We start from the raw sequence: 57,671 nt of genomic DNA on the forward strand, positions 1-57,671 counted from the left end.
GCAGGTGATGCAGACACTAAATATAATATTTATAGAAAAAGAAACTACAACGGTGAGTGGGAGAAAATTGCCACAGAAATTGAAGAAACCACGTATACAGACGACGGAGTATGGATTAACAACTACTACTATTACGAAATCGAAGCAGTAAATCAATTTGGCGTTAGTGAAGAAGTTACGCCTATAGGCTTTCAACTACCTATAGTGTAACCATTAAAAATCAGTGAGTTTATGCGGTACGTATGATGACTATGACTACATGCATAACAAAACACAAGGATGTCTCGTTCATCCTTGTGTTTTATTATACGTCTCTATGGCTGATACGATACACTACCTTTAAAATACTTTCTAGAAAGTTCGTTGCTTCTGTCTGACCTCCTTTAATTGTTATATTTTTACTGACTGTTTCATTCATTTATTTTGACATCAAATATTTCTTTCTCCAAAGCAAAAGTAGAAACATCATCAATCGCTAATTTACGTAAGGTAGCTCTATATCCTGCTATAATTTCATGAACTAACAGTCGTTCCACTTCTATTCTTTGTATGGATGTCTGCACTTTTTTTGCCCCTATATCGCCTCTATGTTCCAAATGAAGCAGCATCTCATATTGATGCATGAATATGAGCAATTGGGGTCTTGCAAGCCCTTTGTTCGCATCGTTCAAAATATTTAAAAAATCATCTCTTTTGACGATAAAAGGAGACGACAATAGTAATTCACTGTTCATTTTTTGCTGCATACTTTCCATTGTAATAATAGGCATTTCACTAAAAGAATGCTCTGGTACGATCAACGCTCTCATCATTTCTTGTTTGATGACTAAACCATACAACGGAGCATACACTTCATTCAAACGACGAATATAAATATCTCTATTTTTTTCATATTTAAAGCGCTGTACCGCTACAAAGACCGAAATACCTGTGAAAATAAGCGATAATAACCCCAATGCTTTTATCGTTAAATCGATCGTATCCACCCATAATAGCGTCATGGTACACACCTCGCGAACAGCTTAATGAAGATCATTTCATCTTTAAAAGCTAAAAAGTATACTACACTTTTAATTCAATATATTCCCCTCCATCCATTCCTATGAAAACAAAAAACCGCCCCTACAGGCGGAATAAACATCAAGTATGTAACACCTATCCATGGTGTTATGTTTTCATTTTACAGCAACAAAGAACAAACGCTGCGTCTTCTCATGATAAGGTTCAAATTCAAAATCACCATAAATATGAACTTTACGAAAACCAGCAGTTAGCAACTGTTCCTTTATCCATTGTGGATCATAACTTCGCTGCGCATGATGTTCCTCAAATCTACGAAATAGATGTTCCGATGGTTGATGTTGCTCTTTAATAAACAGAGTGAGGAAATGGTCTATTTGCTGTGATTCATCATCCCAATCACACGTCCATATATAAGCTACATCATCTTCGTCCACATAATATGGCTGATGATCAAAATATGATTTCAACTGCTGCGGATGATGTAAATCAAAAATAAATGTACCTCCATCACGTAAGGCCGTTGCACTGTGCTGTATCATTTGCTGCACGTCATGGTCATGCAACACGTAATTCATGCTGTCACAAAACGAGATCACACTATCTACCTGTTCTTCTACTTGCCAATGCACCATATCTTGCTGCACCCACTGCAATGTTCCGGTTAAAGATTGTTGGCGTGCCTTTTCATTGGCAATGGTTAGCATCGATGATGATATATCGATTCCTGTGACCTTTAAACCGTTCTCCGCTAAAGGAATGCTGATGTTGCCCGTTCCACAACCTAATTCCACTACCGTTTGAGGAAGACTATGCTGTGACCAAACTTGCATGGCAAAATGAACCCACTTTTCATATGGCATATCTTTCATCAAATGATCATACACGTTGGCAAGCTGCTCATATGCTTTCACCTAATCACTACTTTCATATTGCAACATATAGGTTTAGACTTACGTCGTTTCGTTGTCTTGTTCTTTGTTTTTCAAGTACGTCCAGTCGCCTTCTTGATAAATCAGATCCTCTTTCAGCAATCTGCCAATCGCACGTTTAAAAGAAGATTTGCTCACTTGGAAACGTTGTTTGATGATTTCTGCTGGTGTTGCATCTGAATAAGGCATGCCGCCGTTAGGTCTCTTCTTTAAAAAGGCTAACAGTTCATCTGCGAATTGTTCGCGTTCTACTTGTTTTAATGGTCGCATCGACACGTTGACTCTGCCATCTTCCCGCACGTGGGTCACTCTGACTTTCACTCGTTCCCCTACTCTGACTGTTCTACTATGCTCGGTCTCGTGCAAAAATCCTAACGCACCAAATCCAAGTACTCCACCTTCGATAAGAACGAAGCTGCCTATGCGTAAAACCTTATACACTTGCGCATCCAATTCACGGTTTTTCCAACTCTGAGGAGCATGGAAACACATGGCTTCTAACTCATATTCTCCTGCTAATTGCGCTAACATTCTCCCTTGTTTATCTCGGGATAGTTGTACGAGAACGTCATCACCAATCTGAGGTCTATGCTCCTCTAATTCTGGCAAAAACTTTTTAGGAAGTAATAAATGACGACTTAATCCCATATCCAAAAAAAGTCCAAATCTCGGATGACTATCTACCACTTTCAAACTTGCCACTTCCCCATACGAAAGAAGAGGTGTTTTCATGCTTGCAGATAAACGATCCTCTGTATCATGGAGAAGAAATACTTTGATGTGATCTCCAATATCGATTGGTTCTGTTATTTCCGTTTCGTGCAGCAATACGTTGCTTTCTCCATTACTAAGAAAGTAACCGAACACTTCTTTTTTCACTACTTCTAAAGTAGCAAACGTTCCTGCTTCATACATCATGTATTTTCCACTACTTTCGCATCCGACCATAGACGTTCAATACGATAATATTCACGATCTTCACGATGAAAGACATGAACGACAACATCGCCTAAATCAATCAGCACCCATCTACCAGAATCTAAACCCTCTATTCCTTTTACGTCGACACCGCTTTTTACAGCACTTTCTTTGATCGAAGTCGCTATCGCTTGAACTTGTCTCTCAGAATTACCATGTGTGATAACAAAATAATCAGCTACTAAGGAAATCCCTGCTAAGTCCAATGAAACAATGTCTACCCCTTTTTTGTCTTCAATACTTTTTACAACCGTCTTTAATAACTGTTCTGCATTTTTATCCATGTTTTATTCCAACACGCTCCCTTAATTGTTTTTATATTTAGCTTCATTTAATTCATCTATAATGGCATTGCGAGAGAAAATCGTTTGCGGATAAACCTTTTTCCCTTTTTCCAATAAAAATTCAATCGTAGAATCCAAGCCAGCTAGCAACGCTTCATCTAAACTTTTCTTCGCTAACTCTCTTATTTGTTCTACGCCCGGATAAGATCGATTGGGCTCTATATAATCTGCTACACATATCACTTTATCTAACACCGTCATCCCTACTCTGCCAGATGTATGATATTTGATCGCATCCAATATGGCTTGATCTGTAATGCCACAAGTCTCTTCTGCAATGTATGCACCCACTGGCGCATGCCACAGTTGAAATCCGTATTGCAATATTTCTGTTGGTGCATCCGTATGTTTGATCATGTCACGTTGCTCTTCAATAGGCATGTATTTTGCAACATCGTGTAAGATGGCTGCTATGTCTGCTTTTACAGCATCCGCACCATATTGACTAGCCAAAATGACAGCACTATCACGAACACCTTCCGTATGCTGCCATCGTTTGCTTGGCATCTGCTTTTGTACAAATGAAATAATCTGATCACGATTCATATATGTGATTCCCCTTCACATATTCATTTACTCCAGCATGAACATAATATTGAATGGATTGTCCTCGCTTCAGCCTCTCTCTAATGGCCGTTGATGATATATCGATACTGGGCATGGAAACCATCGTTACTTTCTTTGCTATTTCTGGTGGAAGTGCATCCCAATCTATGACCGTGCTACTTCTCTTCACACCAACAAAAGTGACCATGTTAATTAACTTCTCTATTTCAAACCACTGAGGTAGATACATAATCATGTCTGCACCAATGATAAAATAAAATTCGTAGGCAGGATACTGTGCTTGCAGTTGTTCCATTGTCTTTATTGTATATGACGTTTCCCTTGTCTTCAATTCTACATCACAAACACGAAAAGCAGGATGATCAACCGTACAACATTTTACCATCTGTAAGCGCTGATTTGCTGTTGCAACGACCTGATGGTTTTTATGGGGCGGATGATACGTAGGTAAAAACCATACTTCATCCAACTCCATTTGCTCCCAAGCACTTTGAGCTGCAATGAGATGACCTAAATGAGGTGGATCGAATGTTCCACCCATGATCCCGACTCTCATTTTCTTGGAAGTTCGATTGTTCTATTTTCTTTCTCTTCTGCTTGTTTATAGATCACAATCGTTTTTCCTATCAACTGAACTAACTGTGCATCGGAACGTTTTGCAATTTCTTCTGCTACTTCGTTACGGTCGTCCATGTTATTGTTCAAAATGGAAATTTTCATTAATTCCCTTGTTTCTATCGCTTCTTTAATATGTGTAATCAGATGATCGTTCACTCCACCTTTACCTACTTGAAAAATAGGATCTAAGTGATGAGCAAGTGATCTCAAATATCGTTTTTGTTTTCCTGTTAACATACTTTTACCTCTATTCTTTACTTCTATTTTGTAGTGATTCATATACTACTTTTCGCATTTCCTCTACCGGTGCCTGCTTTTTGGTCCAATATTCAAAAGCATAGGCTCCTTGATAAATAAACATACCTAGACCACTGTGCGTAACGCAGCCTTTGGCTTTGGCTTCCCTCAGCCATTTTGTTTCCAGTGGATTATATATAAGATCACTAACAATAACAGGTTTTACTATTTCGTGCAAATTTATTGGTGTTTCATCAATATGAGGATACATCCCCACAGAAGTATTGTTAATGATAATATCCGCTTCGTTGATGATGTCATGCGAAACGGAATCAAGCGAAATGGCACGTGTCGGGACATCATGTATCCCATCAGCGAGCTGTTCCGCTTTTGCTAGCGTACGGTTAGCAATGACAATTTCTTTCGGTTGCTGAAGAGAAAGCGCATATACTACACCTCTCGCTGCTCCACCAGCACCTACCATGACAATGACCTTATCCTTAATGTCCGTTCCTGTCTCTTCCATCAATGACCGTACATAACCGATGCCGTCCGTATTATAGCCGATTAGCTTGCCGTTGTCATTTACAATCGTGTTTACTGCGCCGATCGCACGTGCATCTTCATGAATGTCGTCACAGTAGGACATGACATCTACTTTGTGTGGAATCGTGACGTTTACCCCACCGAATCCTAATGCACGTATACCTTCAATAGCTGCGCCTAATTGATCTGATTTAACTAAAGATGAGGTATAGACGCCGTTAAAACCACTAATGTTAAAAGCATGGTTCATCATGATCGGTGACATAGAGTGCTTAATGGGGTCCCCAATCACAGCAAACATGATACTGCTTGTATTCAACACATCCATCCCCTCCTTTCTTTAACGACACATTCAGATTAATGAATTTCGTAAAATAACATGAACACCTTTTGGGGCATGAATGTTAACCGTAGCACCAGTGGAACCATTCGCTTTGATCCATCCTAATCCACTAATCACCACGTCTTGTTTCATTCCAGCTTTAATCCTAAATTCATGCTTCACTAATGCAGGAAGTGATGCCAAATCATCTTTGGATGGAGGCGTTAACATTTTACCTTTATGGTTGTCATACAATTCATCGGCATTTTCCAGCTTGGTACGATGAATATTAATGGCATTAGACACGTAAAACGTGAACGATTGTCTCTCACCTTCTTTAAAATCAAATCTCGCCAAACTACCTAAAAATAACGTCTGTTCACTATTTAATTGATAAATAGGTGGTTTCAACATTTTTTGTGGCAATATTTTTTGTACGTATTTATTCTGTATCATTTCTGTTAAGCGATCGCCGTATACAATACCCGGCGTATCCACAATGACACTTCCATCATCCATAGGGATTTCCACTTTATTTAATGTCGTTCCAGGATATTGAGAAGTTGTTAATTGCTCATCTAAATCACTGAAATTACGAATTAACCCGTTAATAAATGTAGATTTTCCTACATTTGTTGCACCGATCACGTACACATCTCTTCCATTTCTTATGGATTCTAATGTATGTACAACATTCTCCAAACCACTATCTCGTTTAGCACTGATAAGTTCAATTTTCTCAGGCTTTAAACCGTATTCTTTCGCTAATTGCTGTATCCAATTTATAATTTTATTCGGATTAGTAGATTGCGGTAGCAAATCAAATTTATTCACAACAAAAATAAGGGGTTGATCTTGTATAAACCTACTTAGCCCCCTGATCATACTACCTTCAATATCAAATATATCTACAATATTAACGATGACACAGTCTGTTTCGCCTACATGATGCAAAATACGTAAAAATTCGTTCTCATCTAGCGTATAAGAAGTTGAAGCATCATTATAATGTTTAATACGGAAACAGCGTTGACAAATAAGACGTTCTCTCGTTAACGCTTCTTCTGGAATGTATCCAAGTTCATGCTTCTGTTCATTCTGTAATTTTATTCCACAACCAGAACAATGTTCTGTGTCGCTCATCATTTCACTCATTGCGTTCCCCCCCAGCGATGTCCTTTCTTTTTCAATCTTGATTTAATAATTCTTTCTACCTTACGATTTACACGCGTCATGACACCTTCTACATTAGAAACGGGGTTAACAAGAATCGTAAACATTCCTTGCCTATTCCCACCCAGTACGTCTGTAAGTAATTGATCCCCAACCATCATGGTCTGCTCAGGTTTAGCATCCAAGACGCTCAGCGCTTCAATGAATGCGCTTGCGATCGGTTTACGGGCTTGGTATATAAATGGAACCTGAAGTGGTTCAGCGAAAGCAGATACTCTTTTCTTTTTATTATTTGACACCACCATCACTTTAAAATGGTGGGCTTTCGCTTGTTCAAACCACTTTTCTAATTCAGGTGTTGCATACGCTTCATTAGAGCCAACTAACGTATTATCTAAATCAACGATAATGGCGTTATATCCCTTTTTTTTAAATTCCACCAAATCAATATCATATATTGAATTTACGATCAAAGATGGAACAAATTTGGTTAACAAATAACTTCACCTCATACTTGACCTGTTAAACTTTCTTGTCAAACTATATCACATTGTTGCTTACTCATGCAAAAGATAACAACAGATCCATCATTTCTGTTTTTTTATTTCGGATTTCATGATTTTAATTTTAAGTTTTACTTCTTTTAGGTCCTCACTCGAAAATACAACATTTCCATATTTAGCTTGTTCAAAAACATCTCTTATATAAGTGATTTGCTCATGAATTTGTTCATAGTTTGTTTGTATCCGGCTAAAGTGCTCCCTTATCGTCTCCCCTTCTCTGTACATCGTGCCCTTTTTGTCACTCCAACGTACAAATTGCCAACAAGACGTTATAATTTGCTCGTTTATGGTACGAGAAGTAAAACGATAGTGACTCCATTGAAAACCACGGCTTTTCAATGTGTAAAAGAGTGCAGTAAGCACAATCATGCAACTGATGATGAACATACCAAGCTTGATGTATGACACAACAGTACTTTCTTCTTCCTCTTCCTTCTCTTCTTGCTTCTCTTCTACTTTCTCTTCTTCCTCTTTTTCAACGTTTTGTTCTTCTTCCTCTTCTTGCTCTACTTCTTCCTCCACCACTATTTCTGGCAAGGAAAAGTTGGCAGTTGGTTCAAACGGTATCCAGCCGTAACCTTCAAAATACGCTTCTACCCAAGAGTGAGCATTTCGATTTCGGACAACGTACGTGCCTCCTTCTCCCAACTCTTCCGACTCGACACCAAATCTAAAATTATTATCTGTTTGCAATTGACCGGCAGTATACCCTTTCACCCAGCGAGTTGGGACACCGATCACTCTTCCCATTACCGCTAGCGAAGTGGAGTAATAATCACAATATCCTTCCCTAATATCAAATAAGAAGTTGTATACGAAATCATCGCTACTCCCTTTACTTACATCCGGTGTGTTGGTATAAGGATACGTCGTTTTTAAATAATTTTCCAGACTTTTCATTTTTCCATATAGAGAAGGTTCATCCGCTGTAATCTCTAATGTTAAGTCAATTACTTCTTGAGGAACCACAGTTCCAAGGTCTAAATAGTCCGACCATATTTCGGAAAATCTGCCAGTGGAAGATATTAATCCAACTTCATACAATGCTGCTTCATCAATGACAGGCACTTGTGAAGTGATTTCATAGGAAGAGGGGTAATCTTGTTTCTCATTCCATTTAAAATACTGGCCGTAATAAGCATAATCTAGTGATGTACCAGATAATGATGGTTCATTATTTAACGTCTGGACTCCATCCATGTCGAAAGCTCCAAACAATACGGGATAGGACTTATCTTCCTCCATCGTTATGACCTGTTTTAATTCCTCTGTTATTCTATTGTCCGTATTATACATGTCAAATTCCCAATCTTGCAAAGAGCCCCCAATGTATACTTCAGTTCTGTCATCTATTCTATGTTCCAACCAACCAGAGCCTGTATATAATGATTTTGTTTCTCCACGCCAGTAACTTTTAAACGGAGCTTCAACGGTCATCACAATACTATTATCATATTCAAAAGCACCACCTAACATGGAGTCGTCTCGTCCATATCCAGAAGATTGCACTACAGAAGATGGCTCATCAAACCTCACTTGTTTTCCAGACGTGACAACATCCACCCCTTTACTTTCCATCCAAGCGGTATAAGGGTCGGTTAAAATAGGAGAAACGAACGGAGCAAACCACGCGATAATGAAAAAAATAGAGAATAACACACTAATTTGTACTAAAATTGCCTTTGGTGCAATTTTTATTTTACTCCAGGTGTATGGTTGGTATCGTTGTAAATACTCCACATGATGCGATATCATTAACATTAAACTAGCAAATAATATCCATACGACTTGATCCCATAAAAAGATGGTCGTAAAGGAATCGAAAATACCGAACAAAACAACACTGAACATAGTAAACAACAACACTCTAAGCTTCGTAGAAATCACATGAATGAACATCCATATGATCAACAAAAAACTCACACATATGATACTATACATAAACCATAATAAATTGCCTTCATCGTTAAACTGAAAAAAAATAGGCTCTAATTCGTCTGTGCTTAAAAACGAAGTTTTTTTCGAAACAAAAAAAACGACGATGAGCGTAGACAACAATTGAATGATTCTTTTGAGTTTAACAAAAGTAGGTAAACATAACTCTAACAGTAGAAATACTCCGATCACGAAGTACAACATCCATGTGGACTGTTCTAACCAATAAAATCCATCCGCAAAATCAATATTTGAAATCAATATCATATATTGCATTATTATGATAATCCAAAATATTGCTTTCATAGGATTCATCCATGGGCTCTGTGTGTGTGTTGGCTTCCAGTTCATCATATTGAAGCACCTCCAAGTACTTGTGGGAGTTGCTCCACGTTTTCAATAGCATAACTATACGTCCCCATTTGTTCTAACGTAGTTCTCCATTCTGCATCTTGCTTCTGTTCATGATGCTCCATCACAATGTGACATCCAAACAGTCTCTGCATCTTTAACTGTGTAAATAACTTCACCATGTCTTCTCCCTTTTGTGGAGAAACAATAATAACGAGGCTATCTTTCGTCATGTCTTTCCAGTACGTTTCAAGTGAAGTGCGGACACTGCATTGTTCTTGAGTGTGAACTTCAATAAGGTGATGAAGCAATCTAGTATAATGCTGCTCGCCACGTGCAGCAGCAAAATAATGATAATTGGATGTCATCAGTCCTTGGTTTAATCCTTGCTTATGACCGTAGTTTAAAATAGAAGCAGCAGTGGAAACCGCTGTTTCGAATTGTTGATCATTTACATAATTTTGTTGCAATACGTCTAAGATGACATACATTTTGGGCATAGATTCACGTTCAAACTCTTTTGATTTCCAATTTCCTGTCTTCGCCGTCATATTCCAATGTATTTTAGATAATTTATCTCCATACACGTAATCTCTCACACCGTCAATTTGCGTTGTTTCTTTGGAGTGACGAATAGAAGCAGTGTGTTGATATATCCCTTTACTCCACAAACTGGCTAATGTCCACTTGCGAACATGCACGGTTTTGGGCAATACTTTTATTTGTTTATGTAATGAAAGGGAACCTTCGTGTTGAAAAAAACCAAAAATATCTTCGGTGAAACATTTCATATCATCAAACACATACACTCCTCTTGGAAGCGGAGCTGTTTTATACTCCAATTCCATGTTCCTATTCCAGCCAAGTACCCCTGTCGTATCATAGGTATAAAACTGACTTGGGTTAGATAGATTTCTTATCCCGTCTTTGGTCATCAAATAAGGAATAGGCCAAAATCCTGGAATGTGAATGTGTACTTTTACATGTAGCTTTGTATCATGAGCAAGCGTATCATTTTCATTTACATTGACGAATGTTCTGGTTCCTTTTGCTGCCCTTACACCACTCCACTTCCCTAATGAAATATATAGAATAAGTAGAGTAACGATAAGAAACAACATATTTGCTAATTTACCACCTTGAAACAATAAGAAAAACAAGCTGCTCATAAAGATGAAACCCATCATCCATACTTTTTTATTTGCTGTTCTTCTCCTCATCTTTGCCCCTGTCACGTTTGGTCTCATGCCTATTTCACCAATCGCATCGGAACTTTCGTACTGTTCAATATACCATCTATCATTTCCATCTCTGACCGCTCACTCGTCATCGCTTCCACTTTTAATTTGATACGATGACCTAATAAATAAGGGGCTATTTGTTTAATATCATCAGGTATGACATAGTTTCGTTGTCTAACAAGCGCATGTGCTTTAGCAGCCTTAAATAAAGCGACAGTCGCCCTCGGGCTGGCACCTAAAGCGATCTGTGCATGCCTTCTTGTCATGCGTACAATGTCCACCCCATAACGTACGATTTCTGCATCTAAGTGGACTTCCTGTACTTTTCTTTGTAATTGTACTAATGTATTTACATCTGTAACCGCTTGTAATTTTTGCAGTGGGTGAATGTTGTTCTGTTCCAATATCATCCGCATTTCTGTCTCTTTATCAGGATAACCGACGCTAATTCTAAACATAAACCGATCCAATTGCGCTTCTGGTAGTGTGTACGTTCCTTCAAAGTCTATGGAATTCTGTGTTGCCATCACTAAAAACGGGTGTGGAAGAGCATACGTTTTTCCGTCCATTGTAATTTGTCTCTCTTCCATTGCTTCTAACAATGCCGACTGTGTTTTGGTCGTAGCACGGTTAATTTCATCTACTAAAAGTAAATTCGTCATCACAGGTCCAGGTCGAAACGTAAAATCTTCTTCTCTTGGATGATAGATTGACACCCCCGTAATGTCGGTAGGAAGCAAGTCAGGATTACACTGAATACGATGAAAATCTCCCTCGATAGACTTCGCGAGCGACTTCATTAATACGGTCTTGCCCGTTCCTGGTACATCTTCTAGCAATATGTGGCCTTGTGCCAGCAAAGCTGTTACGATAATTTCTATCTCTTCTCTCTTGCCATATATACACTTCTCCATGTTATCTACTATATGATGAATTACTTTCAAGTCTTCCATTCTATCAGCTCCCTATGTAAGTACAATATAATAGTTCAACGTATCTAAAGTTTCACCCTTACATGATGCTGTAAATATCCTTGGATGCACTATATTTGTGTATCAATACACTTGGTTGTCGGTGTAACTATATCTGTTACATTAAACGCGAAAAAAGTAAGAAAGTTTCCTTTTTTCCACTTCACTACATAAGTTGGGCTGGCTGCTGAGGCGTAAACTTGTATTCCATCATTTCTCCTCTTATATCATATAAGCTCTGATGCATGCACCAGAGCTTATACAACTTTTTTTGTATTCAGTTCAATTAAAATGATTACTTCTTGCCCGCTACTTCAGCCTTCTTGCCAATGTCCTAATGAACATTATTTATCTCTCCATTTTTCAACCGTAATTTCAAGTACGGTAGAGTCACCGTCCCATGTGTAGCTTCGATTAGCAATATCATTACCATCACTATCGACTTCCACCGTTTCCCATGATCCACGAGTGATTTTAAATTCAAAAGAATCCGATGGCTCTGTTAAAATAATGACATACGTATCATCAGCAATTTCCGTTAACTTATATGCATTGGATCCTGCATCCCATCCATTTAAGGAACTCGCGAAGTAAACGTCATCGTTACCTGTATCGGCAGGAACTTTTACTTCTATCGTCAATTGATCAACATCTGGCTCTCCTTCTAAGATCTCGCCGTTCATCACAGTATAGACGCCAACATCAAATTTATAATTTTGTCCATAGTTATTATCCCAGTTGCCATTCCCGTCATTAAACACTGCTTCTAATTGAGTATAATCACCTAAAGAGACAGTATACTTACTAAACCCAGCATAGCTAGATTCATCCATAGGTACACCAGGCACATCGGTCCACGTTCCACCTACAGGGCTATAGTGAATGTTAGGATTCTCAAATCCTCGCTGATAAAATACAGTTACCTCATTATTTTTGACATCATCTGTAGTCACTACTAACGGAATACTTGCATTGGACTCATTTCCCGCTTCATCTTTAGCCTTTACCGTATACGAATACGTTGTTGCTGGTGATACATCGAGATCAGTATAACTAGTTCCAGTAGTGGAATCTATTTTTAGCTCATTACGATAAATATCATAACCTGTTACCCCAACATTATCTGTGGAAGCTGTCCAACTCAATTCAACACTGTTACTTGTTGTACTTACTGTTTGCAAGTCAGTAGGAACGGTTGGTGCAACATCATCTACATCATCATCTTTCGTCGTTACCACTAACGGAGTACTTGCATTGGACTCATTACCCGCTTTATCTTTAGCTGTTACCGTATACGTATACGTCGTTGCTGGTGATACATCGGTATCTGTATAACTAGTTCCAGAAATAGAAGCTATTTTTTCCTCATCACGATAAATATCATAACCTGTTACCCCAACATTGTCTGTGGAAGCTGTCCAACTCAATTCAACACTGTTATTTGTTACACTCACTGTTTGCACGTCAGCAGGAACAGTTGGTGCAACATCATCATCTCCACCAGATCCAGGGTCACTAGTACTCCATGTCTCCCCATCGTACCAGCTTTCCTGTGTTCTTAAAAATCCTTCTTCACCTGATCCAGGAGTTTGATTTCCTTTATTATCTTTGAACAAAATTCTCGCCTGTTCTACAAAAGGAACTGCATCGCTCTCAATGGTGTAATAGTACCAATCATTCCCTTCACTAATCATCTTAGGAGCCCCATCCCAAGTTGGTTCATCGATAGATGGACTGGTCTTATAAAAATATATTTGTGGATGTCCCCAATTTTCAGGCTTTTTATAGTGAATCGTTAGCGGTTGACGCTCTTCTTTATCGTATTCATACGTCTGTGTGGACAAACCATATTCGTTTTCTGCAAATAATTTTAACGTTACAGAATCACCATACTGCATAGAAGATCCAATCGTTATCTTTTCGCCATCTACATATGCAATTCCGTTTGTAGATGGATCAGAGCCGTTCAATGTGTAATACCCATTATCTACGTTCTTTGCTTTTAATGTAATATCTAAAGTATCCGTGTAAAATGCTCCCCCAGCAGGACTTGCAGAAACACTTGCTACAGGGGTGCTGTCACCAGCTTGTTCAATCAACACAACACCTTGCTCATGCGCATCAAACGTAACCTTGCCTCCACTAACTGTTGTCTCTTCTCCTGTATAAAAATCTTGTACTGGTGTTCCATCTGAAAATACAGAAGAAACATCGATTGTTACTGTTCCATTAGCACCAAGTGCTGCAACGATTTTATCTTCTACTCCATCTTTATTATACGTTCTACTAAATGCGTAAGGAGAATCTTGTAATTTCTTATGTTCTCCAGCACCTACCGCAATATGCTGGTTACGGAACTGACCTAGTATCTGCCAATGAGATAATACGTTTTGGTTAATACCGTCCCAATTCATATGTGTACGTGAAGGCTGATCCCAAGGCCAATCGTTAGCACGAGGTCTTGCTGTCTCATCCCCATAAAAAATTTGCACGCCTCCAGGTAGTAACAGTAGTGTTGTACCCGCATTAACTAAGTTACCTCGACTATATAAATCTTTATCGTGAGAAGAAATGTAACTCAACATGTTGAAACTATCATCTGAATTAATCTTGCTAGCATATTCACTATAAATACCCTCTACATTGTTTAGGTTTCCAGCTTGACCTTGAAAGGTGAAGTTGATGATAGAATCAAATCCATTGTAGAAGTATTCACTTTTTCCAACGCCATGTCCCCAAACTTCTCCTGTCATCCAAAAATCACGATCATCTAGTGCTTTATCTGGGTTATTGTCTTTCCATTCTTTCAAAGCATCTACTGATTCTTGCTTTAATTCTTTCCATACTGACATGTCCACATGCTTGGCAGTATCAATTCTAAATCCATCTACACCGTACTCTCTAACCCAATCTGTAATCCATTTAATCATATAGTTTTTTACATAACGTTGTTTACCTGTACGGTTAAAAAATGCATCCAGTTCCGCTTTTTCCTGTGCTTCTTTCTGATTATCCCATTTGGTCTGTAAAATAGGAGGCAGATCTACGATTTTTGTTGATTCCGTTTTTAAGTCTGGCAAATCACCAACACATAATGTTTTATCATCGCCTCCACAATTATCATAACCCGCTACATTCTTGGCTCTAATCCAGTCCGATCCGTACCAATTTTGCCAAGAGCCAGCATTGTTTCGAGAAATATAATTGTTATATGTTTCATAGTGAGCATCTGTTTCCTTACTATTGTAGTAATAGTTATACCAACCATTGTTCAATTGACCAAATTGATATTGTTCCATGTCTTTCATGGATTCATATCCTGTGTGGTTCATTACAATATCAAAAACAACACGAATGCCGTTTTCATGTGCCGTATCAATAAACGTTTTTAAATCTTCCTCCGTTCCCATATTTCCATCTATCTCAGTCCAATCCAACGTATAATACCCATGGTATGCGTAGTGTCTGAAATTCTTACCCCCAACCCATCCGTGCACTTGCTCAAATGGCTGAGTAATCCAAATCGCGTTAACTCCTAAATCTGTGAAATAACCTTCGTTTAATTTTTTTGTAAGCCCTTTCAAATCTCCGCCATGAAATGTACCAATTTTATTTTCATAACCAGGGATTGGATTCCCGTTTGTATCTAACTCCCTACCGTAAGCGTGGTTGTTACTAGAGTCTCCATCATAAAAACGGTCCGTCATTGCAAAATAAACGGTAGCGTTATCCCATGAGAAGTTATCACTAGATTCATCATTGCTTGTATTGGAAATAGCCTGAACGGTACTCTCATTAAATAAGTTTTCTTGTGTACCAAAGCCTTCTTCCATCGCAAAAGAAGTGTTCATTCCACTAAACATACCAGTAATAAGTAGCGTTGCAATCAAAAATATTGCAAATAAAGTTCTTTTTGTGGTTCGTATCATTATTGGTCATCCCTTTTCATTTTTTATAGTATTGCAAATGTAAACGGATAAAACTTCACTACACTTCCTGCACTCTCCTTCCCATTTACTTTGAAAGCGATTACATTTATGTGCAAACGTTTGCATTAATTTATACAATTTAAATATAATATAATTATAGTTAAATTACAAGAAAAAATTTGTAATTTTTTGTAGAAAAAAAGATAAAGCGATATCGCCTTATCTCGTTTTATTTTATAATTTTATTGTATTGATCTACTATGTTTGGAGCTTAGTTATACGTCATATTTTTGTGCTTAGTTCATTGTAATATGGAGTATTTTAAAAGGTTTTTCAACCTTATTTTTAACCTTTTGGTCTAAAAAATACAGCTGCCAAGAACGAGAAAATAATGGCCGAAGACACGCCGGCACTTGTAATCTCAAATATTCCTGTTATAATACCTATCCATCCATCCCGCTCTAGTTCCATCAAAGCACCCTGAACGAGCGCATTACCGAAACTTACAATCGGTACAGAAGCTCCGGCCCCCGCAAATTCAATGAATTTATCATACCAGTCATTAATTCCACCAATAATAGCACCGGTCACCACTAATGTACTCATCGTATGTGCAGGCGTTAAACGGACGACATCAAATAATAATTGTCCAATAATACAAATGCCTCCGCCAATCAGAAAAGCCCATAAATACTGCATGTTTACTTCCTCCCTCTCTGAAGGGCAACTGCATGTGCAACACATGGAATGCTTTCACCCTGTTGATAAGTTAGTGGAGACAATAAAGATCCTGTTGCAACGACTAAGATTTTTTCATATTCCCCTGCTTGCAACTGTTTTAAAATATGTCCGTATGTTACAGAAGCGGAGCAACCACAACCACTACCACCGCTCTGCACTTCTTGCTTCTCAATGTCGTATATCATTAAACCGCAGTCTTTATACGTCGTTTGATCTATAGGAAAGTTTTTTTCGGCAAATAAATCTAATGCGAGACTGTGTCCTATTTTTGCTAAGTCTCCTGTCACAATCAGATCGTATTCTCCAGGAGCAATATTTAAGTCTCGACAATGTGCTTCAATCGTATCCACAGCGGAAGGTGCCATGGCCGCACCCATTTGAAATGGATCTTTCACACCAAGATCGATGACTTTTCCAATCGTTGCAGATGTGATTAAAGGCCCTCGTCCTTTCGCCTGTACAATGGATGCGCCTGCACCCGTTACGGTATATTGTGCAGAAGGAGGTTTTTGTGAACCATATTCTGTAGGATATCGGAATTGTTTTTCTGCACTAGCGTTATGACTGCACGTACCTGCGAGAACAGCAGTAGCTTTACTACTATCTACCATCATCGCTGCCAGTGCTAAGCTTTCCATCGCTGTAGAGCATGCACCAAACACACCTAGGAACGGTATGCCAAGTTGACGTGCGGAAAAGCTACTGCTGACGATTTGATCCATCAAATCTCCACCAATATAAAACTGAATGTCTTCGCTTTTCATTCCTGATTTTTTTATTGCGATTTTTGCAGCTTCAAGCATTAATTTTCTTTCTGCTTTCTCCCAGCTATCTTGGTGCAGCAAAAGATCATCATATATTTTATCAAAATCTTCTGCTAAAGGACCCTTCCCTTCGACAGGGCCTACTACAGCTGCAGAGGAAGTAATGACTGGATGACTAGGAAATAGAATAGTCTGTCCCTTAAACATTAAGAACCTCCCCCTATTCCTAATAAACCTAGTACCCAATGAATAATAGCAATAAAGAAAGCCGCCACGGTGCCGAATACGATAACGGAACCGGCAAGTTTGAACATATGCCCACCAACACCAAGCACTAAACCTTGACTACGATATTCCAATGCAGATGAGGAAAGGGCATTTGCAAATCCAGTAACCGGAACAGCGGAACCCGCTCCAGCCCACTGTCCAAATTTATCATAAACACCGATGCTCGTAAAAAATACAGAAATGATGATTAAAACAGCAACAGTAGGGTTACCAGCAGCTTGTTTATCAAAGTCAAACCAATGTATAAATGCTTCTTGAATGGCTTGTCCGATAAGACAAATCGTTCCACCTGCTAAAAAAGCACGCACACAATTACGTAGTACAGGTCTGCCGGGATCTCGTTTTTTTCTTATTTTCTTATAATGTTGTTCATCCATCTGCTTGTCTGCCACTTTAACCATACCTCCAGTACTTCTATGATGTTATATAAGTTGAATTAACTTGTTAAACCTACTTATTATCGCTATCTATAAGATGGAGAAATTTCAACATGATAACCTTTACGCCTGGCAACGGAGGTATAAACTTGGTTCTTATTATTTCTTCATCTTATATAAAATCATTTGTAATACTACCTAACGTCTTCATATAAATCTAATGTCAGTGCGCCAGTATAATCCAATTGAGCTAAAAACACATCATCCACCGTAAGTTTTTGTTTTTTTAGTTCGTGGAACAACCAATGTTTGTCTCGCCCTGTCATGGATAAAGGTTCCTGAATGACTTTGCCGTCCATAATGACCGTTTGTGGCATGCCTGCATGTTGCTTCATTAATTGCAAATCTTTTCGTATAACAGGCTGAAATTCTTCCTTTAGCATAACGGTTAAACTTCCTGTCGGTTCTAATATGGCAAAGTCCACATCAGAAACTCGGAAGATGTTGCGTTCTCTTAACTGAAATAACAATTCTTCCAAGTTGTATCTCGCTTTCCTTAATCGCTCTTCTTTTATTTTGCCATCTTCGATTAAAACAATTCCTTTTCCTTCAATAAAATCACGAATGATTTTTGATTTTAAAGAGAGAAATCCCATCAGAAAAAGCAATATTGCCCATACGATTAAGGCGATTAAACCATGAGACCAGTGGGTGTCCAAATCTAACGAAATGTAAGCAGCAATGCCACCGATGGAAATGCCAATAATATACTCGAAGTAGTTAAGCTGTGAAATTTGACGATTTCCAATTAGTCTTGTAAAAACAAACAACGCAATAATGGACGTGAAAGAACGAAAAATAACGACTGCCCATTCCGACATATGTATCCCTCCAGTAAGGGCCTAGTGCATTTATTTCTGTGTGTTATTATGCCTCTATCCTGTAGCATTTATTTATTACTTTTATGATTGATTTAGCATCGTAGTTGATGAATATAAAATGGAAAAATAATGAGATACAACTTACATAGTAATGAGTGAAGGTTGGTGAGGGTATCTTAAAGGAGGTATGAGTGTGCTTGGTGCTATATTAATGCTTGACAGGTTTAATTTTTGTGACTTTACCTTTGCTATTGAAAAAAATTTTACTTGTCATCAATTTTCCATTTGGGGACATCTGGATAAATGCTCTTCTTTTATTTTTGTTTTTAACAGAAAATCTAAATGTTCTTATTCTTATTTCATTACGTCGTGGTTTATTGATGACAGTATATTGTACATATTCACTAGGGGAAGTCACTAATACCCTTCCATTCCTTCTAAACCTAACATTAGCATTTGAAATGATGAAGGGTGTTCTCATGCAGCGGCCAAATGGAAAGGTCTCTAGCACACATGTGCACATACGACAGGTGAAAAACAGTGAACACGGCTGGCCAACAGGACAGTTGCATCTATTTGCAAATTCCCTTAATCTAAACGTTCTTGTCTGAACGTTAACGCTGTTTGATACGACAGACATAACATCACCTTCCTCTCTTTATTACAACGATATGCAACCGTTGTTTTGTTTGCTTGTGCTTATGACCACACTATAGACAAGACAAGTGATAGAGGGTAAAATAGCACCATTTAAATAAAGAAGGGTGGTGTAATTGGATATGGTTCATATGGTTTATCAAAAAATGCAATTCATCTGGACTCATGTCATGAAATGCATCACTTGTTGCTTCAGTTGTTTTGCAGACTGTAGTGGAGAAGATGCTTTAGATATAGCAGAAATAACGGCAACGCCATCCGCTCCTGCCTCCATCACATTGGGTACGCGATCTATATTTACTCCACCGATCCCTACGATCGGCAATGTAATCCCCTCTGCTCTCATCTTGGCAATCATGGATGGACCATAAACAGTGGAAATATCAAGCTTCGTTGTTGTAGGGTACATAGGGCCTACACCGATGTAGTCAGCTCCATTTAACATGGCATCTTGCGCTTCTCTAACGTTATGAGCGGAGACACCTACGATTTTTCCTTTCATTTTTTCTCTTACCGTTTGTATCTGTTCGTCTTCTTGACCGATATGAACACCGTCTGCATGCAAACGTATGGCCATTTCCACGTCGTCATTTACAATGAAAGGAATGTTAGCGTTTTTACAACAAGACTGTAACAGAGAAGCCAGCTTGTACTTCTCAGCCTCGTTGCTATGCACAGCTTGACTTTTTTCTCTAAATTGAAACATCGTAACACCACCTGCAATGGCTTGCTGCAACGTTTGCAAAGGGGAGAGCAAACAGTTTTCGCTCCCCATCACAAAGTACAAGGACAAGTGGTGCTTCATCTGTCGCAAGGACATTTTATGCTGGATAGAATTCATGTGCTCACTTCCCACTTTGGTTCATTCCTGTTGTTATAAGCCCAATGGTTAGTCGGCCCGTGTCCTGTACCGATGTGCAGTGGAGACGACAATGCTGCATCAATGAATGCTTTTGCTTTTTGTACTGCATCGTATATGGATTCGCCTCTCGCTATCCATGCGGCTATGGCAGCAGATAATGTACAGCCTGTGCCATGACTTTGCGTGGTGTTTACTCTTTTGGAAGTGTAGCTATAAAACTCACTGCCATCATACAATACATCGGTAGATTCATCACTTCCACTGTTTGCATGGCCTCCCTTAATGAGTACATGCTTGGCACCTAATTGAGCAATGTGCTGCGCCGCCTTTTTTACATCTTCCATATGATGAATCGAGATTCCAGACAGTTTTTCTGCTTCTGGCAAATTAGGTGTAACGATGAAAGCACAAGGTATGAGCAGCTGTTTCAAAGCTTCAACCGCACTTTCCTTTAGGAGCGGAGCGCCTCCTTTGGCCATCATGACAGGATCCATCACGAGATGTTGCCATTGCTGAGACTGTGCAAGGTGCGCAACCACTTCGATCATGGATGCATCATACAGCATGCCTGTTTTGACAGCATCAAAACCAATATCTTCACTTACGGATGTGATTTGTTGAACCACCATGTCAGTAGAGACAGGGAAAACTTGTTGTACACCTGTTGTGTTTTGTGCTGTAACGGCTGTAATTGCCGTCATACTATACACATGCAACGCTTGCATCGTTTTCATGTCCGCTTGAATACCAGCGCCGCCCCCACTATCGGAGCCGGCTATGGTTAATACTTTGCTCACCTTTTTTTGTTTACTTTCCTTGCAGGCTTGTTCACTTTTGTAATCTTGCTTCATGTGCTTATTCCTTCAAAAGGACTGCTGGCGTTAGCGTAGCGTTTTTTAGGAATTCGACCCGCTTCATATCCTAATCTACCTGCTTCAATCGCTAGCTTCATGGCTTCTGCCATTTTGACTGGATCTTTTGCACCAGCAACAGCAGTATTCAACAGCACACCATCTGCACCAAGTTCCATAGCATAAGCACAATCCGAAGGGGAACCAATACCAGCGTCTACAATGACAGGCACATCACTTTGCTCGATAATAAAGCTTAAATTAAGTGGATTGATAATACCTTGTCCAGAACCAATAGGTGATGCGCCAGGCATAATCGCATGTACACCTAACGCTTGTAAACGTTTTGCGAGTAACACGTCATCGGAAGTGTACGTAAGCACATGAAACCCTTCTTCTAGCAGAATTTCTGATGCCTTTAATGTTTCAATAGGATCAGGTAATAATGTTTTCATATCTCCGATCACTTCCACCTTAATCATGTCACATAGGCCGGATGCTTTGGCCAGTTTAGCTATGCGAACGGCTTCCTCTGCTGTTTGTGCCCCTGCTGTATTCGGAAGCAAGGTGTACTTCGATACATCCAATTGTTCCAAAAAATTAGGTTGATTCGGCTCGTATATATTCATACGTCGAACCGCAAATGTTAAAATTTCTGTCTCCGATACATCCACTGCTTGTTTTTGTATTGTAAAATCTTCAAACTTCCCCGTTCCTAACATTAATCGAGATTGAAAAGTGTATGAGCCAATGTTTAGCATATTATCCTCCCCCTACAAAATGCACGATTTCGATTTTATCTCCCATGGTAAGCTGCGTATGAGCGTGGGCTTCTTTTCCTAATATTTCTTCGTTTCTTTCTACGATCATTACTTTATGTTGTAATTGCAAATGTAATAGTAATTGTTCCACAGTTTGTACATCTGTTGGTACACCGTATGTTTCTCCATTTATGATGATGTTCAACACGTATCACCTCGATTATATGTAGCTTTTGTTAGCGACTAACACAGAATGGAGCTAATGAAAATGAACTTACTTTTCGATGTTCTACCCACTCTGCTGCGAGCTGCCCTGTAATAGCACTTAATAAAATTCCTTTTCGATAATGTCCGGCAGCAATAAATAAACCTGCGCAGTCAGGGTGTTCACCGATGTATGGTTGCCCATCTACGGTGCGCGGTCTCAGTCCAGCCCATGTTTTTTCCCATTTTGCATCCTTGATAGCCGGAATCATGTACATCGCTCGCTCTAACAAGGACGTAATAGAAGAAGAAGATACACGTAAGTCATAACTATCTTCTATCATCGTTGCACCGATTATATGGCGTCCTCCTCTTTTCGGAACGACATAACAACCTTGGGTAAAAATAGTGCTGCTTACAAGCGGAGTATCAGAATAAACGGATAAACACTCTCCTTTTACAGGGGATAACCCTGCTTCCAAGCCAGAGGAAGACAGTACATGTTGCGCCCATACCCCAGAAGCTACAATGACGTGATCGCTGTATACCCTTTCCCCGCCAACTTGCACCCCAATTGCAGTGTTATTCTCCATTAAAATCTGCTCAACTTCTGCAAATTCTCTCACTTCTGAACCTAGTGCTCTCACACTTAATGCAAAGGCTTTGGTTAAATCTGGAGCGGAGATGTGACTCTCACTTGGAATGTACATCGCTCCTTGAATAGCAGACGATAGCTGAGGTTCTTTCTCCCTTGCTTCATGACCAGACAACCATGCCACTTCTTCCCCAGCTTGAATGTATGCTTCAATAATATGCTTATACTTTTTCTCATCTTCATCGTTTAACGCGACTTTCAACGTACCATTACGATGAACGTATTGAACGTCAATTCCACTTATTTGTTGCAACTCTTCTGCAAGGCCAGGGAACAATTTACTACTTTCCATTGCCAACTGTAAAAGAGGACTTACTTCCGACAATTCCGCTAACGGTGTTAACATACCGGCTGCGGCACTCGAAGCTTGGCAAGCAATGCGGTCGCGCTCTAATACAATGACTTTCTTCCCTTTTTTCGCTAAATAAAAAGCGATAGAACATCCAATGACTCCTCCACCAATGACAATAGCATCAACCTGTTCCTTCATTATCCTTCTCCCCTATCTTTATATAGTGGTCAAAACATTGAGCGACTTGAAGTGGTGACTCCGCAGAAAAAATGGGTGACATGACGGCAATACCATCAACGCCTTCTTTAATCACTTTACGCATGTTTTTTATTTGTATGCCACCTATAGCAACGACTGGGATAGATAGTGTGTCCGTCAATGTGCGTAGTACAGATAACCCTCTTGGAGGTAGATTTTTTTTAGAGTTAGACTGAAAAATGTGACCAAACATCACATAGTCCGCTCCATCATGTTCTGCCGCTACCGCTTGCTGTATAGAGTGGACAGAACAGCCTACCTGCATTTGCGGAAAATGTTTTTTTACGATAGAAACATCTAGGCTGTGATGGGCTAAGTGAACCCCTTTTGCACCAGCTGCATGTGCGATGTCCACGCGGTCATTGACGATAATTTTATTCATTGGTACTTTGCATTGATGAAGACGTTCTATAATCTGCCATAGCTCCTTCGCACTTTTTTGATTTTCGCGAAGGTGAATAAATGAAGTGTAAGGATAGATCTCACGAATGATTTCTGAGATTTGCTGTACACTTTTTTGGCCGTCTGTTACAACATGAAGTTTTTTGTACACCAAAAACACTCCCTACATAAATGGATAGGGAGTGATAAAATGCACGTCAAAATAAACATAAATAGACGTAACGAGATCACTTCCCTACGCTGGTATGATCCAGATCAGGTTCAAAGGGACTGGAGTCTATCCATCTCAGCCTTTACGGCGCCCCTAGTGATAATAACGATATGTTATTGTCATCATTGATTGTTGTTCTTGTGCTTCAATGTTTATAACTTATCACGATTTTATGTTTGTGGCAACTAGAAATTTGCTAAATTTTTGCTTTTTCTATTTCTTCTTGCAATTTGTAAGCAGAACTGCGGAACAACTCTTCTTCTTGTTCTGTCATTGGCACTTGCACGACCTCACGCACACCTGAAGCGTCCACAATAGAAGGAACACCAATATATACATCAGATATGCCGTGGTAATCTTTTACCAATGTGGATACCGTAAGGATGGAAGATTCGTTTCTTAAAATAGCCGTGACAATACGATCTAAGGCAAGTGCAATGGCATAGTATGTCGCGCCTTTAGCATCAATAATTTTATACGCTGCTCTTCTTGTTTCCTCTACAATTTCTTCTTTCTGCTCATCTGTTAAGGACAATGTTACGCCAGCATAGTTAGCTAAACTCCAAATCGGTGTTTCGGAATCTCCATGCTCCCCAACAATATGAGCGTGGACACTACGCGGGTCAACGTTAATTTTTTCACTAATTAAATAACGAAGCCTTGCACTATCGAGCAATGTACCTGAACCGATGACGCGATTGACAGGGAATCCGGACTTTTTCCATGAATAATAAGATAAAATATCCACTGGGTTTGTAGCAACCAGTATGATTCCGGTTTTGTTGTACTTGGTGATGCTAGAGATGATACCATCGAAGATCTCTACATTTTTCTTCAGCAAATCAATTCTTGTTTCACCCGGTTTTTGTGCTGCCCCTGCGGCAATAATGATAATATCTGCATCAACGCAGTCACTATAGTCTCCAGCATACACATTCGTTTGTCCTACAAATGGCAAACCGTGATTCATATCCAGCGCATCGCCATACGCCTTATCTTTATTGTAATCAATAAGCACGAGCTCTGTCATTCGTTGACGCAACAATAAGGTATACGCTGTCGTGGAACCAACAGAACCTACACCTACGACGACTATTTTTTTCTTTTTTATTTGTATTGTCACATTAAACTCTCCTTTATAAGTAATCCGAAACCCCTTATTTCTCCTATCTTATGTTTATATCACTCATTTCTTATCATAATACTTTCCTTAAAAGAAAGAAAGATGACAGTGTATTTGTACCACATCTGTCATATCTGTCACCTTAAAATCAAACTTTTATGTGCAACTTGCTCCCATCATTTTAACAGTTATGATAGAATGGTGAACCATAAGGCATTATATCTCTTGTCCTCATGCAGCTTCATTTTTATTACATGATTAATAATGGAGGTAACTTATGTTAAAATCACCTGTAGAACAAGTTAGACTATCTGGATTTATAGAAGGCATGTCCTTTATTATATTGTTATTCATCGCGATGCCTCTTAAATACATTTGGGACATTCCAGAAGCGGTGTCGGTTGTTGGATCGATGCACGGTGTTTTGTTCGTCATCTACATGCTCGCGATTGCGCTTGCCTTTTTCACATCCAAGCTATCATTTCGTTGGTCATTTGGTGCTGTGCTTGTTGCTTTCATTCCATTTGGCTATTTCATATATGATGCTAAATTGAAACAAAGTCGTTATTGGAACAAAAAATAAACTGCTGTACGGCAACATCACAAAACATGGATGAATTTACATGTCATCTAGATCACGACTTCTGCGAAAGAATGTCGTATAACTATGAAACAGTCTTAACCATTTAAAATGAAACTGATTAGGAAACGAGGGATAAAATGAGATTCAAATCTATTTTAGCATTTACAGTATTACTTGTTTTTACAACTATTTTTTCTGCACAAGGAGCAACTTTTTCTGATATTGAAAATCATTGGGCCGAAGATAGTCTAGAATGGGCGGCAGATAATGAAATCATTAATGGGTATGGTGACGGTTCTTACAGACCTGATCAAGATGCGACAGAAGCAGAATTTTTAGTGTTATTTTTACGTACGTTTGGTGCAAAATTAGATATCGCAGAAGATGCTGCACACTGGGCTGAATTTTCATATCAATTTGCAGCTGAAAATAATTATCCTTTATTGGGACAAAACAATGTCTCAAAAAGGGATAACGCTATGAAGAGAATCAACGCAGCAGAATTGATTGCTGCAGCAGATGGTCAATCTTTAAAAGGCAACGAAGCTATCCAATATTTATTAGATCAAGGCTACAGTAAAGGAAGAACATCCTCTACAGTAGAAGGCTTTGCAGGAGAAGCACACCTTACTCGCGCAGAATCTGTTCAATTCATTAAAAATGTGCTGGACAGCGGAATGGAAGAGTTACAGTCCGTTGAAGCAAGTGAATTAAGCAGTTTTGACATGCGTGGCATCGCAATCGGAGACAACCTTGACAGTGTTACTGCTCAACTTGGACAACCTGGGTTCAAAGAATCAAGTAAATACGAATTTACATGGTATATATACAACGATGATTATAATCGTTACGTGCAAATAGGTATACAAGACGATCAAGTGGTCGCTTTATATAGTAATGCAAAGCAGTGGAATTACAAAAATGATGAAATTACAGTAGATTCCAATCGAAACGATGTGCAAACGCTTTTCGGTGCACCACTAGATGGCATTAAAAAAGGAAATACGCATTTTAATTTAAACCATGATGGAACCGAATCAGGCATTTACGAAATAGACGGAAATTATGTTATTTTTTATTACGATACGTTTGACGGATACAACATCAATGCCGTTCATATTGTAGAGAAATCTGTAGAGCAAGACTTGTTCTCATTCTATGGAAGTGCAAGTGAAGCGTTAGTTAGCAGTTACGAACGACAAATTTTTGAGCAAACCAATGTGGATCGTGTAAAGCGTGGATTAGATCCTTTCATATGGGATGAACGTGCAGCAAATACAGCTCGAGCGCACAGTCAAGATATGATTGACAGAGCGTTTTTCGCTCACGTCAATCCTGATAATCAACAGGTGTGGGATCGAATGAAAGAAGACAATATTGCATATTCCATTATTGCTGAAAATATTGCTTATGGACAAACAAATGCTGCAGATGTGCAAAACGGCTGGATGAATTCAGAAGGACATCGCACGAACATTTTGTCCGCAAATACTCGCTTAGGTGTTGGTACAGCATTTAAAGATAATGTTCCTTACTTTACGCAAAACTTCTATAAACCACAAAAAGGGGAGTAACTTTACTTTCCTGTCTCAAAATAAGTGATGTCACACGAAAGTAAAATAACATAACGAAACCTATGTCCATCACGAAGGAATATCCTAAGTGTTGTACATAGGTTTTTTATTTGCAAACGTTTTATTACACTTCTTACACAGAAAACATGGATGTATGATGCATGAACATGATGTCTTTTTATTTTACTTTTCACCATCATGCAGTACATTTTTTAGCGCGTAAGACATTTCTTTTACCGCTAATTTCGCATCACCTACGAGATGCATCATATTAGTAAAATTATGAACGAACCCTTCGTAGCATGTATGTTGTACAGGAACACCGAACTGCTCTAACTTTTCTGCATATAGCCTTCCATCGTCTGCAAGCGGATCGTATTGTGCTGTGTAGATGAGTGTCGGTGGAAGCCCTCTACCATCCTTTATCCTTAGCGGAGAAGCCAGCACTTCATCGCCTTGCTTCACATCCTGTAAGTAATGCTGCCAAAACCACATCATCGTTTCCTTTGTCAGACTGTAGGTGTAACCTGCGTTGTATGAGGCTGTCTCAAAATCATAATTCGTGACAGGTACAATGAGCAGCTGTGCAGCAAGTTGGATGGTGCTGGATTGCTGTAATGTAATAGCAGCAGCGGCAGCCAAGTTTCCACCTGAGCTCACTCCACCGACAGCAAGGCGATCTGGGTCGCCTCCATACTGTGCAATATGATCGTAACTCCACTGTACAGCGTCCACCGCATCTTGAACTGGTAGCGGATACTGGTGTTCTGGTGCAAGCCTGTAATCTACGGAAATCACGATACATTCTGCCTGTTTCGCCATGTAAGAGCAAAAGTCATCCACACTATCTACATCCCCAAACACCCAGCCGCCACCGTGAAAATAAACGATAGCGGGCAACTTCTCACTGCTGTGTTCTGGTTTATATATTACAATAGGAAGGGCAGGATCGTTGGTGCGCATGATGTTTTTTTCAATCACCGTCACCCCTGGCTCTCTCTTCTTTTCAAACATTTTCCTCGCTTCACCGTAAAAAAAACGTGACGCTTCAGGTTGCAATTGTGACATGGGTGGGTGTCCCAATTCCTTCATACGGGCACTAATTCGCTGCAATAATTTATCCATTTGAGGATGAACGGACATACTCTTTTTCCCCATTCTGTATGGATTGTAGTTGTGACATGTTGGATATAAACATTTTTTTCTCAATCATCATGAGTTTCGCTTTTTTGTGTGGCAATTGTATTTCACTTAAAATATCAAACCCACATTGTTGTAAAGCAGGAATGACAATTCGATTTCTTACATCCGGCTCCACTACACAGCGTTCTGTTTCGTACATATGAAAACCAAATGATATTAAACCTCTCGTCAGTGGAATGATATATTCTTCTTTTAAATATTCTCTTTTACCTATGGCAAAGTGTGCACCAATATCGGAAGCGTCATGGTCATAATAGTTTTTAATCTGATCCTCTTCCACTTGATAAATAATAAAGTAACAAACGGGTTCACTATCCAAACTAGCGATATAAATATCTTTATGTGTGGCATCTATTGATTTTTTTAAATAGGCTTGAAATTCATCAAAAGGAATATCTAACTTCCAAAATGGAGCTAGATGCTTTTGATGCATCCATTGATAAATTAACTCGGCATCCGATTCCAAAGAAACATGATTGACAGATACGACTTTATTATACTGAGGGTCACTATACGTAAAAGACTGGAACAAAGGTTTCATCTCTCTCCTCCTATACTATACGCTTGCGTACTGCTTTACTTCGTGAAGTGGATTGCGAACTTTTCCAAATTCAGATGCATGAGGTCGTTCCCCATCGTCTGCGTAACCGTAATCTAGCATGCGATTGCGGTTCAAGCATAATTTCGTCATCTCTGGCTCAAGTAAATTGAACAATGCAAATCTATCTTGCAGCTCAGGAAAACGTGTATGATACGCTTCGATAGCCTCTCGCAACGCTGTCCAAAACGACACTTCATCATAGCCGTACACATCTTCTACAATATTGGATAAGTAGCGTAAATGGCAGATGAATAAACCAGTAAAAATAAACTGACACAATCCTTCTGGTGGCTCACTTCGTAATACTTGCTTCAAGTCTGCTGTTAATGACTCCAGTTCTGGCAGCGGCTGATCGCTAATGTTGACATCATCGACAAAATCTTTCATCGCTAAGCGATGCGGCACACCATCTTTTAATACTAAAATTGTATTTTCTCCATGCGGTGAAAACACTGTGCCATATTGATATAAATAATGAAGTAATGGCGGCAGAACTACATCGAAGAACTTTTTCATCCACTCTTCTATAGTCAGGCCAGACTGCTCTACTAGCTGTGAAATAAATGGTTTATCCTGCCCATTGCTATATAATAGAGAAGCCAACGTTACTGCTTTCTCTCCTTCTTCTAAATACGAATAAATACTCTCTCTCCATATGCAGCCTAACATTTCAAGATATTGATAAGGTACACCTGGCATGTTTTCATAGTCATCGTGTTTCACATGCAGTGATGCAACTTCACCTAATAAAATCATGTTGCATTCTTCTTTTAAAAAGTGATCTTGTGCGTAAATGCCTTGAATATACGCCGTAATATCCGGTGCGATGACCGTCCTTTCGCCAGGCAATCCGCGATACACTAACGTGTTTAAAATACTCATCGGTAGTTTGACATGATGTTTTTGCTTATTTGTTCTGTTTACAAAAGTCCGAATGGATTGCTGTGGTAAGTAAGTATCTTCACTTTCTGTTAGTGGGATAATGTGCTTCATACCCACTTGTTCAGAGAAGAGAGGAACAATCATGTTGTTCCACTGCCAAACATGAACAGGAATGAACATATAATCGTCCGCTTGCACTTGTTGCGCCTCCAGCATAGTAGTGAATTGTTCAACTAATGTCTCACCACATTCTTTTTGAATGAAAGACTCGTATTGTATGCTGTCTAAAGATTGAAAGGAAGCGATAGATTGATGAACCGCTATCCAAAACAGCTTTACTTCTTGTCTGCTTTCTGGAGCGAATGCAAGATAATCATCATAGCCAAACCCAATTCTTCCTTTGTTGTATGTAATCCACGGATGTCCTTCCATCTCGCCTTCAATTTCGGCATAATCTAATGACGTTAGATCGATATCGTTCTGTTGCTTATGCGTTAAAATATGACTATCTGCGAGTAAGGTATGTTGGTATTCCTTCATGAGATGCCCCGCTGTAATCGGCTTCATCCCTATCGTAGACTGGATGTCTATTAAAAATTGGTTACATCGAATAGCGGTAACAAATTGTCCGTTCTCTCCCCGCTCAATGGAACCTTTTATCATTTGAAAACTATCGAATAGACGTTTTTTGGCTTGAAATCGATACTCTACGCCGTTATCACATGTTAAACAGTAAGACCCTATTTTCCCCTCTTCTTTTTCCAATACCGGATGAATAATGTCTTCGTACATAAACTCGGTAAACATTTTTTCTAATAATTGTATGCTTGCTTGTTGCCAAATGGCAGGTTGTATATTCGGTTGCAAAAACGCATTTTCCTTCATCTTTCCACCTCTTTAATTTCACTTATTTTATATTATAGTCACGTTATTTACACTTTCACTAACGACGGTGCATTGGCTTTCATCTGGTCTTGTTGAACTCCAAATTGTTGGAATACATTGTTGCTTTGTGTAGGATATACCTCTTTGCCCATCAGCGTATTAATAATGACGGCATTGCGGTGTGCACCTAGCCCCAGATCAGGCGCGCCAATGCCATGCGTATGGAGTTCGCCATTTTGTACAAAAATGTGGTTGTTGACTTGTTTTTGCAGCTGTAAACGATAATCTTCCTTGACTTTATATCGTCCCAACGTATCCCAACCTATGTGGGATTGCAGTGGCGATAAGAAAGACGGAACGCGATGTTCGTAACCCGTAGCCGCGATAATCACATCACTTTCATGCTGAAAAGAGACATCTTGTTCCACTTGCTTCATATGCATGACGTATTTATGCTTACGATCTCCTTCATTTTCCTCCACATGCTCCAATGCGGTTAAGGCGGTCATGTTGACAGGAATCGTTTTCCCACCGATCGTCATGTGATACATTTTCTCGTAAATATCTGCTATCGTTTTGGCACTCATCCCTTTGTACAATAGATCTTGTGTTGGCAACACTTGATCACGAGTGGCTTGTGGCAGTTGATAAAAATAAGAAGTATAATCTGGTGAAAAGTGCTGCAAACCAAGTTTTGAATATTCCATTGGAAAAAAGCCACGAGAACGCGTAAACCAGTTTAATTCATAATCATAAGTAGGCTGGTCATTTAATAATGCATAAAAAATTTCGCCTGCACTTTGTCCCGATCCTATGACAGTAATGGACTTTGCTTCTTTACAACGTTCTTTTTGCTGCAAAAATTGTGCAGAGTGGAACACATTATCACTTTGCAATTCTTTTAGCATGGAAGGCATTCCCGGTGTACTACCGATGCCAACAACAACGTGTTTCGCATAGTAACATACACTTTGCTGAGCTTGAACATCCAGCACTTCCACTTTGTAATAAGAAGCGCCTCCTTCTTCTATCCACTCCACCTGTTGCACTTTATGGCTAAATTGCACGTTGGATAACTTGGAAGCAACCCATTGACCGTAGTGGTTATACTCTTGACGCGGAACCAAAAAACTTTCCATAAAATAAAATTGATACAGTCGCTGGTGTTGATGCAAGTAATTGAGGAACGTGTAAGGACTAGTCGGGTCTGCCATCGTCACGACATCAGCTAAAAAGGGAACTTGCAGCGTCGTTCCGTCCAGCAGCATCCCTTCATGCCACGCAAAATTCGGTTTTTGTTCGAAAAAGATGGCATCTACTTCATTCAACGGTTCCATCATCGCAGCTAAACCTAAGTTAAAAGGTCCGATTCCAATTCCGATTACATCGTATAGCTTCATTCTTTTTCCCCCTTCAATACAAAACGGTCTCGCTCACAGAACATTAACATGGCTTCTTTATCCGGCAATTGTATTGGTTTTATACGTTCAAATCCGCATCGTTCAAACACATGAATCATTTTTTCATTGCGAATGTCTGGTTCAGCTACAACTTTTTTCGTGTTTTGATGTTGAAATTGGAAAGATACCATCGCTTTTAATAGTGGCAACGCTAAACCTTTTCCAAGATAGGACGGTGGGCCAATGAGCAAGTGAATCCCTTGATCTCCGTCTTCTACGTCATAATAGTCTGCGATGATATCGTCTTTTGCCCAATACGCTTCCCAGTAGCTCATAGGGATGCCGTCTAACGCACCCATGTACAACGTTTGATGTTCATCTTGCAAAAATGCAGTTAAATGACGCTCATAATCATCTCTAGATATGTTCAATCTCCAAAACGGAACAACATGTTGCTGTCTGTGCCACTTATGAAGCAAATCCACATCGTCTTCAAACACAACTTCTCGAAAGGAAATCGTGTTTTGTATCGTTGGATCGAACGTTTGGAAATCTACTTTTATCTCGCTGCTGTCCTGTACATCTTTTGTTTCATGTATTGTTTCAATTATTTCCTCCACATCATGGGGTAACGGCAACAGATTTAACCTCCTTTATCGTGAGAGGATTTTGCGTCTCCGTATATACAGATTGCGTCTCCATGGAACCGACAAGTTCATCCATATCATAAAATCGAGTGAGTAAGTTCCCTTTACTTAATAACGTTTCATTTTCTAATAAACTATCTAATAGCGGACTTGGTCTATTTAATGACGGACGGATGGCTTCTAATTGATGACGTAACTCAATAAGCAAATCTTTTTCCTCTACTAAATGACCACTACCAAAAGCATTAATTAATCCGAACAAATGATTGAAGAAGAAATAATAACGAAAACGTTCATCTGCTACGCTGTCGTCACAGATCGTTTCACTTTTTTCACTAATGCCGGGTAGCAGTGCATTTAATTTGTCCTGCATGGATTTACAAAAATAGTAGCCTTGGTTATCTCGATAATATACTTTGGATGGATAGCCATCTTGCATCTTCACGATACTATTTTGTTGATGTGCTTCTAGCGCTATTCCGTAATTGTCATACAGCCACATGAGCGGATGCAGAGAAAGAGACAAGTACTGACGGAACCAATCTTTACTTACTTGTTCTGTGGAACGCCCTTCACGTTTGGCGATGTCTTCGATAATGACACCCAGCCTGCTTTGTTTCCCTAATGGGTGATCTTGGCCTAGCGCTACTAACGGCATACTGTCGCTTTCGTTTCCTAATGTAAAAGGATTGTCACGCAGCATCACTTCAAAGCCAGATTCTTGTTCGTCATCTAAACGAAGGGTAATATAAGCTGGATCGGTGATAATATCAAAACCGGGATATTCTGCTTTAAAAGCTTCCCCGAGAGATGTCTGGAGCAGTCTTGTCACTTCCACCCCGCGCTCTAATTCTTTCCGTTTATTCACTCGCAATGAATTCGTAATTTTTACATGCAGCGAAAATTTATACATGAAAGAGGAAACGGCGTCATATACCGTTCTGACAGAAGAAGTTGGAGCAAATGCTCTTCCTACTTTCCCTACATCTTGCATTACCTTCTTTTGTATTAATGCCTTTACTTTCGGTGTATTTAGTAAATATTGTGCTTCCCAAGGATGAACTGGCAACAAAGCATATTCATCTTGCTGGCAATACTGCTGCTTGAACTCATCACATACTAGCTCATCAGATAGGAGCTCTTGTTTAATACATTCAATGGCGGATATAGGCAAGGCACTGTCATGCTCCACGATAGAAGTATGTACGCGAAAATAGTGCAGCGCAAACTGTCCTTTCATTTCAGGTGAATATAAAGCGACTTCTTCCTCATTAAACCCTTGTCTGCTCTTAGGCGTAGGATGTAGCAAATGTCCGAATAATAGTCCTTGTTCTGTTTCAATGTAAGAAGCGTCGATATGATGCAATGTATCTAAATCAGATTGACGACTTTCTACGAAGGTTTCTATTTGCTGGCAGCTTTGTATGACTCGAAGTAACAATTCATCTTGTGATCCTTGGTTATTACCAGATAAATTTAATTCTTTACTAAGCAACGCAACCATGGTGACAAAATCCAATTCAAAACGTTGTTGTATTCCACTCCAGCTGTACTGTGCAGGAAATTGGAAAGTATGGCGACCCGTTAAAGAAAAATGATTCACCTTGACTTGTATTTCGCCACCTACATGGTGTAGTGCACACGTTAACACGCCACTTTGTTCATCCCATTGAAAGTTATTTGTTTCTCTCACGTAACAGTTCAAAAAACTTTGCATGGTAGCATGCTCCGCAATTTGTTTACTATTTATCATGAATTCTATTCCCCTTTCGTCTTACATCTTCGATTGTTTCGCTATGTCTTTGATATCCTCTAAAATGGAGGTGATATCCTCTAATGTCGTTCTAGGATTTAATAAAGTAAATTTCAAACAAACTTGACCGTTTACTTTTGTTTTTGCCACGATGGCTTCCCCATCTTGAATTAACTTCCACCTTATATGTTGATGCAGTTGATTTTGTCTTTCTGTATACTCAGAGCCATATGGATCCGACTCCTTGTGATCTGCTGTGTAGCGAAAGACCACCGTGCTCAATGTAGGTCTTTGCATCAGTTTAAAGGCATCATCATGTTCCATATAATCTGCGGTTTGCTGTGCTAATGCCATCACATGCTCTATCATGTTTGCGAATTGCGCTAACCCCATGTGTTGAAAAGACATCAATAATTTCAGTGCATCAAATCTACGTGTCGTTTGGATCGACTTCCCTACTAGATTTGGAATTCCATTTTCCTCATCTTCACTATCATTCAAATAATCCGCATTACGATGAAGAAAGTCAAAGCTAGATGAATCACGTACGATGAAAGCACCACAACTAATCGATTGATAAAACCATTTATGAAAATCTATCGTGATCGAATCCGCTTTTTCTATCCCTTGGAGGAGCGATGTATGGATAGGGCTAAAGGCCACAGCACCACCGTAAGCTGCATCCACATGGAGCCACATATCGTATTTTTTTGCGATTTCACTGATAGAAGTAAGCGGATCTATACTTCCAAAATCCGTTGTACCTGCTGTTGCGACAATCACAAACGGCTTGTTGCCTTCTTTTTGCAGTGCAACGATCGTTTGCTCTAGATGCTGTTCATCCATTCTCGACATGGCATCTGTTCTGATGTTAACCACCGCTTGTTCCCCAAGCCCTAATAATGCTGCGGACTGTGCCACCGTAAAATGAGCCTGATCTGAACATAAAATTTTTAATTGCTGCGCTTCTGGTGGCATCCCTTTCTTTTTCACATTCCAATTCCATAACGTATGTATGGCTTTATCTCTTGCTAATAGTAATCCCATGAAATTGGATTGCGTTCCACCACTTGTAAACACACCATCACCATCTGAAGGCAAGCCATATTGCTGACATAACCATGTGATCATTTGTTGTTCTATCTGTGTTGCGATCGCACTTTGATCCCATGAATCCATGGACGCATTCATCACATTAATAAACATTTCTGCCATGATGGCTGCTGTAAGTGGAGGAGTGTGCAGATGAGCCACACATTTGGGATGCGTCACACCAATGGAATGTTGCAGTACTTTTTTCCCTGTCTGTTCTATCACTTCTGCAATATCCAGCCCATGTTGTGGCATGTGCATGATGTCATCTAGCATCTTGTTTAATTCGCTCGGCTGCATCCCAACATAAGGCTTCGTTTGGGAGGAAAGATAAGATTCCATCACTTGTTGCGTTTTTAGCCATGCTTCTTTAAATAACTGTATACTGTCCTCATTGTTTCCCGGGAAATAAGCATCAAAAATTTTTGTCTCTACCGCATCGATGATTGCTGACATCCTTATGCCTCCTGCAATATTTTCATAGATTGCTTTTCTACGGATTGAATAGCATCATAAAAAATGTCACACACTTGTTCCACTTGCTGCTCCGTAATAACTAATGGTGGCAAGAAGCGAATCACACTTCCATGTCTTCCACCTGGCTCTACAATCAGACCTTTTTCAAAACAAGCTTGTTGAATGTGACGAGCTCTTTCCGCATGGGCAGGGTATGTCCCTAAATGATCGGGTTGCTTTTCTTTGTCCACGATTTCTACCCCAATCATCAGCCCTTTTCCTCTTACGTCACCAATGCTATTGGTCTGTGCTTGAATTTCTTTGAACTTAGACATCATGAGCTCACCCATACGTGCGGCATGTTGATCCAATTCGTTTTGAATCACATATTCCATCGTTGCAAGTCCCGTTGCCATTGCCATTTGGTTACCTCGGAACGTTCCCGCATGTGCCCCTGGCTCCCATACATCTAATGCTTCATCATATACGACAACGGAAAGTGGCAACGATCCACCGATCGCTTTAGATAAAATAATCACGTCGGGTGTAACATCGGCATGCTCAAAAGCATATAGCTTCCCTGTTCTTCCTAGTCCAGTCTGCACTTCATCGACGATTAAAGGAATGTTGCGCTCTTTCGTTATGCTGCGAATGTGCTGTACCCACTTGTCATCCGCTGCAATCGCACCGCCTTCTCCTTGCACCACTTCCATGATCATGCCAGCAGGAGAAACGATGCCACTCTCTGGATCGTCTAGTACATTTTTAATATAGTGAATGCCCGTATTGACGCCTTGCTCGCCGCCAATACCGAATGGACAACGATAATCATAAGGGAACGGGAGAAAATGAACGTCCGACATCAAGCCTGTAATTTTCTCTTTCGCTCCTGTATTCCCCATCAAGCTTAATGCACCATGTGTCATGCCATGGTAACCACCGTGAAAAGAAAATACACTACGATTTCCTGTTGCTGTTTTTACTAATTTTAGAGCCGCTTCTACTGCATCTGCTCCAGAAGGTCCACAAAATTGTATTTTCGCTTTTTTAGAAAAAGATTCTGGCAAACTAGCAAATAATGCATCTACGAATTGCTCTTTTACTGGTGTTGTAATATCTAATGTATGTAAAGGATATCCCTCTGATAAAAAGTTTTGAATCGCCTCGATGATGACAGGATGATTGTGACCTAAAGCTAATGTACCTGCACCACCAAGACAATCTAAATATGTTTTTCCGTCCACATCTTTGACTATCATTCCTTTTGCTTCTCTTATCGCAATGGGAATACGACGTGGATACGACCTGGCATTAGACTCCCTCCTTTTTTGTTGAGCAAGCAACACTTCGTTATGGGATAAATTTGTATTATGATTGTCTAACAATCTATATCACCTCATCATATTATTTTGATAATGATAATTATTATCACTATATATCGAAAAAAATATAGCGGATTCATATCACAGCCGCTAGTAATGATAATCATTTTCAATTACAGATTGTATATGATGTGACTATCCTTGTCAACAGAGGAATGAAAATTAAATATATTTTTTTGGGAATTATACTTTTTGTGTTTGATATTCCATTCATCCCTATTACGTTTAGTATACTGTTATTTTTTTGATGTGATTTGTCATTGTTTATCGTTTTGTAGTATCATATTTACACAAGGAGAATATGTCTGATATAGTATAGATTAAGAAAAGAAGAGTTTCTCTTCTTTATTTTCATGGACATTAGTAAAGGGGAAATGGGATGAGTATTTCGAACAATGTGAAAGCGTTATGTAAATTAAGTGGGTTGTTACTCGCTGCGTTCATCGTTATCACACTATCACAACCTGCTACTATTACAGCATCGAGTGAAGATATTTATGAAACAGAAGAAAACAACACAAAAGAAGAAGCAAGCAATAACATGGCAAATAACAGCAACAATCATTATGGAACACTTACGAGCGAAGACCCAGCCGACTTTTGGCAAATGGATATGCCCTATGACACAAAATTAAATTTATTTTTAGGCAATATTCCCGAAGATAGTAATTACAATGTATATTTACATAGTGAAAATGATGAGGAGATCATATGGTCTTCTGAAAACCTACTTAACGAAAATGAATTAGGACAACATATTACAGTCAATGCTGGCACTTATTTTGTTGAAGTTAGATTAATAGAGGGCGGTAATGATACTGAAAACTATTTATTACGCTATAAAGAAATAGAGGAAGTCGTAATAGAAGAAGCCATAGGCGAAAGTGTAAGTACCGTAACTATTACAGATCCGATATGGCCCGTGGATGGATCCACTGTCATTTCCGATCATTATGGTACGAGAGGCGGACATCATAAAGGCGTAGATATTTCTTGGCATGGTACTTTTCCTGTCGCAGATTACAATGCTTCGGGTTGTACCAACGCGCCGTGTCGCTCTGCCAATAATATATTATCCACTTACAGTGGCACCGTAACAAACGTGTATTTTGATGCTGTCCGCGGACATGTGGTTGAAATTGAAAGTGTCGTTGATGGAGAAACACTTTTGCTTCGTTACCAGCATTTGTACAGTTACAATGTAGCTGTTCTCGATCAAGTGATTGCTGGAGACATCATTGGTGTCATGGGTAACACTGGATCTACATTCGGACAAACGGGTGTACACTTACATTTGGAAGTTATAAAAAATGGTACGTACCTAAATCCATTGGATTTCGTGCAGCCTTAACATATTGCCAACATAGAAGGGATGATAATATATCATTCCTTCTTTTTTTGTGATGCCACTGTCATACCACTTTCTTTCATATTCGTTTGTCTTTCATCATAAACTTAATTGATATTGACATCTAATAGATGACATTCAAACATATTAGCATGAATATCATCTACCATGAAGGAGTGGTTGTATTGGTGAGAAAACAAAATAAATCACGCTGCGCTCCCGTTACCGTACAGGAACTACAAGAGCACTCTAAAAATTTTGAACAAGGTATTGTGAAAGTTACAGATGGAGTCTATGCTGCTATCGGATACGGTCTAGCCAATAGCATTTTGTTAGAAGGGCCTACTGGTACTGTCATTGTAGATACGATGGAAAGTAGGGAATCTGCTATACCAGTGAAACAAGCCTTCGATCAAATTACTTCCAAACCTCTAGAAGCGGTCATATACACTCATTTTCACGATGATCATATCGGCGGAACGAAAGTGTTTACAGAAGGGCAAGACGTCGATATTTATGCTTCAGCTGAAACCGTCGAGCAATTAAATGAAGTTGCCCTGCTCTCTGCGATACGCTCTGTTCGCTCTCAAAGAATGTTTGGTACCAACGTACCTGAAAAAGCATTTATTAATTCTGGTATTGGACCATTTTTAAATATTGATAGCAGTTCAACGATCGATTTTCAACTGCCAACCAAAGTATTTAGCGATGATATTGAGATAGAAGCAGGGGGTCTGACACTACAGCTATTACAAGCACCTGGTGAAGCAACAGGCGAAATCGTTGTGTATTTACCCGAAAAAGGGGTGCTCATTAGTGCCGATGATTACTACTACACTTTTCCTAACATTTATACGATAAGAGGTACAAAATATCGTAGTCCATTAGTATGGTCTGACACAATGGAAAAAATGCGCAGACTAGAAGCAGAGTATCTTGTCCCCTTACATACGATGCCTGTGTATGGAAAAGAGAACATTGATCAAGTGTTGTCCAATTACCGTGATGCACTGCGCTTTGTACATGATCAGACCGTCAAAGGCATGAATCAAGGTATGCTTTCTGATCAACTCGTTGAATTTGTGCAGCTCCCTCCGCATCTCGCCAACGTACCGTATCTAAAAGAATTTTACGGAACGACAAAATGGGGAGTAAAAAATGTGTTCAATGGGTTGTTAGGTTGGTTTGATGGCAACTCCACGGAACTCTGTCCGCTTTCTTTAAGTGAGAGAGCAATGCGCATTGCTAACATGGCAGGTGGACCGCAAAGGTTGCTGGAAGAAGCGACAATAGCTTACGCCATCCATGATTATCAATGGGTACTGGAATTATCTGATCTCCTCTATCAATTTCCAAATTATCAGCAGCAAGCGAAGCAATTAAAAGCAAACGCACTGTGGCAGTTAGGCTTGCAACAAGGCAATGCCAATGCTAGGAATTATTATTTAACGCAAGCACTAGAGATTACTGGCAAAGTGTCCTTACCTGACACTCCTAATGCTTTGTCTCGCTTACTCACATTAGAGATGGATACTATTTTCAAGCTGCTCGGGATTCAATTAAATGCCAGTCGAAGTGAAAAAGTCATGACGGCGATGAAAGTGGAGTTTTGTGATGAAGGTTATTTCTATACCGTGAATGTTCGCAAAGGGGTTGCCATTTCCGTCCCATATGAATTGGATGATACACAGATTGAAATATGCGCTACTCCTAACGCATGGAAGCTGCTTGTCACAGGGCTATTGCCACCAAGACTAGCACTATTAAGCAAAAGAGTAACGATTGAGAAAGGGACAGAAGAACAATTTTTACAGTTTTTAAGCTTATTTGACTTTCCTTTCGATCTTAGCGAATTAGATTTGAAGGATATTTTAACGTAGCAGTAGCGTTATAGGTTGAAGGCATGTCATGATGAAGAGGACCTATAACGCTAGATATTCTACATGAATGAATCAGTTGTGCTTTGCGTATATTTTATGACAGAAAGCAGACGAGTAACGTTGTGATCATCATGCACTGGCTATCGTGCTGATGATGATGCGTTTACTATCACGCATGGGCGATGATGATGTATTGCTTATGGTGCATTTGCTATCATGCATTGGTTGTAATGGTATGAGCTGCTGCGCAAAATTTTCTTAACCCTTCTGCTAATATTTCTTGTGGACAAGCCAAATTAATTCTTAAAAATCCTTTACCTTCGCTTCCAAATATGGAGCCTTCGTTAAATACTACTCCCGCTTCCTTAAACATGAGCTCCTTTAAACCAGCAACGTCTAACCCTAACTCACGACAATCTATCCACAGTAAATAAGTTCCTTCTGGGCTCATCGGCTTCACCTTAGGCAGATGCTCCGCAAAATAGTCCACCGCAAAGGTAACGTTTTTATCCACATACGCTAACAATTCATCTAACCATGCTGATCCGTGATCATATGCTGCTTGAACAGCATAAGGTGCAAAACAATTGGTCATATGTAAACTCAGCGTTTTGATGCGCTTGTCTAATTTACGCTTCCACTTTTCATTCTGAATCACCATAAAAGAGCTTTGAATACCTGGAAGGTTAAATGTTTTTGTAGCTGCAAGACAAGTGACAGTGTGCATCGCCATATTCTCTGAAATGGAAGCATAAGGAGTATACGTATTCCCTGACAGAGTTAAATCACAATGTATTTCATCCGCAATAACGGTCACATCATAACGATGACACAAATCACCAACTCGTTGTAATTCTTCTCTTGTCCATACTCTTCCACCTGGATTATGCGGATTACATAGCAATAATAGCTTTGCTCCATCTTTCATCCACTGTTCTAAGTTTTCAAGATCCATTTCATATTTTCCATCTTTTAAAATAAGCGGGTTTTTCGCAACTTTTCTATCGTTCATCGTAATAACATCGTAAAAAGGATAGTACACCGGCGATTGCAGCATCACCAAATCACCTGGCTGACTAAAGATTTCCACAGCTAAACTAAGGGAAGTTACAATGCCTGGACTATGACTTAACCACGCTGTATTTAGCTTCCAACCGTGTCTTTTTTCAAACCAATTCACAATAGAGGCATGATAACTTTCTGGTAAAAAAGAATAACCATATACCCCATGTTCGGCACGGTTTATTATGGCTTCTCTTACCTCAGGCGGGCTTTGAAAGTCCATATCTGCTACCCACAAAGGAAGTAAATCATCGTGACCGAAAAGCCGTTCACTTTGATCCCATTTATAGGAAAGGGTGTTTTTACGATCAAGTTTTTGGTTAAAATCTATTGTCATGTTTTTCACCTCATATATCATGTTCTTGATATCATACCACGCTTCTTTATATTGCGCATGATTTAGCTTGTACGTTTTCAAAATAAAATGAAGGAGCCTAAATCAAATCCTCCAACCATGTATGTAATGTTTCCTCTTCCTCATGTATATCATCAGAAAATCTTGCCCCTACCAGCACTGGCAACCACTGCAACACATCTGTTTTAGATTGTCCGCTTTGTGCACAGTACATCGTTAAATACAATGCTGCTAAATTATTTTCATGTAATAAAAAGAGCATATAGGTTTTGCAAGCATCTGCATTTACACAACCTACAGTAGCATCAATCCAGTCTATGACGTATAACTGATTATCGTTGATTATTATATTCCCCCAATGAAAATCACCGTGACACAATCCGTTTCCATCAGGTAGCTGTTCTAGCATCTTTATTAATTTATTTTTTTGTAGTGGATCAAGCTGTGAAGATTTCAAGATTTTATCGTGAAGTTGATGCTTCAATGTTAATGGTAAATCAACGGATTTCTTTTGTATTTGACACTGTAGTGTAACAAGCGTGTTGATGTGGCGAGCAGCGCTTTGTTTGTCCGCTTCATATAATTGCTGTAACGTATCACCTGGAATGTAATCCATACGCAGCGCATATGTATCTTCTATTTGCAATACTTCATGCACGCCTGCCATACGTATATTTTCATTACTTTGCACTAGCGAAGTAACCGCAGCTTCATAAAATATCGCTGCTTTTTCATACCCTTTACGATATAGTTTATATATATGATTTTCATATAAAAAAACGTCCGCTTGCGCACCTGTTCCAATTATATTATTTTCATCAAATTGCATGCCATACCTACTTTCTAATCGATAAGTTCATATACCTGTAAATGGTGACACTTATCCATCCATTTCTTCCTATGTCTATAATATGATAACAACCCGTACTTTCATAAAATAAGCTTACACTTAATATAGCATGTGTTGCAAATACAGCGGAACCCTCCCGTTTGATTCATATGCATCCGATGAGCAGTAAGGAAAGTTCCGCTTATGTCATTATTTATAACCATCATCCATGCGTCATTTTAATTTGTTTTTTTCTTTTTTACTTTATAAAACTCATGATACAATTTCATGAGCGCTCTTTTTTCAATTCTGGATACGTAAGATCTGGAAATGCCAAGTTGCTTGGCTATTTCTCTTTGTGTCCGTTCTTTTCCACTTTGGTCAAGGCCAAACCTTCCTATGACGACTTCTTTTTCTCGCTCATCAAGTACATGTAGATTACTATATATTTTATGTTTTTCTATTTTAAGCTGTACTTTCTCTTCTACGTCCGCAATATCCGTTCCTAATACGTCTATTAGTGCAATTTCATTGTCATATACAGTTTATCTGTATGTCATTCCGCTTTTTTCATGTTATAGTGATATTTCTAGCTATTTATTATTAATGATTCGATTAATTAGACTTTCTTAATGAATAGAAATCCAACATTTATTTACTATATTTTATTAATATTATAACAATTTAACTAGATTAGTATTTTATGATACAATAAAATGAATGGATTTATACATAAGGAGCAATTTTAATGACACATATTACCTCATATGAAAAGCTTAAAAATATATTAGAAGAAAATAAAGATACACCTATAAAAGAAGTATGCGCATTCCAACCTCCATACATGGATCATTCTTTAATCACCATGTTCGGTAGCATTAAAAAGCAAAATATAACGATTATAAACAAAATGCAAAAGGAAACAACGAGTCCTGTTTTAAAAGATATACTGCAACTTACATATAATGAATTTCACACTATTTCTCATCTGAACAAGAAAGAAATGCAATATTTTTTAGAGCACCTTGCTAACATTGCTATATTTTCTCCTGAACAACCAATAGATACAGAAGCATACTACTCTGTTAAAGATCTCATGATCATTTTAGGAGCAAACGAACAACATGTTATAGATCAATTTGAAAGAGGTCGTTATAAGGGTTCGTTTATATATGATGGCGAATGGCTAAAACCAAAACCACAAGATATATTTTAAAAAAAGGTGATACATTGAAGAGACGACCATTCATTTGGCCGTCTCTTGTTGCTAGTGTACAAAAATAGCGTTGTTCACTTTGTTTATTTACATGAAGTTTATCTTTCACTTACATGTAACTGATGCATATATTCCTAGTTCTGCGATTTATTGCTCGTACTCATTTACTTGGAATGAATAAATGTTGTTAAAGAATAAATAGTCATAGCGATCATCAAAAGGACCACTATTTCCTGTATTTTCCATTACATATACCATGGAACCTTGTCCATTCGCTCTAGCAATATACCAATTCACAAAATCTTGTGCTTTTTCTAGTGTCACATCATATTCATAACGATCACCGTTGGTCATTTCGATTTCTAACATCGCACGTTGTTCCTTTGCTTTTGGTGAAGCATAAGCGATGCTGGAATCCGCACTTTCTCCCCCACTATTTATCGCTGTGACAACATAATAATATACATTTCCATTTGTAACATTACTATCAACAAAAGAGGTGGACTGTACTTGGGCAATGTATTCAAAACTACCGTTTTCTGCATTAGCGCGTTTAATTTGATAAGCCGTAGCATTGGAAACAGCATTCCACGTTAACGTAATGTTGTTATTGCCACCTAGTGCTTCTAATCCTTCTGGTGCAGTCGGTGCATTCACTAACATTATTGGGTTGGATTCCTGTGAAGGTGCACTCTCTCCAGATGTATTGATCGCAGTGATGACATAAACATAGCTCACATTTGGCACGATCGTATCATCTACATACGCTGTACTCGTAACATTGGTTGCTATCGTTGTATATGGTCCGCCAGATGTACTAGCACGTTTGACATTATACCCTGATGTATAATCGACAACATCCCATATGACTATCGCTTTGCCGTTTTGAATGTTGGCCTGTACATTTTGCGGAACAGTAGGTACAGCAATTGGTGTGACGCTTACTTCATTGGATTTCGTTTCTCCTGCATCATTAACAGCGACGACGACGTAATAATATGCATTAAAGTTTTCTACATTGTAGTCTGTAAAACTTGTACCCGCATATACATTATCCGTTACCGTCGAGTATGGACCGCCAGATGTCGTTGCTCTTAACACCTTATAAGAGTTGGCATAAGCTACATCATTCCAATTTAGCGTGACTTTACTGTTCCCTGCTGTAGCTTGCAGATATGGTTGATCTGCTTTTGCAATTGGTGTTGCAGATAAAACATTGGATGCATTACTTTCCGTGCTACCGTCTACTGCTGTAATGACATAATAATATTTATTGTATGCTTCCACATCATAATCTCTATAATCACTGTACACACTAGTTGCTACCGTCGTATATGCTCCATTTGCGGAAGTAGACCTCTTCACATTGTAATAGTCTGCTCTATAATTGGATGACCAATCTAGTTGCACGTACCCTACTTGTCCACTGGCAGTGTACAGTGAAGGTGTTGTTAACGTACGAACACCGTATACTTCTTGAGAAACGGAACTTTCCCCTACTTCATTGTATGCGGTAATGACATAATAATAAGGTTGATTATAGGCCACATCATAATCCCTATATGATCTATTAAAATTATAAACACTTTCACTTACTGTGGTATAAGGACCACCGGAAATGGTACTTCTTTTCACTTTATATCCATCTGCATTATCCACAGCATCCCAACTAATATAAATATTAGTTTGACCAGCAGAAGCATACACGCCACTTGGTGGTTGTGGTGAGACTCTATCCGTTGGCGTTGCCGATAAAACATTGGATGGTTTACTTTCCGTATTGTTATCCACTGTAGTGATAACATAATAATACTTTTGATTTGCTTGTACATTGTAATCTTTATATTCACTACTACCACTAGTTGCTACCGTGGTATACGGTCCATTCACTGAAGTTGACCTTTTAATATTATAATAGTCCGCATTATAAACAGATGACCAATCTAGTTGTACATATTCAACTTTTCCATACGCACTGTACAAATTAGGAGCAGCTAATGTACGTACCCCATACACTTCCTGTGAAACAGAGCTTTCTCCAGCAGCATTATAAGCAGTGATGACATAATAATAAGGCTGATTTTACTCTGTGTTATAGTCACTAAACGAAGTCTGAAAACCATAAACATTATCTCTAACTGTGGTATATGGTCCACCAGATGTTGTACTTCTTTTTACTTTATATCCATTAGCATAGCTTACATTGTTCCAATTCAAGTAAATATACGATGAGTATGATTGTAGATTCACATAGGATGGAGCTTGTGGAATAGCAGATATAAAATCAGTAGATAATTCCATCATTTCATTAGATTCCATAGGTTTCATAGATTCCATGACAAATTTACTTTCTTCTATCGTATTTGCCTCTACTGCATCACCCAGTTGTGTAAAGCTAAATAAAACAACAAATGCGAATAATAATAAATAAAATGTACTAGTTCTAATTTTCAATTTTTTAATCTCCTTTTTCTTCTATTAGTTTGATTTCTAAGTATACTTTGCTACATTTTTTCAAATAATAGGTTATGTTAATCCATATCCACCCTCCTCCTATATCATTATATCAAACATAACTCAAAATAAGAACATATGATCTATATTAAGTTTTTATTTTTTCTTCGTTTTTTCGTTTTATTTCATTTGAAAATACAATAAAAAAGACCAATACAAAGTATTAGCCTTATTGAAAACCATGACAATACATCTATGCTTTCTGCATGCTTTAATCTGCCTTTAGATTACATTCAGAAGCATTCAAACTACTTTTAGATGGGATTAAAGCATGGCAACCTTTATATCATTGTGTTTCATGTAGCAACTATATATCTTCACCTTTATCCACTAACTCATCTATGATGCTCCAACCTGCCTCATGTAATGCTGCAATGACCTTGGCTTTCTCATTTTCTGAAACCACACAATAGTCATCACATATTATTATTTTTGTATTATCACTTTCATATTGTTCCATGATGTTTCCCTTTTCAGTCATACCATCATCACCTCATGATGTATGTTTATGCTGCATATTCCTAGGTACAACCAACATTTTGAGGAAAACAAAAGAAGAAAAACTCACTTTTTACTTTTTAATTCTTCAGGTAGCTTTGGTCTATAGCAACCAGTAACACACTCCGTCTTTGAAGCTTCTTGTGAAATTTTCGTAAGTATTTTGTTCATCTGTACGTATATTTGTTTTTTAACATTCAAAATAACCACCCTCCTACAAATCGTATTTATTTACAATGAAGTTTGCTGTTGTTGTAATAAGTAGAGATTGTATAAAGAAAATGGAGACAAGAAGCGTAGATTGTATGACAAAATTAGTAGAAATGATGAAAATGGCTATCCAATTTAATAGGGAGTAGTATTTAGGATGAAGAGAACCTCTTATATTGTTTGGCGCATGAATATATATAACAAGCAATGTAACGATCATGATGATCAATCCTGTATAAAAAAAAGAAAACAGTAAAGAAAAATATACCGCGCACAACATCATACATACGGAAAATACATTACATCTCAATGATGTTTTCAAATGTAATCCACCAGAAAATTGTCGTATTACTGGGAAGACAACACAAGCAACAATCGCTTCCCATACGTGCCCAGTAAAAGAGCAAAACAGTATGGTAGCGATAACGACAACAACATAGTTTAACACAATATGTAATGCATATTCCAACACAGATACGGGGGAAGCATCCTCCACATTTTCATAGATTTCTTCAGCAATTTTATGAGAAATGCTTTTGATCATGAAAATCGATCCCTTATATGTTTCTTATTTTGTATGTACGAATAGATAAGAATACCAAGCAAAACAAAAAACAAAAAAATTAAAGCAACAAAGTGATAGAAAGCTTCAATTAATGCAAAAACATTAAGCTGCATCACGAAAAAGCCAATCACTAATATAGCTGCCCAATAATAGTTGTATTTATCGAGATATCCTTTATTAAACTTTCGACTAATAAAACTAAATCCGATACTCTTTCTTACTAAGAAAAACGAAAGAGAAAACATAATCAAATTATAAATCATGTTAAGCATAATAAATTCCCAAATTGTATTATGAATAGGATTAAAATTCATTCCCAAATTGATACTGATTGCCGAAATGAAAGTGTCCACTAATGATGCAGTAAATAGTCCTGTTGTAGCAATAATAAAAGAATAAAAAAGAGGCAGTTTCAATAAAACCATCAATAAAATAATAAAAATCAGTATCGTAAACAATGGAGACATTGCCAGTTTATCCACATATCTTAAATAATAGGTCATTAAACCAGTTGCCAGCCCCATGATTGTAATTGATTTATGGTACCTTAAAATAGGTATTTTAAATATAGCAAAGGAAAGAAGTATCACGCCTAAAAAAGAAGTAATACAAAATAATAGTCTGAGATAAATATTTGGATCTGTCATAAATAAAATCACCTGAGTTCGTTAATTTTATATTACATTTTACCATTTTATTTTTGTTTTTGATATTATTATATATAGTTCAACATAAAAACTTTTTATTCAGCATAATTTGACTACAAAAAATGACATTCCTTTCCACTTCAACCTCTTCCATTACTGTTATTGCAATTTTCTTTCCCTCATAAAAAATCAACGGAAAACGTTCTTAACGATGTTCTGAACAATACAATAAAATATTCAAAGTGAAAATACGTTGTTGCATCATCATGATATGGAGGGGAAAACAACATGAAAGGCTCATTTTGGATTTATTTGAGAAAATCGAGAGCTGATCTTGAGGCGGAAGCACGCGGAGAAGGAGAAACACTGGCGAAGCACAAAAAAGCACTACATCATTTAGCACAACAGCACCAATGCCATATTACGAGAACATTTGAAGAAATCGTATCCGGTGAGAGCTTAATACATCGACCGCAAATGCTAGAAATGATGCGGCTTATGCAGCTAGAACAACCTCAAGGCGTTCTCGTGATGGATGTGGATCGACTTGGCCGCGGAAACATGCAAGAGCAAGGATTAATACTAGAAACATTTAGAAACGCACACTGCCTGATCATCACTCCCCGCAAAGTGTATGATTTGCATAATGAATTTGATGAAGAATACAGTGAATTTGAAGCCTTTATGGCTAGAAAAGAATTGAAAATGATCAATCGTCGTTTGCAAGGAGGCCGAATTCGCTCCATACAAGAAGGAAACTACATCGCCACGAATCCACCCTATGGTTTCACCATACAAGATGACGAAAAAGGAAGATACTTAGCCCCTCACCCTGAACAAGCTAACGTCGTTAAAATGATTTTTCAATGGTACACGAACGAGAATATGGGAAGCACGAAAATAGCACATGCATTAAACAAATTAGGACTTAAAACCTATACAGGAAAAGCATGGGCTGCCCCTTCTGTTCTGTCAATTATAAAAAATGCCGTGTATATCGGAAGAATCCAATGGAAAAAGAAAGAAAGTAAAAAAGCGAGTGAACCAGGGAAAGCAAGACTGATAAAGACTCGGCCAACATCAGAATGGATAGATGTGAGCGGCAAACACGAACCACTAATAGAAAAAAGTGTATATGAAAAAGCACAACAAATATTAAAGAAAAAACAGCATGTACCATATGTCATAGAACGGAGCATTACTAACCCATTAGCAGGATTAATACAGTGCGATATGTGTCAGCATGCCATGGTATATCGGCCATATCAAAAGCAACCTGCTCACCTCATATGTTATAACCGGCAGTGTTCCAATAAAAGTACGAGATTTAATGTAGTAGAAAAAAAAGTGATACAATGCTTATTTCTCTGGTTAGCCAAGTACAAGGCGGACTGGAAGAACAACGATAAACCAGAAGATCATGATAAACAACAAATTCAATGGAAAGAAAAAGCGCTACATCAACTAAAAAGAGAAATAACCGAATGCAAAGCGCAACAAGACAAACTATATGACCTACTAGAACGTGGTACATATGATGAAGCAACGTTTAACAATAGAAAAGACACCTTATCGAATAAAATATTAGTAACGCAAAAGCACATGAAAGAAATAGAACATGAATTAACAATAGACAAGGAAAAAGTAAACAGACAAAGAAAGGCCCTACCGAACGTAGAGCATGTGCTTCAACTTTATGACAAGACAAACGATGCAGGCAAAAAAAATACACTCCTTAAATCCGTAGTACATCACATCCAATACAGGAAAGAAAAGTACGAAAAAAACGACCAATTCACATTGATTTTGTATCCAAAATTACCAAATAAATGATATTCATCAGCGATTAAACATCTAGCCATGATGCCGCACTAACAACATAAATAAATACAGATAACCATGTGATGAGAACTCATTCCCTTCTTTATCTGTACCTATAGGATCATGCAGTGAAATATCTTTTCTTGTCTTCTTTAATGAGCGCAGGTGCATTAAAATTTCGATTCTAATAACAGGAGTAGTGCGTCAAAAACTGTATATTTCTATGGTGTCATCGAATACCTTCACTTCTCTTATGACTAATCGGATCAATTCATATTTAATTTCAAAGGCCACACCCTCTTTTCCTGTAGACATATAATATTCCAGCGCTTGCTTCATCGTTTTTTTGTTATGCTCTGTGGATTTTAAATGCTTCGTCATCTGATATTTTTCTAGTTTAGCGGTAAGCTCTTCTTCTTCTTCTTTTAAATCGGCAAGCATGCCTTTCATTTCTTCCTCACTAATATCCGCTCCACCTTTTGCAAATAAATGTAAGAGTTTTTTCCTGCCACTTCTCACTTGCTCCAGTTGTTTTGTGATTCTAGCGATTTCCCCTTCCTCAAAGGTATGAGAAGTAGATTCATTCTCTGATGCTGCTGCAATTTTATCCGGTTGATTTAACCAGTCGTGCACTTTTTTCCAAACCAAATCATCTAATACTTCGCACTTTATTCTTTTCCCACAACCTTTACATTTGGCTCCAGACGTACTTTTGACATCACTATATTCAAATATATATGTATTCCAATTCTTTGCCTTTCTACCTGTCATCGTATTATGACACTTCCCGCAACGAACGATCCCTGACAGTAAGTATTTATGTTTGCTCTGTTTTGCATGTCTGCGCTTGGCCTCCGATAATTTTTTTTGCGCGTATTCAAATGTCATTTCGTCCACGATAACTGGAACGGCTATGTCTATCCATTCATGCTTTGGCCGTAATTTTACCGATACTTTTTCATCCTGCGCAAGATGCTTATTGCCTAGCATCCCTTCTGTATTCCATTTGTTCTGATAAAATAACCCTGTATACGTTTGGTTCATTAAAATCTGTCGCACCACCTGCCTGTGCCATACCCCTCTTCCTTTTTTTGTGGGGACTTTCCTTTCCGTTAAATACGTTGCTATCCCATTTATGCCTTTTGCGATGTCATTCGGAGTCGTAAACAAATCAAAGATTAAACGAACAATTTCTGCTTCTTCTTCAATAATATAAAACTGACATGTTTCTTTATCATAGCCGTAACCATATACTTGATAATCTCGCACAATTTTACCTTGCTTCGCTTTCTCACGTCTGCCTCTGCTCATCCGTTCATTAATTTTCGCTTTTTCAAATTCAGAAATAGCCCCGCGCATGGAATAAAATAGCTGTCCTTCTGGTGTTTTCGCATACTCCCCGCTAACGAAGACAATGTCGACTCCTTTCCGCTCCCATTCATCCGTAATAATCAGTTGATTCATGAGCTTTCTGGAAAGGCGATCGGGATCATAGCAAACTACTTTGTGAATCATACCCTCTTTCACATCTTGCCGTAGTCTTGAAAGAGCCGGTCGATCCAAAAACTCCCCTGAAAAGCCATCATCTATGTATGTTTTTACCTCGTGGCTCTGCGCTTTCTGTTTCGCCTGACGAACTTGATCGCTTATCGAGTAACCTTTCTTGGCTTGATCTTCCGTGCTGACTCTCGCATATATGGCTATCATGAAACTTCCTCCAATATTGTTCATATAAATATTGATAGCAAGCCTGCCTTATCTTGCTGTCCTGCTTTGGCGGGATAAACTTCACTTGCATCGTGAATCACCTCCATAATGCATATGAAGGCAACGCTTGGACATATGTTACGGAAGAACAACAGCGTACATATGGATGATGGGGAAACACAGCACCCTTTTTAAAAAAGTAAATGGGGATACAAACAAGTGTTACAATAGTTGATGTGAAAGCAAAAAAACTCTACTATAAAAATAGGTTAAAGTGAGTGACTTATTTCAGCGCTGTATATTTCAACGCTCATACTTACGTGATAGTAGTTTAAGAAATATTGGTATGTTTCAGGATGGGTTAACCATAAAGGAGGTACTGTAACATTTTGTGGAAAAATATCATTTTCGATGTTATCTTTATATCTTTTGGTTCTTTTGCACTGTTAGTAGCTATTTTATCTAAAGATTTAATTTTTATTGTTGTTTCCATTTTCTTTCTTACTATGGGCATCTATATACTTAGATCACGTTTTAAGTAATGACTCAATGAACCAACTTACATATTAATTAGTGATGTCAGTCGTAGAGATTATGTAGTACATGATATGATGGAGTTGTTTGAAGTTAGGGAGTATGTTGCTAAGTAGCAGCTTCCCTACTCTACAGTTTAAATATATGGTATAATATGCTCATCAACATGATACGATAATAAAAAGGAGTCGGGTGCAGCCGACTCCCTGTATAACATTTGTGTGGGAATTCCCTCCATGATGTTTAAATCAAGTTATGCTTTTGGAAATAACCCACGTTGATTTTGCCGAACCGAGTGGGTTATTTCCTGTTATCGATGTAAGTTAACAACGCAAGAATAAACAATCCAAACGCTATGACTTCACCGAAGGAAATATGCATAGGCATCACCTCCCTCTTTGAGAGTGGAAGTGAGCCGACTAACCATTAAGAACAACTATAAAGTTGTTCTTTTTCTTTACCCAAACTTAACCGATATAAATTAAGTAGTTGAGATTAATAAATTACATAATATTTATAATTAAACATATTATGAATAATTATCATGGACATACCATCTTGTTCGTTGTAATCTAGTATTCGAATTACATAAAATACTAACGAGGTGGTAGAAAAATGAAGAAATTATTCAGTTTGTTATTGATGATGGCAATGGTATTTACGATTGTTCCTATGGCGGCATTTGGGGCTGATGGTGGTGATACTTGGGTGACAAAAGCTTATATGAATAATGAACGCAGTTATTTTACAAGTGAAGTCGTAGATGAAAAAATGTATGTTTTTGGGGGTAAGAATGAAGCTAATAAAATTATATCCAATGTAGAGATGTACGATCCTGTAACAGATACTTGGACAACAAAAGCAGATATGCCAACTATAAGAATAAACCATACAAGTGAAGTGATTGATGGCAAAGTATATGTTTTTGGGGGTCAAAATGAAGCTAGTGAAAGTTTATCCAGTGTTGAGATGTATGATCCAATTACAGATACTTGGACAGAAAAAACTATCATGACAACAGCAAGACATAGTCATACAAGTGAAGTGATTGATGACAAAGTGTATGTTTTTGGCGGTTATGACGGCAGTGATAGTGTAAGCAGTGTAGAAATGTACGATCCTGTAACAAACACATGGACAACAAAAGAGAGTATGGAAACTAGAAGAAACGATCATACAAGTGAAGTGATTGATGGCAAAGTATATGTTTTTGCTGGTTTCAGCTCTAATGTCGGATATGAAGTGAGTGTAGAAATCTACGATCCAGTTATGGATGCATGGGCAACAAAAGCAAGTATGACTAAAAAAAGAGCAAGGCATACAAGTGAAGTGATTGATGGAAAAATATATGTTTTTGGCGGTAATGACGGCAGTGGTGGGTTGAATAGTGTAGAAATGTACGATCCTGTTACAGATGCATGGACAACAAAATCAAACATGCAAACAGGTAGAGATTTTCTTGCAAGTGAAGTTGTAAATGGAAAAGTATATATCATTGGAGGTTTAACTAATCAAATTAAGATTTTGTCCAGTGTAGAAATGTACGATCCTGTAACAGACACATGGACAACAAAAGCGAACATGCAAACGGGTAGATTATTGCTTGAAAATGAAATAATTAATGGAAAGCTATATGTTATAGGAGGTGTTGGTGTTGGAAACGATTATTTATCTAGTGTGGAAATGTATACCCCAAGTGATATTAACATTAATGCACCACTAAACCTAACAGCAACAGGTGGCGACGCTAAAGTAACACTAAATTGGAACGAGGTAACAGACGCAGACACCTACAACGTCTACCGCTCTCTAACTTCTGGTGGTCTATATACTTCAGTAGCAACAAACGTATATGGTACATCATATGTAGATAGCCCACTTACAAACGGCACAACATACTATTACGTGGTAACCGCAGTGAATGAAAACGGTGAAAGCGCATATTCTAACGAAGCAAGCGCAACACCGCAAGCAGATGATAATAATAACCGTGCTATTCTAACGATTATACTAAATAGTGGATTATTGAAAGAGTACGATGTCAGTATGAGCGAAGTAAATCAATTCATGACATGGTACGAAAATAAATCATCTCTATTTTACAAGTTCGAAAAAGATTATAACTTAGGTAGCGATGTCAGCCGTACAGATTATGTCGTAAATGATATGATTGAGTTGTTCGAAGTTAGGGAGTATGTTGCTAAATAACATCTTCTCCACTATGCAATTTAAATATATGTGGTATAATTAACTCATCAAATGCTAAATAAAGTACTCACATTCGTAGGTATAATTTAAGCATCAACATGATACGATAATAAAAAGGAACCAGCTGTAACTGGTTCCCTGTACAACACTTGTGTGGGAATTCCCTCCAAGATGTTAAAAATAATTTATGTTGCGAAATAACCCACTCGGTCTGTGAAAACCATTTGAGTGGGTTATTTCTTTTTCTCGATGTAAGTTAACAACGCAAGAATAAACAATCCAAACGCTATTACTTCACCGAAGGAAATATGCATAGGCATCACCTCCTTATAGGAGGGAGCCTTCCCACTCAGTTGATGTTGTACATGTTCATATTAACACAATTATCAGTTTATGGTATAATATACTCGTCAACATGATACCATAATAAAAAGGAGTCGGTTGCAGCCGACTCCCTGTACAACATTTGTGTGGGAATTCCCTCCATGATGTTTTAAATTGAAAGTTATAGAAATAACCCACTTCTCTTTGGATGGATGAGTGGGTTATTTCCTGTTTTCGATGTAAGTTAACAACGCAAGAATAAACAATCCGAACGCTATGACTTCACCGAAGGAAATATGCATAGGCATCACCTCCTTATATGGAGGGAGCCTTCCCACTCAAATTGATGTTGTACATGTTCATATTAACACAATTATCAGTTTATGGTATAATATACTCGTCAACATGATACGATAATAAAAAGACCGCAGGTGCTGCTAACACCCACGGTCAGTACAACTGATGATCTCCAAAAAGGGATCGGCTCATAAATTGATCAAACTGTAGACTGCCTGAGCTGCGAACTCAAGGGCAGTCTATTTGCGTCTATCGGACATTATCATTACGATCAATGACCCGAAAGCAATCATTAACGTTATAACTTGATAAGTGTCCATATGCATCACCTACCTCTTTGAGAGTGGAAGTGAGCCGACTAACCCTCAAGAACAACTTTAAAGTTGTTCTTTTTCTTTTCCTATACTTAGACGATATAAATTAAGTAAGCGAGATAAATAAATTACATAATATTAATAATTAAACATATTATGCATAATTATCATGGACATACCATCTCGTTCGTTGTAATCTAGTATTCGAATTACATAAAATACTAAAAAGGTGGAGAAATATGAAGAAATTATTTAGTTTGTTACTGATGATGGCAATGGTTTTTACGATTGTTCCTGTGGCGATGTTTGCTGCTGATAGCGGTGGTACGTGGGAGACCGGGACACCGATGACTACTGCTAGATATGGTCATGGTGTCGCTGAAGTAAATGGGAAAATATATGTTATTGGGGGTTATTCTTCTGATATAGGTCATCTGAATACTGTGGAGATGTATAACCCTGAAACAAACACATGGACAACTAAAAGTCCTATGCCAACTAGTAGACTTATTTTTGGTACTGCTGTAGTTAACGGAAAAATCTACGCTATAGGTGGACAAGACAAAAATCTTAATCGATTAGATGTTGTTGAAATGTATGATCCTGATACAGACTCATGGACAACTAAAAGTCCTATGCCAACTAAAAGACATAGCCCTGGAGTAGAAGAAATAAATGGTAATATTTATGTTATAGGTGGTTATAGTCAAAATAGCAAAAACTTAACGACAGTAGAAATGTATGATCCATATACAGATGATTGGGAAACTATGAATTCAATGCCCACTGAAAGACGTTTATTAGATGTGGCAGTTTCTCAAAGCAAAATTTATGCTTTTGGGGGGTTTAGTGATTCAGGTTATTTAAATATTATTGAAGAGTATAGTCCCGATACAGACTCATGGACAACTAAAAGTCCTATGCCAACTAAACGCAGTATGACTACTTCAGTAGTTTTGAAAAACAAAATATATGTTATTGGTGGGCATAATTATGATGAGTTAAATGAAGATATGAGGTTAGACACTGTAGAGGTTTATGATCCTAATTCAAATAGTTGGGAAACTAAAGAAAAAATGATAACTGGAAGAAGTCACGCTGGTTCAGTAATATTAAATAATAAAATTTATGTATTAGGTGGTCTTAGTAATACGACTGAACTAAACACAGTAGAAATTTACACTCCAGAAAGTGAGGTAGACGCACCCCTAAACCTAACAGCAACTGGTGGTAATGCTAAAGTAACGTTAAACTGGACCGAGGTAACAGAAGCAGACACCTACAACGTCTACCGTTCCCTTACTTCTGGTGGTCCATACACATCTGTAGCAACAAACGTATACAGTACATCATATGTAGATAGCCCACTTACAAACGGCACAACATACTATTACGTGGTAACCGCAGTGAATGAAAACGGTGAAAGCGCATATTCTAACGAAGCAAGCGCAACACCGCAAGCAGATGATAATAATAACCGTGCTATTCTAACGATTATACTGAATAGTGGATTATTGAAAGAATACGATGTCAGTATGAGCGAAGTAAATCAATTCATGACATGGTATGAAAGTAAGTCATCACTTTTCTATCAGTTTGAGAAGGACTACAACTTAGGTAGCGATATTAGCCGTACAGATTATGTGGTACATGATATGATCGAGTTGTTTGAAGTCAGGGAATATGAAGCTAAATAGCAGCTTCCCTACTCTACAGTTTAAATATATGGTATAATATGCTCATCAACATGATACGATAATAAAAAGGAGTCGGTTGCAGCCGACTCCCTATACAACACTATGTGGGAATTTCCCTCCTATTGTGTTTAAA

At 38.4% G+C, this 57,671-nt stretch carries 55 protein-coding genes, 1 pseudogene and 1 riboswitch; of the genes and pseudogenes, 9 read left to right on the plus strand and 47 right to left on the minus strand.

Going from position 1 to position 57,671, the window contains the following annotated elements:
* Positions 1-210 (plus strand): fibronectin type III domain-containing protein (locus D1Z92_RS17330; protein WP_164931593.1); only part of this gene is annotated, 210 nt, incomplete at its 5' end.
* 200 nt (positions 211-410) lie between these two features.
* Here D1Z92_RS17330 and D1Z92_RS11745 read toward each other — a convergent pair.
* From D1Z92_RS11745 to D1Z92_RS11865, 25 genes are all read right to left on the minus strand, one after another.
* A complete protein-coding gene (locus D1Z92_RS11745) occupies positions 411-1,001 on the minus strand; it encodes a hypothetical protein (protein ID WP_128895871.1) in 591 nt (196 codons plus the stop codon).
* Between the two features lie 174 nt (positions 1,002-1,175).
* Positions 1,176-1,934, minus strand: coding sequence for a class I SAM-dependent DNA methyltransferase (locus D1Z92_RS11750; protein WP_128895872.1), 759 nt, complete (start codon positions 1,932-1,934; stop codon positions 1,176-1,178).
* A 39-nt stretch (positions 1,935-1,973) separates the two neighbouring features.
* Positions 1,974-2,870, minus strand: a complete 897-nt coding sequence (locus D1Z92_RS11755; RefSeq protein ID WP_128895873.1) for a CvfB family protein — start codon at positions 2,868-2,870, stop codon at positions 1,974-1,976.
* Complete coding sequence (rsfS, locus tag D1Z92_RS11760; protein WP_128895874.1) at positions 2,867-3,214, minus strand: ribosome silencing factor; 348 nt, start codon at positions 3,212-3,214, stop codon at positions 2,867-2,869. The genes D1Z92_RS11755 and rsfS overlap by 4 nt, the downstream gene beginning before the upstream one ends.
* 21 nt (positions 3,215-3,235) lie before the next feature.
* A complete protein-coding gene (gene yqeK / locus D1Z92_RS11765; protein ID WP_128895875.1) occupies positions 3,236-3,820 on the minus strand; it encodes a bis(5'-nucleosyl)-tetraphosphatase (symmetrical) YqeK in 585 nt (194 codons plus the stop codon).
* Complete coding sequence (locus D1Z92_RS11770; protein ID WP_240666711.1) at positions 3,810-4,382, minus strand: nicotinate-nucleotide adenylyltransferase; 573 nt, start codon at positions 4,380-4,382, stop codon at positions 3,810-3,812. The genes yqeK and D1Z92_RS11770 overlap by 11 nt, the downstream gene beginning before the upstream one ends.
* A gap of 11 nt (positions 4,383-4,393) precedes the next feature.
* Entirely contained in the window at positions 4,394-4,696 is a 303-nt protein-coding gene (gene yhbY, locus D1Z92_RS11775; RefSeq protein WP_128895877.1) for a ribosome assembly RNA-binding protein YhbY, read from the minus strand.
* 10 nt (positions 4,697-4,706) lie between these two features.
* Positions 4,707-5,570 (minus strand): shikimate dehydrogenase, encoded by an 864-nt coding sequence (gene aroE / locus D1Z92_RS11780; protein WP_128895878.1) that lies wholly within the window; start codon positions 5,568-5,570, stop codon positions 4,707-4,709.
* A 24-nt stretch (positions 5,571-5,594) separates the two neighbouring features.
* A complete protein-coding gene (gene yqeH / locus D1Z92_RS11785) occupies positions 5,595-6,719 on the minus strand; it encodes a ribosome biogenesis GTPase YqeH (RefSeq protein WP_240666712.1) in 1,125 nt (374 codons plus the stop codon).
* Positions 6,716-7,234, minus strand: a complete 519-nt coding sequence (locus D1Z92_RS11790; RefSeq protein ID WP_128895879.1) for a YqeG family HAD IIIA-type phosphatase — start codon at positions 7,232-7,234, stop codon at positions 6,716-6,718. The genes yqeH and D1Z92_RS11790 overlap by 4 nt, the downstream gene beginning before the upstream one ends.
* Before the next feature lie 90 nt (positions 7,235-7,324).
* Positions 7,325-9,589: a transglutaminase TgpA family protein gene (locus D1Z92_RS11795; RefSeq protein ID WP_128895880.1), complete on the minus strand. Its 2,265-nt coding sequence runs from the start codon at positions 9,587-9,589 to the stop codon at positions 7,325-7,327.
* On the minus strand, positions 9,586-10,833 hold the full coding sequence (locus D1Z92_RS11800) for a DUF58 domain-containing protein (protein WP_128895881.1): 1,248 nt from the start codon (positions 10,831-10,833) through the stop codon (positions 9,586-9,588). The genes D1Z92_RS11795 and D1Z92_RS11800 overlap by 4 nt, the downstream gene beginning before the upstream one ends.
* Positions 10,834-10,835: 2 nt before the next feature.
* Complete coding sequence (locus D1Z92_RS11805) at positions 10,836-11,780, minus strand: AAA family ATPase (protein ID WP_128895882.1); 945 nt, start codon at positions 11,778-11,780, stop codon at positions 10,836-10,838.
* A 362-nt stretch (positions 11,781-12,142) separates the two neighbouring features.
* Positions 12,143-15,727, minus strand: coding sequence for an alpha-amylase family glycosyl hydrolase (locus D1Z92_RS11810; protein WP_128895883.1), 3,585 nt, complete (start codon positions 15,725-15,727; stop codon positions 12,143-12,145).
* 345 nt (positions 15,728-16,072) lie between these two features.
* Positions 16,073-16,426, minus strand: a complete 354-nt coding sequence (gene spoVAE / locus D1Z92_RS11815; RefSeq protein ID WP_128895884.1) for a stage V sporulation protein AE — start codon at positions 16,424-16,426, stop codon at positions 16,073-16,075.
* A 2-nt stretch (positions 16,427-16,428) separates the two neighbouring features.
* On the minus strand, positions 16,429-17,439 hold the full coding sequence (gene spoVAD / locus D1Z92_RS11820; protein WP_128895885.1) for a stage V sporulation protein AD: 1,011 nt from the start codon (positions 17,437-17,439) through the stop codon (positions 16,429-16,431).
* Positions 17,439-17,921 carry a stage V sporulation protein AC gene (gene spoVAC, locus D1Z92_RS11825; protein ID WP_128895886.1) on the minus strand — a complete coding sequence of 161 codons (483 nt, stop codon included), beginning with the start codon at positions 17,919-17,921 and terminating at the stop codon, positions 17,439-17,441. The genes spoVAD and spoVAC overlap by 1 nt, the downstream gene beginning before the upstream one ends.
* Before the next feature lie 170 nt (positions 17,922-18,091).
* Positions 18,092-18,778, minus strand: a complete 687-nt coding sequence (locus D1Z92_RS11830) for a DUF421 domain-containing protein (protein WP_128895887.1) — start codon at positions 18,776-18,778, stop codon at positions 18,092-18,094.
* 820 nt (positions 18,779-19,598) lie between these two features.
* On the minus strand, positions 19,599-20,276 hold the full coding sequence (gene thiE / locus D1Z92_RS11835; RefSeq protein ID WP_128895888.1) for a thiamine phosphate synthase: 678 nt from the start codon (positions 20,274-20,276) through the stop codon (positions 19,599-19,601).
* Positions 20,273-21,148: a bifunctional hydroxymethylpyrimidine kinase/phosphomethylpyrimidine kinase gene (gene thiD / locus D1Z92_RS11840; RefSeq protein ID WP_128895889.1), complete on the minus strand. Its 876-nt coding sequence runs from the start codon at positions 21,146-21,148 to the stop codon at positions 20,273-20,275. Before thiD ends, thiE begins: the two co-directional genes overlap by 4 nt.
* Entirely contained in the window at positions 21,145-21,909 is a 765-nt protein-coding gene (locus tag D1Z92_RS11845) for a thiazole synthase (RefSeq protein WP_128895890.1), read from the minus strand. The genes thiD and D1Z92_RS11845 overlap by 4 nt, the downstream gene beginning before the upstream one ends.
* 1 nt (position 21,910) lies before the next feature.
* Positions 21,911-22,114, minus strand: coding sequence for a sulfur carrier protein ThiS (gene thiS, locus D1Z92_RS11850; protein ID WP_128895891.1), 204 nt, complete (start codon positions 22,112-22,114; stop codon positions 21,911-21,913).
* Between the two features lie 31 nt (positions 22,115-22,145).
* Positions 22,146-23,258 carry a glycine oxidase ThiO gene (gene thiO, locus D1Z92_RS11855; RefSeq protein WP_128895892.1) on the minus strand — a complete coding sequence of 371 codons (1,113 nt, stop codon included), beginning with the start codon at positions 23,256-23,258 and terminating at the stop codon, positions 22,146-22,148.
* Positions 23,242-23,871 carry a thiamine phosphate synthase gene (locus D1Z92_RS11860; protein ID WP_164931594.1) on the minus strand — a complete coding sequence of 210 codons (630 nt, stop codon included), beginning with the start codon at positions 23,869-23,871 and terminating at the stop codon, positions 23,242-23,244. The genes thiO and D1Z92_RS11860 overlap by 17 nt, the downstream gene beginning before the upstream one ends.
* Before the next feature lie 64 nt (positions 23,872-23,935).
* Positions 23,936-24,036: riboswitch (TPP riboswitch) on the minus strand.
* A 91-nt stretch (positions 24,037-24,127) separates the two neighbouring features.
* Complete coding sequence (locus tag D1Z92_RS11865) at positions 24,128-25,054, minus strand: L-lactate dehydrogenase (protein WP_128895894.1); 927 nt, start codon at positions 25,052-25,054, stop codon at positions 24,128-24,130.
* A gap of 277 nt (positions 25,055-25,331) precedes the next feature.
* On the opposite strand from D1Z92_RS11865, the gene D1Z92_RS11870 reads away from it, so the two are divergent.
* Together D1Z92_RS11870 and D1Z92_RS11875 are read left to right on the plus strand one after the other, a co-directional pair.
* Entirely contained in the window at positions 25,332-25,637 is a 306-nt protein-coding gene (locus D1Z92_RS11870) for a DUF3817 domain-containing protein (protein WP_128895895.1), read from the plus strand.
* Between the two features lie 137 nt (positions 25,638-25,774).
* Positions 25,775-27,211 carry a CAP-associated domain-containing protein gene (locus tag D1Z92_RS11875; RefSeq protein WP_128895896.1) on the plus strand — a complete coding sequence of 479 codons (1,437 nt, stop codon included), beginning with the start codon at positions 25,775-25,777 and terminating at the stop codon, positions 27,209-27,211.
* A gap of 183 nt (positions 27,212-27,394) precedes the next feature.
* On the opposite strand, the gene D1Z92_RS11880 is transcribed toward D1Z92_RS11875, so the two are convergent.
* From D1Z92_RS11880 to D1Z92_RS11915, 8 genes are all read right to left on the minus strand, one after another.
* Entirely contained in the window at positions 27,395-28,354 is a 960-nt protein-coding gene (locus D1Z92_RS11880) for an alpha/beta hydrolase (protein ID WP_128895897.1), read from the minus strand.
* Complete coding sequence (locus tag D1Z92_RS11885; RefSeq protein WP_128895898.1) at positions 28,329-28,955, minus strand: GNAT family N-acetyltransferase; 627 nt, start codon at positions 28,953-28,955, stop codon at positions 28,329-28,331. The genes D1Z92_RS11880 and D1Z92_RS11885 overlap by 26 nt, the downstream gene beginning before the upstream one ends.
* Before the next feature lie 15 nt (positions 28,956-28,970).
* Positions 28,971-30,782 (minus strand): IucA/IucC family protein, encoded by a 1,812-nt coding sequence (locus D1Z92_RS11890; protein ID WP_164931595.1) that lies wholly within the window; start codon positions 30,780-30,782, stop codon positions 28,971-28,973.
* Positions 30,783-30,829: 47 nt separating this feature from the next.
* On the minus strand, positions 30,830-32,182 hold the full coding sequence (locus D1Z92_RS11895; RefSeq protein ID WP_128895899.1) for a lysine N(6)-hydroxylase/L-ornithine N(5)-oxygenase family protein: 1,353 nt from the start codon (positions 32,180-32,182) through the stop codon (positions 30,830-30,832).
* Positions 32,179-32,712 carry a GNAT family N-acetyltransferase gene (locus D1Z92_RS11900; RefSeq protein WP_128895940.1) on the minus strand — a complete coding sequence of 178 codons (534 nt, stop codon included), beginning with the start codon at positions 32,710-32,712 and terminating at the stop codon, positions 32,179-32,181. The genes D1Z92_RS11895 and D1Z92_RS11900 overlap by 4 nt, the downstream gene beginning before the upstream one ends.
* A gap of 91 nt (positions 32,713-32,803) precedes the next feature.
* Complete coding sequence (locus tag D1Z92_RS11905) at positions 32,804-34,582, minus strand: IucA/IucC family protein (protein ID WP_128895900.1); 1,779 nt, start codon at positions 34,580-34,582, stop codon at positions 32,804-32,806.
* A 21-nt stretch (positions 34,583-34,603) separates the two neighbouring features.
* Positions 34,604-36,130: a pyridoxal phosphate-dependent decarboxylase family protein gene (locus tag D1Z92_RS11910; protein WP_128895901.1), complete on the minus strand. Its 1,527-nt coding sequence runs from the start codon at positions 36,128-36,130 to the stop codon at positions 34,604-34,606.
* 2 nt (positions 36,131-36,132) lie between these two features.
* Positions 36,133-37,515 carry an aspartate aminotransferase family protein gene (locus D1Z92_RS11915; RefSeq protein ID WP_128895902.1) on the minus strand — a complete coding sequence of 461 codons (1,383 nt, stop codon included), beginning with the start codon at positions 37,513-37,515 and terminating at the stop codon, positions 36,133-36,135.
* Positions 37,516-37,891: 376 nt separating this feature from the next.
* Between D1Z92_RS11915 and D1Z92_RS11920 the strand changes: the two genes are divergently transcribed.
* Together D1Z92_RS11920 and D1Z92_RS11925 are read left to right on the plus strand one after the other, a co-directional pair.
* A complete protein-coding gene (locus D1Z92_RS11920) occupies positions 37,892-38,863 on the plus strand; it encodes a M23 family metallopeptidase (RefSeq protein WP_128895903.1) in 972 nt (323 codons plus the stop codon).
* Positions 38,864-39,048: 185 nt separating this feature from the next.
* Positions 39,049-40,740 (plus strand): alkyl sulfatase dimerization domain-containing protein, encoded by a 1,692-nt coding sequence (locus D1Z92_RS11925; RefSeq protein WP_240666715.1) that lies wholly within the window; start codon positions 39,049-39,051, stop codon positions 40,738-40,740.
* 214 nt (positions 40,741-40,954) lie between these two features.
* On the opposite strand, the gene D1Z92_RS11930 is transcribed toward D1Z92_RS11925, so the two are convergent.
* The 3 genes and pseudogenes from D1Z92_RS11930 to D1Z92_RS11940 all read right to left on the minus strand — a co-directional run.
* Entirely contained in the window at positions 40,955-42,139 is a 1,185-nt protein-coding gene (locus tag D1Z92_RS11930; RefSeq protein WP_128895905.1) for a MalY/PatB family protein, read from the minus strand.
* 97 nt (positions 42,140-42,236) lie between these two features.
* Positions 42,237-42,986: a phosphotransferase family protein gene (locus tag D1Z92_RS11935; RefSeq protein ID WP_128895906.1), complete on the minus strand. Its 750-nt coding sequence runs from the start codon at positions 42,984-42,986 to the stop codon at positions 42,237-42,239.
* A 239-nt stretch (positions 42,987-43,225) separates the two neighbouring features.
* Positions 43,226-43,519 (minus strand): annotated as a pseudogene (locus D1Z92_RS11940) (sigma-70 family RNA polymerase sigma factor); the annotation flags it as partial.
* Between the two features lie 215 nt (positions 43,520-43,734).
* Here D1Z92_RS11940 and D1Z92_RS11945 point away from each other — a divergent pair.
* Entirely contained in the window at positions 43,735-44,202 is a 468-nt protein-coding gene (locus D1Z92_RS11945) for a hypothetical protein (protein ID WP_128895907.1), read from the plus strand.
* Positions 44,203-44,349: 147 nt separating this feature from the next.
* Here D1Z92_RS11945 and D1Z92_RS11950 read toward each other — a convergent pair whose 3' ends face one another.
* The 6 genes from D1Z92_RS11950 to D1Z92_RS11970 form a co-directional block, all read right to left on the minus strand.
* Positions 44,350-46,185: a fibronectin type III domain-containing protein gene (locus tag D1Z92_RS11950; protein ID WP_128895908.1), complete on the minus strand. Its 1,836-nt coding sequence runs from the start codon at positions 46,183-46,185 to the stop codon at positions 44,350-44,352.
* 99 nt (positions 46,186-46,284) lie between these two features.
* Positions 46,285-46,656: a hypothetical protein gene (locus tag D1Z92_RS11955; RefSeq protein WP_128895909.1), complete on the minus strand. Its 372-nt coding sequence runs from the start codon at positions 46,654-46,656 to the stop codon at positions 46,285-46,287.
* Positions 46,657-47,023: 367 nt separating this feature from the next.
* Positions 47,024-47,197 (minus strand): hypothetical protein, encoded by a 174-nt coding sequence (locus tag D1Z92_RS17335; protein ID WP_164931597.1) that lies wholly within the window; start codon positions 47,195-47,197, stop codon positions 47,024-47,026.
* A gap of 83 nt (positions 47,198-47,280) precedes the next feature.
* Positions 47,281-47,385 carry a cyclic lactone autoinducer peptide gene (locus tag D1Z92_RS17825; RefSeq protein ID WP_370741277.1) on the minus strand — a complete coding sequence of 35 codons (105 nt, stop codon included), beginning with the start codon at positions 47,383-47,385 and terminating at the stop codon, positions 47,281-47,283.
* Between the two features lie 43 nt (positions 47,386-47,428).
* A complete protein-coding gene (locus D1Z92_RS11965; RefSeq protein ID WP_128895911.1) occupies positions 47,429-47,968 on the minus strand; it encodes an accessory gene regulator B family protein in 540 nt (179 codons plus the stop codon).
* Positions 47,965-48,636: a hypothetical protein gene (locus D1Z92_RS11970; RefSeq protein ID WP_128895912.1), complete on the minus strand. Its 672-nt coding sequence runs from the start codon at positions 48,634-48,636 to the stop codon at positions 47,965-47,967. The genes D1Z92_RS11965 and D1Z92_RS11970 overlap by 4 nt, the downstream gene beginning before the upstream one ends.
* 288 nt (positions 48,637-48,924) lie before the next feature.
* Between D1Z92_RS11970 and D1Z92_RS11975 the strand changes: the two genes are divergently transcribed.
* The gene (locus tag D1Z92_RS11975) at positions 48,925-50,469 is read left to right on the plus strand and encodes a recombinase family protein (protein WP_128895913.1); all 1,545 of its coding nucleotides are present in this window, start codon (positions 48,925-48,927) and stop codon (positions 50,467-50,469) included.
* Between the two features lie 192 nt (positions 50,470-50,661).
* Here D1Z92_RS11975 and D1Z92_RS11980 read toward each other — a convergent pair whose 3' ends face one another.
* Together D1Z92_RS11980 and D1Z92_RS17830 are read right to left on the minus strand one after the other, a co-directional pair.
* A complete protein-coding gene (locus D1Z92_RS11980; RefSeq protein ID WP_128895914.1) occupies positions 50,662-52,164 on the minus strand; it encodes a recombinase family protein in 1,503 nt (500 codons plus the stop codon).
* 834 nt (positions 52,165-52,998) lie between these two features.
* Complete coding sequence (locus D1Z92_RS17830) at positions 52,999-53,085, minus strand: putative holin-like toxin (RefSeq protein WP_370741278.1); 87 nt, start codon at positions 53,083-53,085, stop codon at positions 52,999-53,001.
* A 228-nt stretch (positions 53,086-53,313) separates the two neighbouring features.
* Between D1Z92_RS17830 and D1Z92_RS11985 the strand changes: the two genes are divergently transcribed.
* Positions 53,314-54,906 carry a Kelch repeat-containing protein gene (locus D1Z92_RS11985; protein ID WP_128895915.1) on the plus strand — a complete coding sequence of 531 codons (1,593 nt, stop codon included), beginning with the start codon at positions 53,314-53,316 and terminating at the stop codon, positions 54,904-54,906.
* Positions 54,907-55,139: 233 nt separating this feature from the next.
* On the opposite strand, the gene D1Z92_RS17835 is transcribed toward D1Z92_RS11985, so the two are convergent.
* The 3 genes from D1Z92_RS17835 to D1Z92_RS17845 form a co-directional block, all read right to left on the minus strand.
* Positions 55,140-55,226, minus strand: a complete 87-nt coding sequence (locus tag D1Z92_RS17835; protein WP_370741279.1) for a putative holin-like toxin — start codon at positions 55,224-55,226, stop codon at positions 55,140-55,142.
* A 225-nt stretch (positions 55,227-55,451) separates the two neighbouring features.
* A complete protein-coding gene (locus tag D1Z92_RS17840) occupies positions 55,452-55,538 on the minus strand; it encodes a putative holin-like toxin (RefSeq protein WP_370741281.1) in 87 nt (28 codons plus the stop codon).
* Positions 55,539-55,766: 228 nt separating this feature from the next.
* A complete protein-coding gene (locus D1Z92_RS17845; RefSeq protein ID WP_370741282.1) occupies positions 55,767-55,853 on the minus strand; it encodes a putative holin-like toxin in 87 nt (28 codons plus the stop codon).
* A gap of 227 nt (positions 55,854-56,080) precedes the next feature.
* On the opposite strand from D1Z92_RS17845, the gene D1Z92_RS11990 reads away from it, so the two are divergent.
* Entirely contained in the window at positions 56,081-57,538 is a 1,458-nt protein-coding gene (locus D1Z92_RS11990) for a Kelch repeat-containing protein (protein WP_128895916.1), read from the plus strand.
* Positions 57,539-57,671: the final 133 nt, after the last annotated feature.

It is taken from the genome of Longirhabdus pacifica (assembly GCF_004115085.1).
Classification (GTDB): Bacteria; Bacillota; Bacilli; order Paenibacillales; family DSM-105158; genus Longirhabdus; species Longirhabdus pacifica.

Coding starts and splice junctions, on each gene's coding strand:
- D1Z92_RS11770 (WP_240666711.1), bottom strand. CDS start 4,382: ATGGGTGGAACATTCGATCCACCTCATTTAGGTCATCTCATTGCAGCT.
- D1Z92_RS17825 (WP_370741277.1), bottom strand. CDS start 47,385: ATGAACAAAATACTTACGAAAATTTCACAAGAAGCTTCAAAGACGGAG.
- spoVAD (WP_128895885.1), bottom strand. CDS start 17,439: ATGTTTAAGGGACAGACTATTCTATTTCCTAGTCATCCAGTCATTACT.
- D1Z92_RS11905 (WP_128895900.1), bottom strand. CDS start 34,582: ATGATAAATAGTAAACAAATTGCGGAGCATGCTACCATGCAAAGTTTT.
- D1Z92_RS11890 (WP_164931595.1), bottom strand. CDS start 30,782: ATGAAGGAAAATGCGTTTTTGCAACCGAATATACAACCTGCCATTTGG.
- D1Z92_RS11935 (WP_128895906.1), bottom strand. CDS start 42,986: ATGCAATTTGATGAAAATAATATAATTGGAACAGGTGCGCAAGCGGAC.
- D1Z92_RS17835 (WP_370741279.1), bottom strand. CDS start 55,226: ATGCCTATGCATATTTCCTTCGGTGAAGTAATAGCGTTTGGATTGTTT.
- D1Z92_RS11795 (WP_128895880.1), bottom strand. CDS start 9,589: ATGATGAACTGGAAGCCAACACACACACAGAGCCCATGGATGAATCCT.
- D1Z92_RS11910 (WP_128895901.1), bottom strand. CDS start 36,130: ATGTCAGCAATCATCGATGCGGTAGAGACAAAAATTTTTGATGCTTAT.
- D1Z92_RS11985 (WP_128895915.1), top strand. CDS start 53,314: ATGAAGAAATTATTCAGTTTGTTATTGATGATGGCAATGGTATTTACG.
- spoVAE (WP_128895884.1), bottom strand. CDS start 16,426: ATGCAGTATTTATGGGCTTTTCTGATTGGCGGAGGCATTTGTATTATT.
- yqeK (WP_128895875.1), bottom strand. CDS start 3,820: ATGAATCGTGATCAGATTATTTCATTTGTACAAAAGCAGATGCCAAGC.
- D1Z92_RS11800 (WP_128895881.1), bottom strand. CDS start 10,833: ATGAGACCAAACGTGACAGGGGCAAAGATGAGGAGAAGAACAGCAAAT.
- D1Z92_RS11870 (WP_128895895.1), top strand. CDS start 25,332: ATGTTAAAATCACCTGTAGAACAAGTTAGACTATCTGGATTTATAGAA.
- thiE (WP_128895888.1), bottom strand. CDS start 20,276: ATGAATTCTATCCAGCATAAAATGTCCTTGCGACAGATGAAGCACCAC.
- D1Z92_RS11970 (WP_128895912.1), bottom strand. CDS start 48,636: ATGACAGATCCAAATATTTATCTCAGACTATTATTTTGTATTACTTCT.
- D1Z92_RS11845 (WP_128895890.1), bottom strand. CDS start 21,909: ATGCTAAACATTGGCTCATACACTTTTCAATCTCGATTAATGTTAGGA.
- D1Z92_RS11930 (WP_128895905.1), bottom strand. CDS start 42,139: ATGACAATAGATTTTAACCAAAAACTTGATCGTAAAAACACCCTTTCC.
- D1Z92_RS17335 (WP_164931597.1), bottom strand. CDS start 47,197: ATGACTGAAAAGGGAAACATCATGGAACAATATGAAAGTGATAATACA.
- D1Z92_RS11810 (WP_128895883.1), bottom strand. CDS start 15,727: ATGATACGAACCACAAAAAGAACTTTATTTGCAATATTTTTGATTGCA.
- D1Z92_RS11875 (WP_128895896.1), top strand. CDS start 25,775: ATGAGATTCAAATCTATTTTAGCATTTACAGTATTACTTGTTTTTACA.
- D1Z92_RS11755 (WP_128895873.1), bottom strand. CDS start 2,870: ATGATGTATGAAGCAGGAACGTTTGCTACTTTAGAAGTAGTGAAAAAA.
- D1Z92_RS17840 (WP_370741281.1), bottom strand. CDS start 55,538: ATGCCTATGCATATTTCCTTCGGTGAAGTCATAGCGTTCGGATTGTTT.
- D1Z92_RS11895 (WP_128895899.1), bottom strand. CDS start 32,182: ATGAAGCTATACGATGTAATCGGAATTGGAATCGGACCTTTTAACTTA.
- yhbY (WP_128895877.1), bottom strand. CDS start 4,696: ATGTTAACAGGAAAACAAAAACGATATTTGAGATCACTTGCTCATCAC.
- D1Z92_RS11990 (WP_128895916.1), top strand. CDS start 56,081: ATGAAGAAATTATTTAGTTTGTTACTGATGATGGCAATGGTTTTTACG.
- yqeH (WP_240666712.1), bottom strand. CDS start 6,719: ATGAGTGAAATGATGAGCGACACAGAACATTGTTCTGGTTGTGGAATA.
- D1Z92_RS11805 (WP_128895882.1), bottom strand. CDS start 11,780: ATGGAAGACTTGAAAGTAATTCATCATATAGTAGATAACATGGAGAAG.
- spoVAC (WP_128895886.1), bottom strand. CDS start 17,921: ATGGTTAAAGTGGCAGACAAGCAGATGGATGAACAACATTATAAGAAA.
- D1Z92_RS11975 (WP_128895913.1), top strand. CDS start 48,925: ATGAAAGGCTCATTTTGGATTTATTTGAGAAAATCGAGAGCTGATCTT.
- D1Z92_RS17830 (WP_370741278.1), bottom strand. CDS start 53,085: ATGCCTATGCATATTTCCTTCGGTGAAGTCATAGCGTTTGGATTGTTT.
- D1Z92_RS11945 (WP_128895907.1), top strand. CDS start 43,735: ATGACACATATTACCTCATATGAAAAGCTTAAAAATATATTAGAAGAA.
- thiO (WP_128895892.1), bottom strand. CDS start 23,258: ATGAAGGAACAGGTTGATGCTATTGTCATTGGTGGAGGAGTCATTGGA.
- D1Z92_RS11745 (WP_128895871.1), bottom strand. CDS start 1,001: ATGACGCTATTATGGGTGGATACGATCGATTTAACGATAAAAGCATTG.
- D1Z92_RS11880 (WP_128895897.1), bottom strand. CDS start 28,354: ATGTCCGTTCATCCTCAAATGGATAAATTATTGCAGCGAATTAGTGCC.
- D1Z92_RS11980 (WP_128895914.1), bottom strand. CDS start 52,164: ATGATAGCCATATATGCGAGAGTCAGCACGGAAGATCAAGCCAAGAAA.
- rsfS (WP_128895874.1), bottom strand. CDS start 3,214: ATGGATAAAAATGCAGAACAGTTATTAAAGACGGTTGTAAAAAGTATT.
- aroE (WP_128895878.1), bottom strand. CDS start 5,570: ATGGATGTGTTGAATACAAGCAGTATCATGTTTGCTGTGATTGGGGAC.
- D1Z92_RS11965 (WP_128895911.1), bottom strand. CDS start 47,968: ATGATCAAAAGCATTTCTCATAAAATTGCTGAAGAAATCTATGAAAAT.
- D1Z92_RS17845 (WP_370741282.1), bottom strand. CDS start 55,853: ATGCATATGGACACTTATCAAGTTATAACGTTAATGATTGCTTTCGGG.
- D1Z92_RS11830 (WP_128895887.1), bottom strand. CDS start 18,778: ATGTCGGAATGGGCAGTCGTTATTTTTCGTTCTTTCACGTCCATTATT.
- D1Z92_RS11885 (WP_128895898.1), bottom strand. CDS start 28,955: ATGAAACCTTTGTTCCAGTCTTTTACGTATAGTGACCCTCAGTATAAT.
- thiD (WP_128895889.1), bottom strand. CDS start 21,148: ATGAAGCAAGATTACAAAAGTGAACAAGCCTGCAAGGAAAGTAAACAA.
- D1Z92_RS11920 (WP_128895903.1), top strand. CDS start 37,892: ATGAGTATTTCGAACAATGTGAAAGCGTTATGTAAATTAAGTGGGTTG.